The sequence below is a fragment of the Lactobacillus laiwuensis genome (genome assembly GCF_019972835.1).
Lineage (GTDB): Bacteria > Bacillota > Bacilli > Lactobacillales > Lactobacillaceae > Lactobacillus > Lactobacillus laiwuensis.
The window spans coordinates 172,601-230,271 of the sequence record NZ_BPPB01000004.1; the positions used below are offsets into that span (position 1 = coordinate 172,601).

General features: G+C 35.1%; 59 protein-coding genes and 1 riboswitch (2 of these 60 running past the window's edge). Of the genes, 9 read left to right on the forward strand and 50 right to left on the reverse strand.

Annotation, left to right across the window (positions count from 1 at the left end; all coding sequences use genetic code 11):
- On the reverse strand, positions 1-327 hold the 5' portion of the coding sequence (locus LDM92_RS03615; RefSeq protein WP_223902054.1) for a PTS sugar transporter subunit IIA. The gene continues 93 nt to the left of window position 1, outside the view; only the first 327 of its 420 coding nucleotides appear in the window; it begins with the start codon at positions 325-327; the stop codon falls past the left edge of the window.
- 66 nt (positions 328-393) lie between these two features.
- Complete coding sequence (locus LDM92_RS03620) at positions 394-1,407, reverse strand: SIS domain-containing protein (RefSeq protein ID WP_223902055.1); 1,014 nt, start codon at positions 1,405-1,407, stop codon at positions 394-396.
- Positions 1,408-1,554: 147 nt separating this feature from the next.
- On the opposite strand from LDM92_RS03620, the gene LDM92_RS03625 reads away from it, so the two are divergent.
- From LDM92_RS03625 to LDM92_RS03640, 4 genes are all read left to right on the forward strand, one after another.
- Positions 1,555-2,013: a PTS sugar transporter subunit IIB gene (locus LDM92_RS03625; RefSeq protein WP_223902056.1), complete on the forward strand. Its 459-nt coding sequence runs from the start codon at positions 1,555-1,557 to the stop codon at positions 2,011-2,013.
- A 36-nt stretch (positions 2,014-2,049) separates the two neighbouring features.
- Positions 2,050-2,790 carry a PTS mannose/fructose/sorbose/N-acetylgalactosamine transporter subunit IIC gene (locus tag LDM92_RS03630; protein WP_223902057.1) on the forward strand — a complete coding sequence of 247 codons (741 nt, stop codon included), beginning with the start codon at positions 2,050-2,052 and terminating at the stop codon, positions 2,788-2,790.
- Positions 2,791-2,806: 16 nt separating this feature from the next.
- Entirely contained in the window at positions 2,807-3,619 is an 813-nt protein-coding gene (locus tag LDM92_RS03635; protein ID WP_045928508.1) for a PTS system mannose/fructose/sorbose family transporter subunit IID, read from the forward strand.
- Positions 3,620-3,972: 353 nt separating this feature from the next.
- On the forward strand, positions 3,973-4,683 hold the full coding sequence (locus LDM92_RS03640) for a GntR family transcriptional regulator (RefSeq protein WP_223902058.1): 711 nt from the start codon (positions 3,973-3,975) through the stop codon (positions 4,681-4,683).
- Between the two features lie 65 nt (positions 4,684-4,748).
- Here LDM92_RS03640 and scrK read toward each other — a convergent pair whose 3' ends face one another.
- The 25 genes from scrK to LDM92_RS03765 form a co-directional block, all read right to left on the reverse strand.
- Entirely contained in the window at positions 4,749-5,621 is an 873-nt protein-coding gene (gene scrK / locus LDM92_RS03645) for a fructokinase ScrK (protein WP_223902059.1), read from the reverse strand.
- Positions 5,622-5,752: 131 nt separating this feature from the next.
- Positions 5,753-6,130, reverse strand: coding sequence for a VOC family protein (locus LDM92_RS03650; RefSeq protein WP_223902060.1), 378 nt, complete (start codon positions 6,128-6,130; stop codon positions 5,753-5,755).
- 14 nt (positions 6,131-6,144) lie between these two features.
- On the reverse strand, positions 6,145-7,554 hold the full coding sequence (locus tag LDM92_RS03655; RefSeq protein WP_223902061.1) for a GH32 C-terminal domain-containing protein: 1,410 nt from the start codon (positions 7,552-7,554) through the stop codon (positions 6,145-6,147).
- A 16-nt stretch (positions 7,555-7,570) separates the two neighbouring features.
- Positions 7,571-7,981 carry a PTS sugar transporter subunit IIA gene (locus LDM92_RS03660; protein WP_223902062.1) on the reverse strand — a complete coding sequence of 137 codons (411 nt, stop codon included), beginning with the start codon at positions 7,979-7,981 and terminating at the stop codon, positions 7,571-7,573.
- 16 nt (positions 7,982-7,997) lie between these two features.
- The gene (locus tag LDM92_RS03665; protein WP_223902063.1) at positions 7,998-8,486 is read right to left on the reverse strand and encodes a PTS sugar transporter subunit IIB; all 489 of its coding nucleotides are present in this window, start codon (positions 8,484-8,486) and stop codon (positions 7,998-8,000) included.
- An 11-nt stretch (positions 8,487-8,497) separates the two neighbouring features.
- Entirely contained in the window at positions 8,498-9,286 is a 789-nt protein-coding gene (locus LDM92_RS03670; RefSeq protein WP_223902064.1) for a PTS system mannose/fructose/sorbose family transporter subunit IID, read from the reverse strand.
- Positions 9,279-10,052 (reverse strand): PTS mannose/fructose/sorbose/N-acetylgalactosamine transporter subunit IIC, encoded by a 774-nt coding sequence (locus tag LDM92_RS03675; protein WP_109586665.1) that lies wholly within the window; start codon positions 10,050-10,052, stop codon positions 9,279-9,281. Before LDM92_RS03675 ends, LDM92_RS03670 begins: the two co-directional genes overlap by 8 nt.
- 125 nt (positions 10,053-10,177) lie before the next feature.
- Positions 10,178-12,916, reverse strand: coding sequence for a sigma 54-interacting transcriptional regulator (locus LDM92_RS03680; RefSeq protein WP_223902065.1), 2,739 nt, complete (start codon positions 12,914-12,916; stop codon positions 10,178-10,180).
- A gap of 282 nt (positions 12,917-13,198) precedes the next feature.
- A complete protein-coding gene (gene murA / locus LDM92_RS03685) occupies positions 13,199-14,473 on the reverse strand; it encodes a UDP-N-acetylglucosamine 1-carboxyvinyltransferase (RefSeq protein ID WP_223902066.1) in 1,275 nt (424 codons plus the stop codon).
- 129 nt (positions 14,474-14,602) lie between these two features.
- Positions 14,603-16,222 (reverse strand): CTP synthase, encoded by a 1,620-nt coding sequence (gene pyrG, locus LDM92_RS03690; RefSeq protein WP_223902067.1) that lies wholly within the window; start codon positions 16,220-16,222, stop codon positions 14,603-14,605.
- Between the two features lie 125 nt (positions 16,223-16,347).
- Positions 16,348-16,902 carry a DNA-directed RNA polymerase subunit delta gene (gene rpoE, locus LDM92_RS03695; protein ID WP_223902068.1) on the reverse strand — a complete coding sequence of 185 codons (555 nt, stop codon included), beginning with the start codon at positions 16,900-16,902 and terminating at the stop codon, positions 16,348-16,350.
- 46 nt (positions 16,903-16,948) lie between these two features.
- Entirely contained in the window at positions 16,949-17,353 is a 405-nt protein-coding gene (locus LDM92_RS03700) for a DUF1934 family protein (RefSeq protein WP_223902069.1), read from the reverse strand.
- A 121-nt stretch (positions 17,354-17,474) separates the two neighbouring features.
- Positions 17,475-18,665: an MFS transporter gene (locus tag LDM92_RS03705; protein WP_223902070.1), complete on the reverse strand. Its 1,191-nt coding sequence runs from the start codon at positions 18,663-18,665 to the stop codon at positions 17,475-17,477.
- 102 nt (positions 18,666-18,767) lie between these two features.
- Positions 18,768-19,538: an acetyl-CoA carboxylase carboxyltransferase subunit alpha gene (gene accA / locus LDM92_RS03710; RefSeq protein ID WP_223902071.1), complete on the reverse strand. Its 771-nt coding sequence runs from the start codon at positions 19,536-19,538 to the stop codon at positions 18,768-18,770.
- A complete protein-coding gene (locus tag LDM92_RS03715; RefSeq protein ID WP_223902072.1) occupies positions 19,528-20,382 on the reverse strand; it encodes an acetyl-CoA carboxylase carboxyltransferase subunit beta in 855 nt (284 codons plus the stop codon). The genes accA and LDM92_RS03715 overlap by 11 nt, the downstream gene beginning before the upstream one ends.
- Positions 20,372-21,769 carry an acetyl-CoA carboxylase biotin carboxylase subunit gene (locus LDM92_RS03720; protein ID WP_223902073.1) on the reverse strand — a complete coding sequence of 466 codons (1,398 nt, stop codon included), beginning with the start codon at positions 21,767-21,769 and terminating at the stop codon, positions 20,372-20,374. Before LDM92_RS03720 ends, LDM92_RS03715 begins: the two co-directional genes overlap by 11 nt.
- 11 nt (positions 21,770-21,780) lie before the next feature.
- Positions 21,781-22,227: a 3-hydroxyacyl-ACP dehydratase FabZ gene (gene fabZ / locus LDM92_RS03725; RefSeq protein ID WP_223902074.1), complete on the reverse strand. Its 447-nt coding sequence runs from the start codon at positions 22,225-22,227 to the stop codon at positions 21,781-21,783.
- An 11-nt stretch (positions 22,228-22,238) separates the two neighbouring features.
- The gene (accB, locus tag LDM92_RS03730) at positions 22,239-22,697 is read right to left on the reverse strand and encodes an acetyl-CoA carboxylase biotin carboxyl carrier protein (protein ID WP_223902075.1); all 459 of its coding nucleotides are present in this window, start codon (positions 22,695-22,697) and stop codon (positions 22,239-22,241) included.
- On the reverse strand, positions 22,698-23,930 hold the full coding sequence (fabF, locus tag LDM92_RS03735) for a beta-ketoacyl-ACP synthase II (protein WP_223902076.1): 1,233 nt from the start codon (positions 23,928-23,930) through the stop codon (positions 22,698-22,700). It abuts the gene before it with no gap.
- A 10-nt stretch (positions 23,931-23,940) separates the two neighbouring features.
- Positions 23,941-24,675, reverse strand: coding sequence for a 3-oxoacyl-[acyl-carrier-protein] reductase (fabG, locus tag LDM92_RS03740; RefSeq protein WP_223902077.1), 735 nt, complete (start codon positions 24,673-24,675; stop codon positions 23,941-23,943).
- The gene (locus tag LDM92_RS03745; protein ID WP_223902078.1) at positions 24,672-25,622 is read right to left on the reverse strand and encodes an ACP S-malonyltransferase; all 951 of its coding nucleotides are present in this window, start codon (positions 25,620-25,622) and stop codon (positions 24,672-24,674) included. Before LDM92_RS03745 ends, fabG begins: the two co-directional genes overlap by 4 nt.
- The gene (fabK, locus tag LDM92_RS03750; RefSeq protein ID WP_223902079.1) at positions 25,609-26,562 is read right to left on the reverse strand and encodes an enoyl-[acyl-carrier-protein] reductase FabK; all 954 of its coding nucleotides are present in this window, start codon (positions 26,560-26,562) and stop codon (positions 25,609-25,611) included. Before fabK ends, LDM92_RS03745 begins: the two co-directional genes overlap by 14 nt.
- Positions 26,563-26,565: 3 nt before the next feature.
- On the reverse strand, positions 26,566-26,814 hold the full coding sequence (locus tag LDM92_RS03755) for an acyl carrier protein (RefSeq protein WP_223902080.1): 249 nt from the start codon (positions 26,812-26,814) through the stop codon (positions 26,566-26,568).
- Between the two features lie 37 nt (positions 26,815-26,851).
- Positions 26,852-27,826 carry a beta-ketoacyl-ACP synthase III gene (locus LDM92_RS03760; RefSeq protein WP_223902198.1) on the reverse strand — a complete coding sequence of 325 codons (975 nt, stop codon included), beginning with the start codon at positions 27,824-27,826 and terminating at the stop codon, positions 26,852-26,854.
- Complete coding sequence (locus LDM92_RS03765) at positions 27,823-28,296, reverse strand: MarR family winged helix-turn-helix transcriptional regulator (RefSeq protein ID WP_223902081.1); 474 nt, start codon at positions 28,294-28,296, stop codon at positions 27,823-27,825. Before LDM92_RS03765 ends, LDM92_RS03760 begins: the two co-directional genes overlap by 4 nt.
- Before the next feature lie 318 nt (positions 28,297-28,614).
- On the opposite strand from LDM92_RS03765, the gene LDM92_RS03770 reads away from it, so the two are divergent.
- A complete protein-coding gene (locus LDM92_RS03770) occupies positions 28,615-29,379 on the forward strand; it encodes a biotin--[acetyl-CoA-carboxylase] ligase (RefSeq protein WP_223902082.1) in 765 nt (254 codons plus the stop codon).
- Between the two features lie 92 nt (positions 29,380-29,471).
- On the opposite strand, the gene LDM92_RS03775 is transcribed toward LDM92_RS03770, so the two are convergent.
- Both LDM92_RS03775 and LDM92_RS03780 read right to left on the reverse strand, forming a co-directional pair.
- A complete protein-coding gene (locus LDM92_RS03775) occupies positions 29,472-31,304 on the reverse strand; it encodes an FAD-binding protein (protein ID WP_223902083.1) in 1,833 nt (610 codons plus the stop codon).
- 311 nt (positions 31,305-31,615) lie between these two features.
- Positions 31,616-32,461 (reverse strand): helix-turn-helix domain-containing protein, encoded by an 846-nt coding sequence (locus LDM92_RS03780; protein ID WP_223902084.1) that lies wholly within the window; start codon positions 32,459-32,461, stop codon positions 31,616-31,618.
- A 190-nt stretch (positions 32,462-32,651) separates the two neighbouring features.
- On the opposite strand from LDM92_RS03780, the gene LDM92_RS03785 reads away from it, so the two are divergent.
- The gene (locus LDM92_RS03785) at positions 32,652-34,010 is read left to right on the forward strand and encodes an HD domain-containing protein (RefSeq protein WP_223902085.1); all 1,359 of its coding nucleotides are present in this window, start codon (positions 32,652-32,654) and stop codon (positions 34,008-34,010) included.
- 183 nt (positions 34,011-34,193) lie between these two features.
- Here LDM92_RS03785 and LDM92_RS03790 read toward each other — a convergent pair whose 3' ends face one another.
- Genes LDM92_RS03790 through LDM92_RS03810 form a run of 5 tightly spaced genes read right to left on the reverse strand, consistent with a single transcriptional unit; the run spans position 34,194 to position 37,796 of the window.
- The gene (locus tag LDM92_RS03790) at positions 34,194-35,021 is read right to left on the reverse strand and encodes a PTS system mannose/fructose/sorbose family transporter subunit IID (RefSeq protein ID WP_223902086.1); all 828 of its coding nucleotides are present in this window, start codon (positions 35,019-35,021) and stop codon (positions 34,194-34,196) included.
- Positions 35,011-35,802 carry a PTS mannose/fructose/sorbose/N-acetylgalactosamine transporter subunit IIC gene (locus LDM92_RS03795; RefSeq protein ID WP_223902087.1) on the reverse strand — a complete coding sequence of 264 codons (792 nt, stop codon included), beginning with the start codon at positions 35,800-35,802 and terminating at the stop codon, positions 35,011-35,013. The genes LDM92_RS03790 and LDM92_RS03795 overlap by 11 nt, the downstream gene beginning before the upstream one ends.
- A 17-nt stretch (positions 35,803-35,819) precedes the next feature.
- Positions 35,820-36,278, reverse strand: a complete 459-nt coding sequence (locus LDM92_RS03800) for a PTS sugar transporter subunit IIB (protein WP_223902088.1) — start codon at positions 36,276-36,278, stop codon at positions 35,820-35,822.
- A 22-nt stretch (positions 36,279-36,300) separates the two neighbouring features.
- Positions 36,301-36,735: a PTS sugar transporter subunit IIA gene (locus LDM92_RS03805; protein ID WP_223902089.1), complete on the reverse strand. Its 435-nt coding sequence runs from the start codon at positions 36,733-36,735 to the stop codon at positions 36,301-36,303.
- Positions 36,736-36,737: 2 nt separating this feature from the next.
- Positions 36,738-37,796, reverse strand: a complete 1,059-nt coding sequence (locus tag LDM92_RS03810; protein ID WP_223902090.1) for an SIS domain-containing protein — start codon at positions 37,794-37,796, stop codon at positions 36,738-36,740.
- Positions 37,797-38,008: 212 nt separating this feature from the next.
- Here LDM92_RS03810 and LDM92_RS03815 point away from each other — a divergent pair, with 212 nt between their 5' ends.
- Positions 38,009-38,833: a MurR/RpiR family transcriptional regulator gene (locus LDM92_RS03815; protein WP_223902091.1), complete on the forward strand. Its 825-nt coding sequence runs from the start codon at positions 38,009-38,011 to the stop codon at positions 38,831-38,833.
- Positions 38,834-38,907: 74 nt separating this feature from the next.
- Here LDM92_RS03815 and LDM92_RS03820 read toward each other — a convergent pair whose 3' ends face one another.
- From LDM92_RS03820 to LDM92_RS03845, 6 genes are read right to left on the reverse strand one after another with little or no spacing between them, the layout of a single operon-like run.
- Positions 38,908-40,005 (reverse strand): SIS domain-containing protein, encoded by a 1,098-nt coding sequence (locus LDM92_RS03820; RefSeq protein WP_223902092.1) that lies wholly within the window; start codon positions 40,003-40,005, stop codon positions 38,908-38,910.
- 3 nt (positions 40,006-40,008) lie between these two features.
- Positions 40,009-40,641 (reverse strand): hypothetical protein, encoded by a 633-nt coding sequence (locus LDM92_RS03825; protein ID WP_223902093.1) that lies wholly within the window; start codon positions 40,639-40,641, stop codon positions 40,009-40,011.
- A gap of 9 nt (positions 40,642-40,650) precedes the next feature.
- Positions 40,651-41,481: a PTS system mannose/fructose/sorbose family transporter subunit IID gene (locus tag LDM92_RS03830; RefSeq protein ID WP_223902094.1), complete on the reverse strand. Its 831-nt coding sequence runs from the start codon at positions 41,479-41,481 to the stop codon at positions 40,651-40,653.
- Positions 41,481-42,227, reverse strand: coding sequence for a PTS mannose/fructose/sorbose/N-acetylgalactosamine transporter subunit IIC (locus LDM92_RS03835; RefSeq protein ID WP_052697106.1), 747 nt, complete (start codon positions 42,225-42,227; stop codon positions 41,481-41,483). The genes LDM92_RS03830 and LDM92_RS03835 overlap by 1 nt, the downstream gene beginning before the upstream one ends.
- A gap of 19 nt (positions 42,228-42,246) precedes the next feature.
- Positions 42,247-42,735, reverse strand: a complete 489-nt coding sequence (locus LDM92_RS03840) for a PTS sugar transporter subunit IIB (RefSeq protein ID WP_223902095.1) — start codon at positions 42,733-42,735, stop codon at positions 42,247-42,249.
- Positions 42,728-43,135, reverse strand: a complete 408-nt coding sequence (locus LDM92_RS03845; RefSeq protein ID WP_223902096.1) for a PTS sugar transporter subunit IIA — start codon at positions 43,133-43,135, stop codon at positions 42,728-42,730. The genes LDM92_RS03840 and LDM92_RS03845 overlap by 8 nt, the downstream gene beginning before the upstream one ends.
- A 289-nt stretch (positions 43,136-43,424) precedes the next feature.
- Between LDM92_RS03845 and LDM92_RS03850 the strand changes: the two genes are divergently transcribed.
- Positions 43,425-44,138 (forward strand): GntR family transcriptional regulator, encoded by a 714-nt coding sequence (locus LDM92_RS03850; RefSeq protein ID WP_223902097.1) that lies wholly within the window; start codon positions 43,425-43,427, stop codon positions 44,136-44,138.
- Between the two features lie 62 nt (positions 44,139-44,200).
- Here LDM92_RS03850 and LDM92_RS03855 read toward each other — a convergent pair whose 3' ends face one another.
- From LDM92_RS03855 to LDM92_RS03900, 10 genes are all read right to left on the reverse strand, one after another.
- Entirely contained in the window at positions 44,201-45,013 is an 813-nt protein-coding gene (locus tag LDM92_RS03855) for a PTS system mannose/fructose/sorbose family transporter subunit IID (RefSeq protein ID WP_045928545.1), read from the reverse strand.
- The gene (locus tag LDM92_RS03860; RefSeq protein ID WP_223902098.1) at positions 45,013-45,819 is read right to left on the reverse strand and encodes a PTS mannose/fructose/sorbose/N-acetylgalactosamine transporter subunit IIC; all 807 of its coding nucleotides are present in this window, start codon (positions 45,817-45,819) and stop codon (positions 45,013-45,015) included. Before LDM92_RS03860 ends, LDM92_RS03855 begins: the two co-directional genes overlap by 1 nt.
- Positions 45,820-45,821: 2 nt before the next feature.
- Entirely contained in the window at positions 45,822-46,319 is a 498-nt protein-coding gene (locus LDM92_RS03865) for a PTS sugar transporter subunit IIB (RefSeq protein ID WP_223902099.1), read from the reverse strand.
- Between the two features lie 16 nt (positions 46,320-46,335).
- Positions 46,336-46,752, reverse strand: a complete 417-nt coding sequence (locus LDM92_RS03870) for a PTS sugar transporter subunit IIA (protein WP_045928548.1) — start codon at positions 46,750-46,752, stop codon at positions 46,336-46,338.
- Entirely contained in the window at positions 46,752-47,528 is a 777-nt protein-coding gene (locus LDM92_RS03875; protein ID WP_223902100.1) for a ChbG/HpnK family deacetylase, read from the reverse strand. Before LDM92_RS03875 ends, LDM92_RS03870 begins: the two co-directional genes overlap by 1 nt.
- Before the next feature lie 135 nt (positions 47,529-47,663).
- Positions 47,664-50,207 carry a sigma 54-interacting transcriptional regulator gene (locus LDM92_RS03880; RefSeq protein ID WP_223902101.1) on the reverse strand — a complete coding sequence of 848 codons (2,544 nt, stop codon included), beginning with the start codon at positions 50,205-50,207 and terminating at the stop codon, positions 47,664-47,666.
- Positions 50,208-50,362: 155 nt separating this feature from the next.
- Positions 50,363-51,967 (reverse strand): ATP-binding cassette domain-containing protein, encoded by a 1,605-nt coding sequence (locus LDM92_RS03885; RefSeq protein ID WP_223902102.1) that lies wholly within the window; start codon positions 51,965-51,967, stop codon positions 50,363-50,365.
- A gap of 25 nt (positions 51,968-51,992) precedes the next feature.
- Positions 51,993-53,576 carry an ATP-binding cassette domain-containing protein gene (locus tag LDM92_RS03890; RefSeq protein WP_223902103.1) on the reverse strand — a complete coding sequence of 528 codons (1,584 nt, stop codon included), beginning with the start codon at positions 53,574-53,576 and terminating at the stop codon, positions 51,993-51,995.
- Positions 53,566-55,167 carry an ATP-binding cassette domain-containing protein gene (locus LDM92_RS03895; RefSeq protein ID WP_223902104.1) on the reverse strand — a complete coding sequence of 534 codons (1,602 nt, stop codon included), beginning with the start codon at positions 55,165-55,167 and terminating at the stop codon, positions 53,566-53,568. Before LDM92_RS03895 ends, LDM92_RS03890 begins: the two co-directional genes overlap by 11 nt.
- Positions 55,168-55,331: 164 nt before the next feature.
- Positions 55,332-56,303, reverse strand: coding sequence for a ribose-phosphate diphosphokinase (locus LDM92_RS03900; protein WP_223902105.1), 972 nt, complete (start codon positions 56,301-56,303; stop codon positions 55,332-55,334).
- Between the two features lie 360 nt (positions 56,304-56,663).
- Positions 56,664-56,762, forward strand: a riboswitch (purine riboswitch).
- Between the two features lie 76 nt (positions 56,763-56,838).
- On the opposite strand from LDM92_RS03900, the gene LDM92_RS03905 reads away from it, so the two are divergent.
- Positions 56,839-57,671: the 5' portion of a glycoside hydrolase family 1 protein gene (locus tag LDM92_RS03905; RefSeq protein ID WP_223902106.1), read on the forward strand. 556 nt of this gene lie beyond the right edge of the window; only the first 833 of its 1,389 coding nucleotides appear in the window; its start codon is at positions 56,839-56,841; the stop codon falls past the right edge of the window.

Sequence of the window (57,671 nt, forward strand, 5' to 3'; positions counted from 1 at the left end):
GATATTATCTTGAGACTTTTGTTCTATTTTTAAAACTAATTCAATAATTAAAGGCAAAGATAAACCAGCAATTAAATACAGATTCCCCTCTTTATTCAAATACTTCATCCAGTTATTATTAACGCTGCCACCAAAGATATCAGTACATACTATAATAGTTTGCCCACGATTTTGCTTTAAGTAATCTACTATCTTCTTTTCAATATCATCATTGCCATCTACATACGCATTGATGTAATCGAGGAATTTTACATCACCAACTATCATCTTGGCCGACTGGACAACGCCTTGTGCCATTGTCCCATGACTCATGCATAAAATTTTCATTTTTACCATCGGCTCCTTACTAGATCTTTATTAATTGACTAACTAAAAACTGAGGTTTTAATCAAATTAATAAGGGATTCTCTTGTAATACCTACGAACAGTCAGGGGATGCTTTCTTTGATCTGAAAGATATGCACTAACTCTTTCCAAAATTGTGGCTAATACGATAGGGGAAATAATCTTTCTAGTTTCATTTGAAATATCCATTTGATAGTCTTTCGTATCGATCACAGTAATAGTATCTGTAACTTCTGGTAAGAAGTGACGAACACGATCAACAATTGGTCTTGAAAAATCCTCTCCTTCAAAGACAATGACACTAACACCCTTTTCAACTAATTCCAGTGTTCCATGGAAAAAGTCTGCAGCCTGTACAGGTCTGGTTTTTACCCACTGCATTTCTTCTAAAATACACATACCGTAATAATATGCTTCAGTAAATGAGTCACCTGCACCAGTAATAATGTGATATGGGGTATCTTGAAATTTCTGAGCAAATTCTTTTGCCATAGGTTCTGCCTGTTGTTTTACTTTTAATAGTTCTTCGGGCAATTTAGCAAAATCTTGGAAATAAGAATCATATTTTTCAGTTGTTATTTCACCCTTTTTTAACATAACGCGCAGAACTATCATCAAGCCCTGTAAATAATAACTTTCAGAACTTGTATCATCTAAAACGTCATTATAAACAGTGTAGGTTGCCTCTTTTTCAAGTGGTGTGTTTGGACTGCCAACAAGTGCCAAAGTTTTAACATGTTTCTTATTACAAAAATCGACTAGTTCTAATGTTTCTTTAGTCGTTCCCGATAATGAGGGAATAACAACTAAAGATTTGCTTGAAAAAGTTTTATTGGGAGATGCAATGAATTCAGCTGCTAAGACCCGCTGAAATGGGAAAGCACTTCTAGTCCTTGCAAATTCGATGGTAGAGTCAAATAAAATTCCTACACCACCTGAACCGATGAAGAAGATATTATCAATTTCAGGTAGCAATTCATCAATAACACTATTGATATTATCCTTCTGGTTCACTGCCCCTGTTTGAGTCTTCAAAAATCTGTTTTTATCAAAGTTAAACATTTTATTCCTCCTAAAAATTACCTTTGGTTAACTTTTACGAGTAAAGATTAGCATTTATATTACAATGTGTCAATATTTTGTTGACATTATTATTTACCAAAGGTAATATATAATGCGTAAGCGATTACAAATTGAAGGGAGTAAAACATGATTTCACTATTCAGAATTGATGACCGTCTTATCCACGGACAAGTTGCAATGGCTTGGTCTAAGGCAGCTAATGCTGACATAATCATAGCAGTAGACAAGACAGCAGCTAATGATCAATTACAAAAAATGGCTTTACTTTTAGCCAAACCATCGGGGGTCGAAGCTAAAATAATTGATCCTAAAGATTTTGGTAAAACATACCAAGAGGTAAAAGAAAGTAAAGTTATGGTAGTAGTTGGCAACCCAATTGATGCCAGCAAAATAGTCAAAGAATTAAAGGGAAAAGAAAACTTTGATATTAACTTAGGTAATCTAAAAAGTGGTGATAATAAAGAAAAAATTTCCGGATCTATTTATGTAACTCCAGAAGAAAAGTCAGCATTAGAAGAGATAAAAAAAGATGGCTTTAAGATTTACATTCAAGGCACACCAACTTCTAAAAAAGATTTTTATTAATTTAATTCTAAATTAAGTTGAAAGGGATGAATTTAAATGATACTAAAAAATTTACTTATAGCTCTTGTTGCTTATATTTCGCAACTTGATGAAAGATATCTCGGGGCATCAATGATGAATCGTCCTATTATTATTGGACCTGTCGTTGGTCTTATATTAGGCGATTTACAAAAAGGCATTATCATTGGTGCAGCTTTAGAGGCAATGTTTATTGGTATAGTTACAATTGGTGCAGCTTTACCTCCGGATGTTGGAGTAGCCAGCGCAATCGCAACGGCCTTAGCAATCCAAAGTGGTGCAAGTACTAATGTTGCAGTAACGCTAGCAATGCCGTTTGCCATAGTTGCTCAAGGACTTAACATGCTGGCATTCACACTTAACTCTTACACTATCAAAAAAGGTAGAGACGCAATTAAAAGACATGATTTTAAGAGTATGCAAAGATGGCATTTTTTCCCATTAATTCTCAGAATGCCTTCTGGAATCTTGACTTTCTTAGTACTTCAACTGGGAACAAAAGCTGCTCAATCTTTGATAGCTTTATTACCAACAAAGATAATGACTTCTTTTTCAGTCGCGGCTGGTCTGCTTCCAGCAGTAGGATTTGCAATGTTAATACAAATGATGATGGATAAGAAGGTTGCTCCTTACTTCTTTATTGGCTTCATTCTTAGTTCATATTTAAAGATGCCAGTAATTGGAGTTTCAGTACTTGCTTTACTCATTGCACTTTTAATAACTCAAAAAAATAAAGCAGCAAAGAATAATCAACACTAAATAGAGGTGATTTTTTATGGCTAAAAAGAAATTAACAGTAAAGGATTTAAATCGGGTATTCTGGCGCTCTTTTGCTTTGCAAGGATCAGAATCTTATACAGACATGCAGGGAATGGGCTATACTTTTTCAATTTTGCCAGCTCTTAAAAAAATTTATGCCGGTAATGATGATAAGCTCTATGAATCTGCATTACGAAATACAGCTCTTTTTAATACGACGCCACACATAGCTACATTTATTATGGGAATGTCATTAGCCTTGGAAGAAGAAAACTCCGTTGACCCAGATTTTAACGTTGAGGCAATTTCCTCCTTAAAAGCGGCACTGATGGGCCCTGTAGCAGGGATCGGAGATACCTTATATTGGGGAACATTTAGAGTAATTGCTGCAGGAATTGGCCTTTCTCTTGCTACTCAAGGTAACATTTTAGGACCGATTCTCTACTTTTTAATTTATACTACTTTACATTTTATTGGTCGCTATGGTGGCATAAGGTTAGGTTATAGCATGGGTGCCAAGGCAATGGAAAAAGCTTACGAAGGAAATTATCTTGAAAAATTTACGTTAGCCGCTTCTATTGTTGGTTTAATGTCCATTGGTTCCATGACCTCTTCATTAGTCAACTTTAAGATTTCTGCAATATTTAAAACTGCTGGTGGCACAATTAATGTTCAGAGCATTCTTAATGATATCTTTCCTGGACTACTGCCTCTTGGCTTGACCTTTTTAATGTATTACCTGTTAAAGAAAAAGGTTAAGGTAATCTGGTTAATCTTAGGAATTTTCGTTCTGGCTATTGCAGGAGTTTATCTAAATATCCTAAAGTAAAGAATTGTTATTAATAAAAAATGTGCAAAACGCATTATTTGCTGTTTTACACATTTTTTCTTTGTTCAACCGAAAATCACTAAATGAGTCTTATATATGATAGAATTAATATTTACTATATTAGTTTAACTTTGAAAAAGAGTATTAAAATAGGATAGAGCTAGTTATCTTGCTATGACCTACTATTGAAGTATACACTTAAATATATAAGAAATTTCGCTAAAATTAAATGAAATTTGTTAGTTTATTAGAACTAACAGTTTTGTCAATAGCTATGCTTGTTATATAATTCTACAAGTTACAAAACTTGGACCAGGTTCCAAAATTTATGCTCACATTGGGTGTGGTTATTAATGATATATAAACAAATTAAAGAAAAGATTTTCAATCAATACATTAAAGTGGCAGACAAAACCGTTTTAATTCCTTCTGAAAGAAGTTTATCAGAAAAATACGAAGTAAGCCGGCCAACAATCAGAAAAGCCTTAACTTCATTAGAACAAGATGGTCTGATAACTAAAGACTATGGTCGAGGCTATATAATTAATCAGGCTGTAACTGGCCAAGATAAATATGTAGATCATGAGCTAAGCACATTTATTGGCTTTTTTGAAGATGCAGAGCATCAACAAAAGCCAACTTCTTCGAAAGTTTTACAGCAATCAGTGGAATATGCTGATGAAAATATCGCTAAAAAGCTAAATCTTGAAAAAGGCGATCCTATTTTTGTTCTGTCAAGAATACGTTATATAAAAGAAACACCAATGTGTGTTGCTAGGTCCTATATTCCTCTAAAATTTGATGGCAACTTAATAAATCAGGATTTTAGTAAAAAATCTTTATTTACAGCTTTAAAAGACAATGGACTTAAATTAAATAAGGCCAAGCGCACAATTGAAGTAGTTAGAGAGGAATCGCCCGACTACCTTTATTTAAAGATAGATAAAAGTGAACCAATCTTAAAATTTACCAGCATAGGCTATACCAAAAAAGGTATTCCATTTGAATACGAAGAGTCAAGATATCCTGCGTACAAAGTAAAATTTGAAAGTACTGTATGCTAAAGTTGATTGTCTCAAAAAGCAAAAAATGTTCTTAAGCACAATATGCTAAGAACATTTTTATTAGTTTATTCTCTTAATAATCTTTTTGCCAAAGCAAAATCACCAACAGTCGCAGAACCATTATTACTAATTTCCGGCATAGTGATGTATTGCTCCAATGGTGGTACGTGCACATAATCGTTCAGTAATGTCGCAAAATCACGACGGACTTTATTCAGGAATTTTTCACTGGTTACACCTCCACCGAAAACAATTTTGTCCGGGCGTAAAATTAAAGTGACTTGCAAGGCAGCCTGTGCTACATAGTAGCTCATAATATCCCACACAGGATCGGTAAGCGGCACATCTTTTCCAGATTTATTAAGACGCGCTTCAAATGTAGGACCTGAAACTAAGCCTTCCAAGCAATCTTTATGAAAAGGACAAACACCAGCAAAATCCAAGTCATCTGGATGGCGCTTAACTTTAACGTGTCCCATTTCGGGATGACCTAAAGATCCAACCAATTTACCGTTAATAATAGCTCCGCCGCCGACACCAGTGCCAATCGTGTAGTAAACAAGTGAATCAACATCTTCATTAGATAGCTGCGACATTACATATTCACCAAAGGCAGAACCATTAACATCAGTAGTAAAGAAAACTGGGACTTTAATTGTTTTAGTCAAAAAACCGACAAAGTCAGTATTACTCCAACCTTTTTTTGGAGTATCAGTAATGAAACCATAATTAGGTGCCGTTTTCCGTATTTCAATTGGTCCAAAAGATGCAATTCCGATTGCATCAACGTCAAACCGTTTAAAGTAATCCACAGTTTTCTGCATAGTTTCTTCAGGCGTTGTAGTCGGAAAAGTTGTTTGATCCTTTACTTGATAGTTCTCATTACCGACCGCACATACAAATTTTGTACCTCCGGCTTCAATTGATCCTAGTAACATTTATATCTCCTTAATTATTTTTTTATTTAGATATTATTTATTATAACCCTCAATCTAGATCCGAAAAAATTTTCTTAAAAAAGCCTGCCAAATAATATCTTAACTATTTAGCAGGCGAGAACCGAGTATTATTATAGCTTCTGGCAGACTTCAAATATTTCTTTATTTGGTCCGTAGAAGTTAAAATACTTAATACCATTTTCCCAGTATGGCAAACTTTGAATTCCATTTTCAACAAACTGTACATTTAATTTTTGAACTTCGGTAAATGCACGATTTATATCGTTGGTATCAAGCGCAATATGATTAATTGCTCCTACTTTTCCTGGAGCTTCTTGAGGAGATTCCCAACTCTCAAGCATTAATGATCCTAACTGGTAAAATCCCACTCGGCTACCTTGATTATCTTCAGTATTCACCAACTTAAAACCTAAGCTTTGATAAAAATCTCTACTTTCAGCAAATTTTTTTGTTGGAATACCTACATGTTGCAAGCCATTAAAAATCATTTTGTTACCTCAAACTATCTGACAGTATCTTGCCATTCAGTGTAATACTTAACATTAGAAACAGCAATTTTACCTTCAGTTACAAAAAAGCTGAATTCTTTTCCTGTTTTATGATACATTCTAGCACTTAGAGCAATATTGTTAATATAGATTATGATGATACTAGCATCAACAATCAACTTAATATCATATTTTTTGCCTTTTTCAAGTGCAATTGGACGCTCTAGACCAACATCAAAATATTGTGGCCACGGATAATTAGGAGTTCTGGAAAATTTAAGTGCATGTTCAGGTTTAGAAACTTTATATTGATAGCCCTCTCTGGTTTCATCGTTAACAAAAGCCTTTATGCCAAATTCTTTAGTATCATCTGTTACTTCGAGCTGTGCTTCAACTAAGAATTGTTCCGGAACTTCATTAATTACAGTATGCTCTTTTTTACCGTTGGCTTCTCCAATTTCAAAAGATGGAATTGTTTCAACTTTTGCAAAATTGTCAATTATTGTTTGCGGCAAGGTTACACCCAGTGTCTTATCTTTTCTTTGAACAATCTGATGAGGAACAAAAGCGCCACCCCAATCCCAATTACCGAGATCATCATTGTTCTCTTTTGTTGCTACCCAGCCACTCAAATATCGACCTGCTTTTTCATTACCAACTGATCTGGCAGCATAATATGCCTTGCCATCAAAAAACTCATCATTTAATGAGTGCCAGTTGCCAAATAAATCATTACTAATTCTATATTTTGTCCGCTTGTCCTCTGAGTACTCTGAAAATAAAAGATACCAATTTTCTCCTATTTCAAACAAATCTGGCATTTCTATCATATTAAACTCATTAGGTGTCCAAAAATCTCCTTTAAAAGCCCAGTTTTTCATATCTGGAGATTCAAAGTATACTAATCTTCCCGTTGGTTTCTTTTTATCACTTGGAAGTCTTGCACCTAAAACTAAAATGTATGAGTGCCTTTTCTTAGAGTAAACTACAACTGGATCACGCCAATCATTATGATCATAACCCTTTTGTGGTACTAAACTGCTAGCCTGGCCAATTTTATTCCAATGAATTAAATCTTTACTAGTAGCAGACATTAAAATTTCTGAAGTTTTTTTAGCTAACTTTGCCTGACGGTTATGCCCTGTATAAAAAGCTATTTTGTCATCTTTTCCTTTTGTGACACTACCAGCATATATAAACTGATCTATAGCATCATGAGGACCTTTAGGTAAAACCTCACCATAATCCTTAAAATTCACAAAATCTTTCGTAGTTACGAGTGACCAGCCAAATGGATCAGTTAAAGGTTCAGGCTTGCGTGTGTCTCTTTGGTGGAACAAATAAAAAGTTTGATCTTCTTCATTAAAGAACGGCATACAATCGCCAAACCAACGATCTTCTGGTTTATAAAATATTTTTTGCATATCTAATAATTTTCCTCTATTCGTCTTCAGCCTTTTTAGCATTTTTCATATTAAACCTGATTAAGGCAGACATGGCAGTTATTTTTCCAATAACTTCGTTTATGCTTTTTCCCTGCATCCGCATATTTAATGTTTCCACCAGTACTGGCAGGTTCACCCCACCAAATAATGCAAATTGATTGTGCCAATTTATACTTCTTTTGGCTAATTCATTAAAAGGGGTTCCCCCTGCAATATCACAGAATATGATTGTGGGTTCATTTAAGCAGGGTACAATAACTTGATCTATTTTTTTGGAAAAAATGTTTATCCCCTGATCACCTAGATTGATGGCTTTTAAATGATCTATTTTGCCAAAAAAGGATTTTAATACTTTTTCAAACTCGGTAGCAAGATTACCATGTGTAGCAATGATAACGTTAAACATTAAATTCAAATCCTTTTTAAATATAATCTTTTAAATAAACGGTAGGACTCTGTGGTGTAGGTATTACAGTGACTTCAACTCCGCGTCCTATTAACTTTTTAAATGCCTCTTTTTCTTCTGGAGTTACATTAACCGAAGGACGTATACGTTCTGTTCCATCTCTTTGTGCCAAATTACCAACATTTACAGACTTAATTGGCAAACCATTATCAATTAAATAGTTGACATCCATTGGGGACACACAAATCAGTAAAACACGTTGTCCATTGTATTTTCCACTTTTGATATTAGTTAAAGCCTTCTGTCTGCCTAAAATTGACGTACTAACGTTAGCAGGTGCAGCAAGTCGCACAACTGTTTTACGCATATCGTCATTTACAATACTATCGTTAATTACCATGATTCTTGTGGCATTCAATCGACCACTCCACTGAGTAGCCACTTGCCCATGAATCATCCGATCATCAATTCTTACGTGAATAATTCCTTCCATGCTTTCTGTCATCTTGCTTACCTCTATGCTAAAACATGCATAGCATTCAACGCTATAGAAACAACCAATACAATTAGAATTACGTAAAGAGGTTTTACCTTTTTACCAAGCAGGTAATATATCAGAGCAACAACAGCTGCAGGTAACAATCCAGGCATAATCTGATCTAGTATGCTGTTTCCAGTCATCGTCAGTTTTCCCTGTTTAAAAGTAAATGCCAAATTGACCTTAACCATAGTTGCAGCCAAAGCACCCACAACCATCAGTCCCAACACAGATGCGGCGTTAGTCAGGGCTTTTAAAGTGGTATTTAATGAGGAAAGCATCTTGGTTCCAGATCTATACCCTACGTTAAATAGTGGATAAGCTGTTAGTCGTAAAAGAATTGAAGCAACGATCCACATAATACAACCAAAAGGATTACCGTGTAACGCCATGTTGGCAGCAATGGCTCCAAAAATTGTCCAAGGAATAGTGACAAACAAACTGTCTCCTATACCAGCCAAAGGTCCCATTAATCCAGTCTTTAAAGCACTGACCGCCTCAAGAGATTCAGTTTTACCTTTTTCTTCCATACCTACGTCAACACCCATAATAAATGGTGCTGTATATGGAGTAGTATTAAAGAATTGCAGCTGGGTTTTAATAGCAGTCTTCTTACCCTCTGAATCATCTTGATAATTTTCTTCAATAAAAGGCAACATAGCATATGTGTACCCTAAACCTTCATATTTTTCATAGTTTAATGAAGTTGCGCCAAATATAATCCAACGATTCATTACTTTTCTATAAATATTTTTCATTTTACTCATCTTCGTTAGCTCCCCCATTTACAGTTTCCTCAGTTGTGTTTTGCTTTTTTGATTGATTTTTATATAGGATTAAAGCGATAGCAAAACCAATTAAGGAAATACCGATAATCGGCATCTTTAAATAAATTGCTAAAACAAAGCCAATAATCAAATATGAGAAGTAATCTCTAGTTGGTAAATATTGCAATAGCATTCCAATACCAACTGCTGGTAGTATTCCTGCAGCGGTCTTAAGACCACCTGAAAGCCAAGCAGGAATATAGTTAATGAAGCTGCCAACAATCTTAGGCCCTAAAATTACTGTTAAAAGAACGGGAATACCGGAAACAAAACTGGTAAACAATGTAGCAAGATACTGCATCCAGTTAATCATGTGGTAATTTCCCTGATCGGCATACTTTTCAGCCTTCTGTTGACAGAAAATATTTGCTGACCATTTTAAAACATCAACCTGGACAATCAGCAAAGCAATTGGAATCGCAAGTGTGATACCAATCGCAGCAGACTGCTTTGTGGCAATCGCCAAGTAAGTACCAATTAAAGCTGCCGTCTGATAGTCAGGGACAGAGGCGCCACCGAAACTTGTAATTCCAAGTGTCATTAACTGCAAGGTACCACCGATATAGAGTCCTGTTTCTACATTACCCATAATCAAACCTGCAATTAAACCAGCAACAACTGGTTGAGAAATTCCAAGCTTAGGCCCCTCCTTATCAAAGTTAATTATAAAACCGTATATTACGATTAAAATATTACGTAATAGCATTTTTCTCTCCTTCTTGAAAAATAGTAAACAATTAAACTTACTTCACTTCAAAAATTACATAGCAATAACTATGCCAAGATTGCAAGAAAAAAAGAACTACTTAATAATGCAGTTGTCACTTGGTTTTATTGTCTGTTAAAAATGATTTGATCAACATAGATTAACTCTGACCGTGGAATTTTCACACTATAATTGTCCTTTATCACACCGAATGCGGAATTTATTTTTTCAAGGTCCTGACCATGCTCCTTTGCAAATTGTTCTTCAAACTCTGGATTTAAATTATTTTCTTCCTTCCTGATTAAGCGTTCAATCAAATAGCTAACATGAACATATAAAGTAAACTTCTTTTGGTTTGATAGTGAAAAGGAAAATTTCCTTTCCAGTTCTTGAATAAAAATAGTAATATTTTCTATTACCTTTGATGGATCCAAGATAGTAACCATGTTGATTGTTTGTTCTAAGGAAAAGTTTTTGACTAGATTATTTGAAATACCGCTAATTTCATCATTTGAAAATGAACCCGCAAGCCATTCCTTAAATTTTTCAGTTCCCTTATCAGATAGTATTTTTTCCAAGAGAATGAAATCAATTCCTTCAATTTGGGGATCTTCAGTGCCTATAATTCCCACAACGTCATACATTCTTTTAATTACCTGAACTTTATGAGTGTCTTGCAAAGCCTGAAAATCATAAGGAATAATTTTGATTTTCTTAGTCGGTGGCAAGCATCGTTCTAGCAATCGAGCTACGTGAGTTGCAGTTCCTATTCCTGAATAACAAGTTGTTAAAATGGCCTTAACTTTATTTCTTTCTGGGTAGGTTAATTTAATATCCAGTTGACTTATTTTTCTGGCATTTTCACTTATTTCTCTAAAACTGCGCTTTTTTAAAACGCTCTCTCCTACTTCCAATGCCAGTGGAGTAGAAACATTGTTCATAAGTAAAATTGGAGCGTTTATTTGACGGGGAAAGAGTTTTTCTATTTCTTTTAAGGATCCCATATCTACTAAAATAATTAATCCATGGGAAATGTCATTGTTCTCACTGTAGTCAATTATTTGGTTAGCTATTTGTTGCGTGCTAACGTTAATTGGCATATCAAATGCATCTAGAGTGTGTGTATTAAGTAATCTGTTAACAACATTCACAATGCTTCCCGCTGTAGCATAACCGTGTGCAATGACAATTGCTTTAATTAAACCTGTTTTAGTAATTATTTCTAATTTGTTCAAATAGATAGTTAGTAAAACGTAGTCAATTTCGTTTAGGTCAATGTCAAGATTATCCTTAATCAGAGTTATCAAGCGATTAACATATTGATAAACGTCAGAATATCTCTGTTGCACATCCTTATTAAGATCACTTAAATCCTGCATATCCTTCAATTCTGTATTATCTAAGCGAATTTTTTGTCTTTCAAATAGATAATAGCTAACCGCATAAATGGCATTGCCACTAATTTTCAATTGATAAGCATTTTTTAATTGGTCGAAGAGTCTTTTAACACTTTCGATTACATAAGATAAAAAGGGTATTTGTTTACTATTATCTTTTTCAAAAAGCAATGTATCGAATAGCTGATAAACAACCTGTTTCAGTTTTGATTCACATTGATGTAAATCATGATTACTTTGCACATAAGTCGATAATATTCTTTTTAAACTTTTTAGAAAAACTTGTTTTTCAGGTGTATTACGTGCTATTAGATCTTCCAATTCAGTGTCATCATTAATTACAATTGAATTGCTTTGTGAATGATAGGTATCAATTTTACTGTTACTCAAAACCTCATCAGGTAAAAATGAAGCGGTAATTGATATTTCTTTTTCATTTTTATTTTCTGCATTGGCTCTTGCAATCGTCAGCTTAATTGCATTCTTTAAATCACCAATATTTCCAGTGGGTTCATAATTAGCAAGCATTTTCAAAACCTGACTACTTACATTTAGCGTTTTTCCAATTTTTTTCTGTTCATTTTTAAGCAAAGTAAAAACTAGATTTTGTCGTTCCTCCCTGCTTCTTTGTCTTAGAGGTGGCAAAGTAATTTTGACCGGAATTCGGCGCATAAAAGTAGTCAAAAAATTAGTATCCAGGTCTGCCGTGGTAGCAAAGCATAATCTGACATTCACTTTTTTGCCTTTTTGCGTTTCACCAACCGGATATACAATTCCCTGGTCAAGATACGTAAATAGCTTTTCTTGTCCCTTTGAACCCAGCCTATGAACCTCATCTAAAAACAAAACTCCACCATCAGCTTCTACAAAAGCTCCATCATGATCAAAATCAGCACCGGTAAAAGCCCCTTTTTTATAACCAAATAAATTACTGGTTAATAATTCTGGGTTATCTGCATACTGAGCGCAATTAACAGTAATAAAAGGGGCATTTGGCTTAATGAGCTTTTGTGTACGACAAAATTGATTGATTAAACTAACTAAATAACTTTTGCCTGTTCCACTTTCCCCAGTTATAAGCAAAGGCAACCCGCCATTTGGATATAAAACAGCTGCTCGCACTCTTTCAACACTTTCTTTCAGACTGGGATTTATTTGTGTTAGTCTTTTTAAAACATCTTTATTATTATTTTCTTGCTCTATTTTCGCTACAGATTGATAAATATTGTTTTTGAGACGAAAATTATTCCTTTCAAATTCTGCCTTATGAATAAAATGCACAGGTCGAGTTTCAATTTTTACCAATTTATGTTCTTTTGTTAGTTGATTTAAGTACAAACTAACCGTATTACGCTTTGCATTCAAAGCCTTGGCAACACCACCAGCTGTTAAATCTGCATTTAATTCTTGCAAATCTATTGTTTTGGTTTTAGCATCCAAATAACGTAAAATTTTATCTTTTAGCATGTTGACCTCTATATTTAAACAATTTGTTAAACCGCAAACACCTTCAAACGTCATTGTAAACTATATTTTTCAACTATTCAGAGCTTTTTTACCTCAGAAAACTGTGAATTGTCGCTAATACGAAATCTTTTGTTTGCTTTAACTGATTTTGAATGATCAAAGGCTAAAAAATAATTTTTTCTGAATTTTTTAGTGTGAAGAAACTTGAACTAGTGTGAGAACACAAAAAAGACTTGAGCAGTCAAACTCCAAGTCTTTTATTTTAATTGATTTATTAAAATTTTATTTTTCAGGCACATCCTGAATTTTTACATCCGCACCAAGTAGGCTGAGTTTTTCCTGCACACGGTCATAGCCTCTTAAAATATTGCCAGCATTGTTGATAACAGTTGTACCATCGGCCATTAAACCGGCTATCATTAAACAGGCTCCTGCACGAATTTCGCCAGCAGAAACCGTAGTACCATGAAGTTTAGCAGTAGGATGAACCAAAATAATATTGTCTTCAACCTTAATATCCGCACCCATTTTGCGTAATTGCTCAATATGACCAATTCTTTTAGGGTAGATTTGGTCAATGATGACACCTTCACCGGACTTAGCAGAAAGCAAAAGTGGTGTTACCGGTTGTTGCAAATCCGTCGCAAATCCAGGATAAGAAGAGGTGCGAATCTGCGTCATCTTCAAGTCACCAGCAGGATAGACAAATAAAGAATCTTCAGTAGCATCTATCACTAGACCCATTTCTTCAACTTTGGCTAAATATGAGTCCAAGTGTTCCTCAATAATGTTATGAATGCGAATACCATTTCCAATACAGCCAGCTAACGAAATATAAGTGCCGGCTTCAATCCGGTCAGGGATAATTGTATGAGGTGTCTTGGCTTCTAAATGCTCAACGCCTTCAATCCTAATTGAATCGGTTCCAGCACCCCTGATAACAGCACCCATATTATTCAAAAACGTAGCCAGATCAATTATTTCAGGTTCTTTAGCAGCATTATCAATAATAGTTTGTCCCTTAGCAGTAACAGATGCCATAATTATGTTCATTGTGGCACCCACCGAGGGCATTGCCAGATGGATTGTAGCACCATGCAGGCCATCTGCAGGTGAAGTAATTTTTATTTGATCATTCTCATTTTTTACACATGCGCCTAAGGCTTCAAATCCCTTAATATGTTGATCAATGGGGCGGGGACCAATATCATCTCCACCAGGGAAGCCCACAACAGCCTTACCAAAACGACCAAGAAGAGCACCCATAAAATAATAAGATGCACGCAAACTCTTGATTTTACCACTTGGCAATGGGCTCATCTTAATGTGTTCTGGATTGATACGCAATGTCGTGTTGTGAAAATCACTTGCGACATTCATTTCACTTAACAGATCCATTAAGTTGTCAACATCTGCAATCCTTGGAACGCCTTCCAAAGTTACTGGTGTACGCGACAAAATTGATGCTGGAATCAATGCAACAGTCGAGTTTTTGGCACCACCAATCCAGACATCACCCTGCAGGGGCTTTCCACCATGAATTATCATTTGCTTCATTGGCGAAAAAATCCTTTTCTATTTCGTTTAGTCATAATAATGTTATAGGAATTTAACAGAAAAAACAAGAGAAGACCTTCGCCTTCCCCAGCCCAAAAATCTGGTTTTTGTATTATCCAAATATGCCAATTAAAGCTTTTCTTCAGGAAGATCACAGGCAGCACCAATGAATGCTTTGTATAGACCTTCTGGTCTTTGAGGTCGACTCAAAAATTCCGGGTGATATTGGGCAGCGATAAAGAATTTATTTTTAGTCAATTCAATAATTTCAACTAGATGATTATCTGGTGAAACTCCGGCAAAAGTCATACCCGCTTTTTCGAAGTCTTCACGATATTCATTATTAAATTCATAACGGTGACGGTGACGCTCTTGAATAACATCTTGATTGTCATAAGCTGCAGCAGTTTTTGTCCCCTTCTTCAAAGTTGCAGGATAAAGACCTAAACGCAACGTTCCGCCAATATTTTCTTCATCACGTTTATCCGCCATAATGTCAATTACATTATGCTTAGTCTTAGGATCTGCTTCAGTAGTGTTAGCATCCTTGTAGCCCAAAACATCACGGGCAAACTCGACTGTTGCCATCTGCATCCCCAGGCAAACTCCTAAAAACGGAATATCATTTTCACGGGCATATTTAATTGCGGTAATCATTCCTTCAAAGCCGCGGGAGCCAAAGCCACCGGGAACGATTAAACCATCAGAATCTTTCATAAAATCGGCAATATTATCTTCAGTCACGTCTTCTGCCTGCACCTTATTAATTTTGACATCAGTATTGTAGGCGTAACCAGCATGCTTCAAGGCGTCTGTAACGGAAATGTAGGCATCTTCAAGTTCAACATATTTGCCAACAAGAGTAATCGTGGTAGTGTGCTGCAAGTTTTTAACTCTTTCATCAAGCCTTTGCCATTCAGCCATATCAGCTTCATCCTTAGGGCTCTTGAGATGTAGGAAGTCACACACTTTTTGGTCCATCCCTTGTTTTTGGAAAGCTAACGGCAAGTCAAAAAGCGATGGCGCATTAATTGATTCAATAATACGGTCAACTGGCACATCAGTAAAATTGGAAATTTTATCCTTATGCTCCTGATCAATTGGCATTTCTGCCCGTAAAACCAACATATTGGGTTGAATACCAATACTGCGCAGTTCAGCGACAGAATGTTGCGTCGGCTTAGTTTTCATTTCTTGTGCCGCATGTAAATAAGGTACTAACGTACAGTGAATATACATGACATTTTCTTCGCCTACCTCACGCCGCATCTGTCTGATGGCTTCCATAAAAGGAGTTGATTCGATATCACCAACCGTACCGCCAATTTCTGAAATAACAACGTCTGAATCTGTCGTAAGACCTGCACGCATAATTTTTTGCTTAATCATATCTGTGATGTGGGGAATGACTTGCACAGTGGCACCATGATAGTCCCCGCGCCGTTCTTTTTCGAGAACTTCTTTGTAAATTTTACCGGTAGTAACATTGGAATATTTGCTTGTGCGTACGTCTACAATTCTCTCGTAGTGACCCAAGTCAAGGTCTGCTTCAGTACCATCGTCAGTAACAAATACTTCACCATGTTGATAAGGATTCATTGTTCCGGGGTCGATGTTAATGTAGGGATCAAACTTTTGCATTGTCACCTTTAAACCGCGGTTTTTTAATAATCGACCTAAGCTAGAGGCAGTGATGCCCTTACCTAGTGAAGAAACGACACCGCCAGTAACGAAGATATATTTTGTCATTAGCCCAAACTCCTTTGCAAAAAATAAGAATAATCAAAAATAAAAAAGCTCCCATACGGGAGCTTAAACGCACATAACGTGCCCAAATAAAATACTATCTATTTTGGGAGACAAAGTCAAGAAAATTATTCATCGTCATCGTCATCGTCATCATCATTCAATTCAGACAACTGACCCTCAATGCCATCTGGCAAGTCTTCATCATCGTCATCATCGGTATTGACATATTCATCGTCATCATCAAAATCATCCGGCTCGTCATCAGCAGTGGCATCCAAGTCTTCGTCTTCCGGATCATCATTATCATAGTCAATGATATCATCGCTACCTGTAGCACTTGCTAAAAAGGCATTAACTTTTTTATGGTGTGTCCGAGTATCTTCTTCATCCTCGTCTTCAGGGTGATTAACCTCTTCATCTACAGATTCATAAGGAAACCATGAACGAAGAGCCCACACATTTTCACCCATCGAAATGAATTCACCATCGGTATTCATGTCAGTGTAGAATTGGGGCAAACGTTCCCTTATTTCTTCATCGCTGACGCCTAAGTACTTTTGCACTGCATTAACAATATCTGCAAAAGCCATTCTCTTATTGTTATCTTCTAAAATTGCGCGAGCAACTTCAATCATTGATAATTCATTGCGATTTTTATTTTTAAAGTCGTTTAATCCCACAATGTATTCCTCTCTCTTAAACAGTCTTTCTTATTTTACTAGGCGTTCAAGTAAAAATCAATGTGACGGCATAATTACCTACTAAGTATAGACCACTATAAAGGTTATATTCAATCTGAAGTTCACTTGAACCATTATTTTTAGGGAAAAATTTAATAAATTCAGTCGTACTTTGCAGATCCATTTGATAGCCTTGAGCAACATAGCGACAGTCTTTGTGCTCACCAACAACAAAATGGAGTTGTGAGTAGTTATTTCTGTCAGTTCCCCGTCTAATAATCACATTACCTTCTTTAATTAATATCTTAACGGGAATTTTGCCATCTTCCAAATATGAAACTCTGGTATTACCTGCAGATTCAATTAATTCGCCAGCAGCTTTTTTCTTGAAAGTTTCACTATCTTTGCCTTGGATTATTTTGCTAGTAAAATCGATTTTTACATTAGTCATATACTTGATTCTTTGTAATAAAAAAGCCAACCATGTTGATTGACAAATATGTCTTGATTTTTCATTTAATTTTAGCAGAAATTATTATAAAACAAATTATTTTTTAACGCCAATAATTACTTTAAATAGTTTTTTTAGGTATTGCCAGCAAAATATTTATACCACCTATTATAATTAAGCTTGCACAAAGAACAATAATAAATTTTTCACCAACATGATCAAGAATTATGCCAGAAACAACTGACGAAACGGGTCCACCAATATTGGCAAAAGTTCTGATTGTTGTTAAAACTCGCCCCAAATAATTGTCTGCTGTGGAAGTCTGAATGACAGATTCTGCAAGAACGTTATGAATACTGGTAACAGGACCAAAAAGAAAAAGCAATGTGCAAAGAAGTACCATGTTTTTTAAAGAAAACAACATCAAAATAAGCGGTATGGCGCTAATAGTCCAAGCCCAGCCAACTGTTATAATTTTTGCTTTCATTTTGCCGGCTATTAAGGCTCCCAGTATTATTCCCGCCAGTATGCATATGTAGAAAGTGCTATAAAGTGCCGGCTGTCCCGCTTTTGCGGCTATACGAGGTAAAATTAAAATCATTGCAGGTTGTGCAAACGAATAAAGCAAGCCAGACCAAAGATAGTGCAATAAAAAGACATTTTCCTTAATGTAACTGTAGCCACTGAAAATCTTTTGCCAATATTTAGTTAGGCCTTCTGCTTGGCTTTCTTTTTCTTTAAATGCATTATGAACAGGTATTTTTCTCAGAGCTGCAATTAACAATAAAAGCCCCAGTAAACTCAAGCAGGCACAAGCTAAAATAATGTCTCCGCTTGCCATAAAAGCCAGTAATGAACCAGAAAGTGCAATGCCACCAACATTTACCAGTTGATCCACGATATTAATCTTGGAAATAATACTGGTCATTTCTGTTTCATCCAGAAGAGATTCTTTTAAAATAGCGCGATCAGCAGGGTTAAAAAATTCATCACAAATTGATAGTAATCCAGCAATAATAATAGCTAAAATATAACTTTGGCTAAAATAAATAATCACAGCTGTAAGCATAAACAATAAGACTACCTGTATCACCATAGAATAGATGCTGGTTTTCTTAAAAGAGTGACTGTCAATAAAAGGACCATAAAAAATAGAAAGAGCAGCAGTTACTGTGAAAATAGCATTAGTAATGCCAACCATAGTTGAACTTTTGGTTTGAATTTGGATCCACCAAATAAAAACCATGCCATAAAGCGAGTTGCCCAAGCCACTAACTAAGCGTGACAATAAGTATGGTTTTTTCTCTAACATGATTTTTCTCGTTTCGCGCTAGTTCTGTTAAAATTCTATTTTAATTAAAAACTAATTAAATATTTAAAGCAATATATTTTTTATTAATTAGGTTAAATTCTTTTAGAACTTGCGGTATCTTGCATGTCTTTTATCTAGTAAATCGGTTAAATTTATCTTCTGAAATTTTTTCAACTTCTGCTCAATTAATTCTTTTAGTCCTTCTGCTTGGTTTTCTAAAACTCGTTCAGGCAAAACCCGTTCAACTATGCCCTGTTTCTTTAACCACTCAGGTTCAATGTGCATTATTTCTGCAGCTTTTGTGGCTAGTTTAGCATCTTTCCACATAATTGAAGCAAATCCTTCAGGTGACAAAACTGTATACATGCTGTGTTCCAGCATCCATACTTCATCACTGCAGGCCAAGGCCAACGCTCCACCTGAGCCGGCTTCACCAATAATAATAGTTAGAATTGGTACCTTTAACTGCAACATCTCACTAATATTAGTAGCAATAATCTGTCCTTGACCATTCTTTTCTGCCTCTGCTCCCGGATAGGCGCCTGGGGTATTGATAAGAGTGACAATGGGAATACTCATTTTGGCAGCTGTTTTCATTACCCGCAATGCTTTACGATAACCTTGGGGTAAGGGACTGCCAAAATTAGTTGCCATGCGCTCTTTTAATTCTTGGCCCTTATTAGTTGCAATGACGCAGACACTCATATCATTTATAGTTGCAAAACCCGCGCTAATGGCGGCATCGTCACTACTTGTACGGTCTCCGTGCATTTCAAAAAAATCGGGAAACAGTTGGATTACCAGACGATGCATGTTACTTTTATGGTCACTTCTTGCCCCATCCATGATGGCTAAAATTTTGTCATTCGCCATGAACTTGAGCCTCCCATTTTTCTGCCGTAAAAATTTTAAGTATCTGAGCGAGTTTGGCTACCTGCTCATCTCGGGGAACAATACTGTCAATAAAGCCATTTTGATAAGCATTTTCAACTGTCTGAAAATCTGGTGGCAGTTTTTTATTAATAGTCTGTTCAATGACTCTGCGTCCGGCAAAACCTAATAAAGCTTTAGGCTCAGCTAAAATAATGTCTGCCTGCGAGGCAAAACTGGCAGTGACTCCGCCAGTTGTGGGATCCATAATCACGCTGACATAAAGCAAATGTGCTGCGCGATGGTCATTAACTGCCTGCGAGATTTTAGCCATTTGCATTAGTGAATGAATTCCCTCTTGCATTCTAGCACCACCCGAGGCGGTGAACAAAACAACTGGTAATTTCTTGGTGGTTGCTTGTTCAAACAAGCGAGTTATTCGCTCACCAGTAGCTGTTCCTAGACTGCCCATTATAAACACCGGATCCATAATACCCAAAGCAGTTTCGTAACCGGCAATATTGGCTTGACCGGTTAAAACCGCATCCTTAAGCTTAGTTTTGGACTGCATTTTTTTAATTGTAGCCTGATAATCTGGAAAATCGAGTGGATCAGTAGTCGCTAAATCTGCATCCCATTCCGTAAAGTCCTTTGTCAACATTTTCAAGCGTGCTCTGGCAGTCACTCGAAAACCGTAGCCACAATTAGGGCATAGCTGATATTTACCAGCACGATGAAAATAAAATTTATTGTCACATTTAGGGCAAATTCTAAAAATGCCTTTAGGAACATTTTCCTGATACTTTTTTAATGCACTGTGGGGATGACTTGCAAATCTAATTGCCATTAACCTGCGCTTCCTTTTCATTATGTCCTAGTCGCTTAAGATAATTGGGTAAAAATTCTTGATCTATATACGTTGTTAAATATGTACCGGTCTGAAATTTATCATCGTTAAGCAAAGCGATCAAAAAATCGCGGTTAGTAACTAATCCTTTAATTTCAAACTCTTTAAGAGCATCAAGCAAACGCTTAATTGCCATTTGCCTATTAGTTGCATGTGCAATAATTTTAACAATCATCGAATCGTAAAATGGTGAAACGGTATCTCCACTGTTAACCCCACTTTCAATCCTAATACCCAGACCACTAGGCAATACCATTTTTACGATCTTACCAGCTTGGGGACAAAAATTTTTACTAGGATCCTCTGCATTAATACGAGCCTCAATTGCAGCGCCATGGACATGCACATCTTCTTGAGAAATGCTCAAATCTTTACCCGTGGCAATATTAACTTGTTCTTTAACGAGATCGACATGAGCAACTTCTTCTGTAATTGAATGTTCAACCTGAATCCTAGTATTCATCTCCATAAAATAGAAATGATGGTTAGGATCCATTAAAAATTCGATAGTACCAACATTTTCATAATTTATTGCCTTTATTGCTTTAACAGTTATCTGTTGCAAATAGTCTCTTTCTCTTGCACTGATTTGTGAACAAGGCGTTTCTTCGATCACTTTTTGCTGGTTGCGTTGCATTGAGCAATCTCTTTCTGGAAGTGCTACCACATGTCCTGTTTTATCTGCCATGATCTGTACTTCGACGTGTTTGGCTGGTGAAATAATTTTTTCCAGATACATTCTGTCGTCTCCAAAAGAAATTCTGGCTTCTTCTTGTGCCTGATTAAATGCTTCTGTTAAGTCAGCAGCTTGAGTCACACGCCTTATTCCTTTTCCGCCGCCACCGGCAACGGCTTTAAGCATTACAGGGTAGCCCACTTTATTGGCAATTTTTATTGCAGCTGGAGCATCTTTAACAATTCCATCACTTCCAGGAATAACAGGTATATTATTCTTGCGCATCATTTCCCGGGCATTAGCTTTATTTCCCATTAAAGAAATGGTTTTTGACTTGGGACCAATAAAAACTAAATGGCATTCTTCACACATTTGAGCAAATTCAGGACTCTCTGATAAAAAACCGTATCCTGGATGAATTGCATCTGCTCCCGTTAAAACAGCCGCACTGATAATATTTTGCATATTTAAATACGAATCGGCTGGCTGAGGAGAACCAATACATATGGCCTCATCAGCTTCTTTAACATGTTGGGCATGTTTATCGGCCGTCGAATAAACAGCAACCGACTTAATTCCCATTTCGCGTAAAGCTCGAATTATCCTTATAGCAATTTCTCCACGATTCGCTATCAAAATTTTTTTAAACATAATGTCACACTTTACTGAATTGCAAATATTAACTGAGCAGTACAGGCAACTTTATCTTTAACAGTTGCTTTGGCCTCACCAATCCCGGCATTTCCACGCAGCTTATCCAACTTAACTTCTAAATTCAGAGTATCTCCCGGCTTAACCATTGTTCTAAAGCGAGCATTCTTGATACCTCCAAAATAGACAGTTTTTCCTTTAAATTCCGATAATGTCAGCAATGCAACTGCACCAGTTTGCGCCAAAGCCTCAGTTATCAAAACACCCGGCATTACTGGATTACTCGGAAAATGTCCCTGAAAATAGCTTTCATTAATTGTGGTATTTTTTTGAGCAACAGCATATTTACCGGGCTCATAATCTAAGACCTGATCAATTAACAGCATTGGGAAGCGGTGAGGCAAAATAGCCTGAATCTGCACACTATCTAAAGTATGTAACTTTTTTGGTTCACTCATATTTGCTTCCTTCATTCTGGAATAACCGTTATCAGTGGTTGATCATATTCAACTACTTGTTCATTTGTAACTAAAATTTTATCAATAGTCCCTGTAAAATCGCTTTTAATTTCAGTCATCATTTTCATTGCTTCAATAACGCAAACCACATCACCTTTATTGACATGATCACCCGGCTTTTTATATTGAGGTTTTTCTGGACTTGCTTGTAAATAAACTATGCCAACAAGTGGTGCCTTAATTTTTAAAGTTTTCTGCTTAGGTGTATCTAAATTGCTAAGTTCTTGATGATTAGTTTCCTGCAGTGTTTTAGCAGACGATTGGCCCACAGGACTTTCTTCCCCAATTTCTACTGGTGTAGCTTGACTTTTGTCAATCTTAATATGACCACCCTTAAAATCTAAATCCAGTTTGGTGATATCACTTTGATTAATTTCTGCGATCAATTTTTCAATTTCTTCAAAAGTCATTTAATCATCCCACCTTTTTAATGCAATCACCGCATTATGTCCACCAAAACCAAATGAATTGCTGATGGCATAATCTATTTTTTGTTGACAATTTTGTTTATTGACCAAATTAACTTTGCAGTCAGGATCTTGCTGGGTTACTCCTACATTAATCGGCAATAATTCTGAATTAAGCGCCAAAATTGTGGCAATAGCTTCAACAGCTCCGGCTGCTCCTAGTAAATGACCCGTCATGCTTTTAGTACTTGAAACTAGCACATTACTATTTTGACCAAAAACCTGATTAATTGCTTTAGACTCAGCCAAATCATTTGCTTTGGTACTTGTACCATGGGCATTGATATAACCCACTTGCTCAGGACTAATTTCAGCTTCACTAAGAGCCAGTTCCATTGCTCTTGCAGCCTGGTCGCCACTTGGATCAGGAGATGTAATATGGTATGCATCCGAACTAGTCCCATAACCGACAATTTCACCTAAAATATGTGCGTCTCGACTTTGAGCATGTTCTAGCGATTCTAAAACAAGAGAACCTGAACCTTCTCCCATCACAAAACCGTTACGATTTTGATCAAAGGGAATACTTGCTTTTTTAGGATTCGTTGACCTGGACAATGTTGAAATTGCCGCAAAACCGGCTATTCCACTTTCATTGATTGCAGCTTCTGAACCACCAGTAATCATGACATCAGCATAGCCATCTTTTATCTGTCTGAAAGCTTCACCAATTGCATTTGTACTCGAAGCACAGGCAGTCACAATTGTGGTACTGATTCCTTGAGCATGATAGCGAATAGAAATGTTGCCTGCTGCCATGTTAGCAATTGAAGTAGGAATAAACATTGGCGATACTCGATCCAGACCTTTTTCGTGCCATTTAATAACTTGTTCTTGGATGGTAGTTAGTCCGCCAATTCCTGTGCCCCAGATTACGCCAAAACGTTCACTATTGGTATTTTTATCATCAATTCCTGCTTGTTCCAAGGCTTGTGCGGTTGCATACATCGCGTAGAGTGTGAATGCATCCATGCGTTTAATATCTTTTTTAGTTAAAAAAAGCAATGGGTCAAAATTGTCCAGTTGCCCAGCCAGAGTGACCCCACTTGAATCAGCATCAAAATAAGTAATTGGCTCAAAACCAACTTTTTGACTATTGAGTCCAGCTTCAAAGCTGGCAACGTCATTACCAATAGGTGTTAAGGCACCCAAACCTGTAACTACTACTCTTGTCATTACTTACTCCTTACTGCATTGTCAATCCGCCGTCTACCGTTATTGTCTGACCAGTAATATAGTCATTTTGGGCTAAAAAAACTGCGGTTTGTGCTATTTCTTCAATTTGGCCTAATCGTTTCAGCGGAATTTCCTTAACTAATTGTTGCTGGATTTTTTCACTAAGGCTTCTAGTCATTTGTGTGTCAATCATTCCTGGAGCAATGGCGTTACAGCGCAAATTGCGTAATGCTGCTTCTTTAGCAACAGATTTAGTTAAACCAATAATTCCTGCTTTACTAGCGGCATAATTAGCCTGACCAATGTTACCTGTTAAACCAACTACACTCGATAAGTTAATAAAACAGCCTTTTCTTTGCTTATACATCGGTCTCAGTGACTGTTTAATGACATTAAAGGTGCCAATCAAATTGGTGTTAACTACACTTAGAAAGTCTGCTTTAGACATGCGATTGAGCAGTCCGTCTTTGACAATACCGGCATTATTGACCACAACATCTAGATGTTCAAAATGATTGATAATTTTGGCAATCATTTCTTTCACATCTTCTTCTTTGGTAACATCTGCGCTAATATCCATTACTTCAACCTGATCTTTTTCAAATTGGTCGATGACTTCAGAACTAATTGGTTTGCGGGCGTTTAAAACTATTTTTGCTCCCTGTTTGGCAAAAGCTTGAGCAATTGCCAGGCCAATACCGCGTGAACTACCAGTGACCAAGACCACACTATCTTTTAACTTCATGAATTAAACTCCTTTAAAGCTGAAATCGTTTCTTGCATATTGGCCACGCTATCTGTTTGATAGGTTGGAACTCCTTTAAGAATCTTTCGTGCAAAAGAAAGTAAAGTTTTACCTGGTCCTAATTCAACAACCGCAGTTATATCTTGACTATGCTGAGCCAAAGTTTTTGCAAAATAGGTAGTCGAAACTAGCTGCTCCGTCAAAGTCGAAACAAGGTTGTCAGGTGCAAACTCTTTTTGGGTCGTAGTGCTATAAATTGGGAAAGTACCATTATGCCAATCAACTTTTTGCAATTCAGTTTTCAAAGCTCCTTGAATTGATTTCATTAATGGTGTGTGAAAAGCACCGCTTACTTTTAGTGGAACTACACGCGCACCATCTTTTTCAAGTTGTTCACGCAAATTTTGAACTGCATTTTTTTCACCACCAACAACAATTTGATTAGGAGTATTAACATTTGCTATCCCAATCAGACCTTTTTTTTGGGCATCCTTTATGGCTAATTCAACATTTGCTAAAGAACTCTTCATGACTGCCACCATAACTCCTGGATTTTGACTGCTTGCTTGTTGCATAAGTTCACCGCGCTTTTTTATTAAGCGAAGTGCTGACTCAAATTCTAAGTAGTTAGCACAAGCAAGACCGCTATACTCACCCAGGCTAAGTCCGATACCTAATTTTTCAAAATCAGCATTTTCGCTAAGAATTTGGTACAAGCCGTAACTCATTGTCAAAATAGCGGGTTGAGAATAACGCGTTTGTGCCAGCTCATTTGCCTTTTCTGCATCAAATAAAAATTCCGCGAGATCTAACTGCAATATATCACTTGCTTTAGCAATGATTTTCCGGTAGTGCGGTTCAGTTTGGTATAAATCATATGTCAGACCGGTTTTTTGAGCCCCCTGACCACTAAATAGTAAACAGATCATTTGCTTATCTTTCCCCATTTAGCAGTTTGTCTGCTTGACTATAAACTTCAGCTAGAATTTCAGCAGCAGGTTGTTCCTTTTTTACCATGCCGGCGATTTCACCTGCCATGAAAGATCCTGTTTCAGAATCGCCTTCAATTACCGCCCTTCGCAAACTACCGGTTCCCAGTTCCTCTAACTTGTCATAATCAGGATGCGGCTTTAACGCCTCTTCCTTTTCAATTCCAATATACGTTTTAGCCATCTTATTTTTTAAAACCCGTGAAGGATGGCCTGCATATTCACCAGTAACTAGGGTACTGGCATCTTTGGCACGTAAAACAGCTTTTTTATAATTAGGATGTATCTTTGATTCAGTTGCTACTAAAAAGCGAGTGCCCATTTGCACGCCCTCAGCACCCAACATGAATGCAGCAGCCATACCGCGACCGTCGCCTATTCCTCCAGCTGCAATTACGGGAATTTTAACTGCATCTACAACTTGTGGTACCAGGGCCATTGTTGTTAATTTTCCGATATGACCACCTGATTCCATCCCTTCGGCCACAACAGCGTCAACACCTACACGTTCCATCATTCTAGCCAAGGCAACGGAACCAACAACTGGGATTACTTTAATACCAGCATCTTTTAACTTTTCTATGTATTTTGCCGGATTGCCAGCTCCAGTAGTCACAACTGCAACACTGTCTTTATTGGCCAAAATAACATTGACAACTTCATCAGCATAAGGTGAAAGCAACATCACATTTACACCAAAAGGCTTTTTGGTTAGTGCTTTTGCTGATTCAATCTCGTCAGCCACAACACTTCCAGGTGCATTGCCCGAACCAATAATTCCTAAGCCACCAGCATTTGAAACAGCAGCTGCCAGCTTGCCATCCGCAACCCAGGCCATGCCTCCTTGAAAAATTGGATATCTAAGACCCAGTTCTTTCATAAATGGACTTAATTCCATTTGTTAACCCTCTTTCGCTGCCAGTTGTTTTTTAACAAAATCAACTAAATCCTGAACCGTTTCAATACCTTCTTCACTTTCAATCTTGATGTCAAATTCATCTTCTAGTTCATTAATCACTTCAAACACGTCAAGACTGTCAGCATTTAAATCGTCTTTTATATTGGATTGGGCTGTGACAGCATTTTCGTCTTCTCCGGTTTGTGCAACGATAATTTCTTTTACTTTGTTAAAAATTTCTTCTTCAGTCATTTGATTTCTCTTTCTAAATAAATTATCTTTATTGTTTTTAAAAATTTAAGGCAATGCTGGCAGCCGTCAGACCACCGCCAAAGCCACTTAAAATCAGTTTTTGATTGTGCTTAATGATGCCAGAATTAACTGCTTCATCCAGCAGTATTGGGACACTAGCAGCAGAAGTATTGCCATATTTGGCAATATTTTCCAAAAATTTTTCTTCAGGAATATTTAAGTGCTTTGCTATCGCAGATATAATGCGTCCATTTGCTTGATGGAGCAAAAACCACTGCACATCATCTTTTTTCCAGTTTGCTTTAACTAAAACCCGCCTAATCGAATTAGGTACTTCATGAGTAGCAAAGTCATAAACAGCTCTACCGTCCATCTCAAAGTATTTCTTGTGTTTTGCAATGTTATCCGAGCTATAGGGTGAACATAAAGGTTGGTACCCGGCAGTTAATTTTGGTCCCAGATCTCCAAAAGCTGCTAAATCTTCAGCAACTATTCCTTTTACTTGAGTACTTTTTTCAACTAACACGCCACCACTACCATCCCCAAAGAGAACAGCGGTTGAGCGCTCTTGCCAATCTATCAACTTGGACAAAACTTCTGCTCCGATAACTAATCCTCGTTGATAGGGTCCTGCTAGCAATTTATCTGCAATTGCCAAAGCATAGATAAAGCCAGAACACGCCGCATTAATATCAAATGCCAATGCTTTGCCAGCGTGCAGTTTGCCCTGCACAATTGCTGCAGTTGAAGGTGTCAAATAATCAGGCGACATAGTTGCCACAATAATAAAATCTAGTTGTTCAGGTTTGAGATCAGCGCTTTGCAAAAGCAGTTGAGCAACAGTTAAAGCCAAATCAGAAGTCTGTTCATCTTGAACTACATGCCTTTGTTTGATACCAGTTCTTGAAGATATCCATTCATCTGAGGTAGTCATTATCTGTGCTAAGTCATCATTGGTAATTACCTTAGAGGGAACGTAATGAGCAGTTTGACTAATTCTTAAGCTCATCAGTTAACGCTCCTTTTATTGTCAATTCGGGCCGGAAATTCAAGAAAAGCACGCAGGTTCAACAGAGCACGTTCAATAATTGCCACCTGTTCATTATCAAAGCCTGCAATAAACTTTTTTACCATATGGCGGTGAAATGAATCGTGCGCCCGATAAATTAAACGACCCCGACTAGTTAAGCCCAGTCGGATTATCCTCCTGTCATCTTCACCGTTTATTCGCATGACATAGCCCTTTCGCACCAAATTATTGACCATTGTTGACAGCGAACCTGCTGTTACCATCAATTCACTTGCTACTTGGGAACTGGTCTTGTGTTCATACATAGTAATCGCATCGATTGCGTGTAATTCTCTTAGTGAAATGTCTTTAAATTCACTTTTACGTAATTCGCGTTCTTCGACTTTCATGATATCTGAATAAACCGTAGACAAAAGATTATTGATGCGTTTTAAACTTGTCTCCAATAGCATCACCTCTTACTCAACTATATAATCTGTACTAATAAACTCTTGATACTAATTTATAAATATATATAAAGCTATAATTTAAATTTTTATTTCAAATAATCTCGCTTTATACCAACATTTAGCATCTCCTTTAAATACTTTTATATTCAAAATAAATTATTAGAGTATGATATGGTATTATTTACTAAATGTCAAACTCCTTTTTGCAATATTAGTTTATTTGCGTTATCAAGGCAAGTATTTTTAAAAAACTCTAAAAATAAATAGTTTGAATATCAAAGTATTTTTACAAATTTAATTAGGTATAAGGATAGATTATTAATGAATAGTTCAAAAAAACAAGAATATCTCAAAATATTGTTGAACAAATTTCAACTAGAAATTAATTGGTGGGAAAGCATCGATTCCACAAACTTGTATGCAAAACAAAAACTAGCTGCTAAGGGATATTCAGGTCCCGTGCTATACGGAAGTGATGAGCAAACTTCCGGCTATGGTAAACAAAGTCGTCACTTTATTTCACAAAAAGGGGGCATTTATCTATCATTAGTTATCGAAGTGCCTCAATTGAACTGGCAGAATCAAGGATTATTAACTACCGGTATTGCATGGGAACTGTATTTGGCCATTAAAGAAATATTTCATTTAGAGACTCAATTCAAATGGGTAAATGATCTGCTTTTCAAAGGTAAAAAAATAGCGGGTATCCTGGTTGAAGTACCACAGCCCCAAGTTGCGGTTATTGGCATTGGCTGTAATCTTTATCAAAATCATTTGCATAATGAATTAAAGACGGCTGGCAACTTACTAACAAAAATGCCCAGTGAAAAGCAAATTTGTCAATTTATCGCTCAAATTACAGAAAATTTATTAGAATTTATTCCTCAATTTTATCAAGTCAATTTTCTGCCTGATTACAAAAAGAAGCTTGCACTAATGAATCATGACGTGGTATTGACAATGGGCAAACAAAGAGTATTAGGAAAAGTGATAGATATAACACAGCAGGCAAATTTAGTTTTAAAAACTGCAGCGGGCTTAAAAAGTTTTAATGCTGGCGAGGTCACGAAAGTAAGAAATTTTTAGCAAACAAAAAAAGACGAAGTTCTTCGTCTTCTGAAAAATACTTATTAAAATTTCATAATCGTTTATAGCTTTTAGTATAGTAAAAAGAGCTTTTACTTCTTCTTTGCTTTACTCAAGGAGTCTTTGACAGCTTCTTTTATTGCTCTGCTGGTTTCTGATGCTCCAGAAACGGCATCGACATCGTAGGTGTTTTGCTCAACCATTTTTTGAGGTAATTCTTTAACCGCTTTTGAGCCGTAGTCATCACTTTCAGTTTGCTTCAAAATTTCAACATCCGCAATCTTGCCTGATTCATCCAAGGTGGTTCTGATAACCACGCCATCACCCATGCCTTGATTACTATATCCTAAATATTGATTAGGGCCAACTTTGAATTTTTGATCGCCTTCATCACTTGAAGCAACAAAATTATCATTAATTGGTGCACTATTTAGATCCGCTGTACCGATTCTAGACATATCCTGTTTAGCAACAGCAGCATTTTCCCCAGCGATTTTACCAGAAATTAAACAATCTGCAATATTACCACCAGTAGTATATTTATTAACAAATGGTGAACCTAATTCTCCTGCTTCAAATAAATGTGGGATTGGAGTCCCATTTGGATCTAGTACTTGAGCATGACCGTCACGCCGGCCGCCACCTTGAGTATTAAGCATATTTTGTCTCAAGGCAATTGCATAAAATGGCCCATTTTGACTAAACGCACGCAGAGTAGCAGGATCGCGGTGATAAGCATAGTCTTTTCCTTGTTGCGCCATAAAATTGAACTCTGAAATTGTTTGAGACAAAACTTCTGGATCCTTGCCAATTGCTGAAGCCAAATCAGCAATTGAATTAGCCTTAATAATATTATCCAAGAAATGAGGCACTTTAAGACCATCATCTGGTTCATTTAGAAGTTCTTCATATTTTTCCTGGTCAAAAATCATATACGGATGGTTTTGATTCAATGGCACTACCCAATCACCATGATTATAAATATGACCATGCCGATTTAGTTCTGCTTCATTGAAGTAACGACTACCATCTTCACCAACAACGATTGCACTGCCTTTTGCTATTTCTGACCAAAAGACATTTAAAGCATATGTCGACCGAATGCCTTCTTTTTGCCTTGGTGAAAGACCATGGAATTGACCTAGAGATTCAAATGATCGCATATTCCACAACTGCGCATTTACTTCTTCCAGCATTTTAATGCCATCACCCTTATTGTACAGAGAGCCAATTGGTGACAAATAAGAAGACTGCAAAAATGTCTGGATCATTTCCTTATTATTTTCAAAACCACCGACAGCCAAAACCACGCCGTTATTTGCTTTAATGTTGCGTAAGACATGATCTCGTTCAATTTGAGCACCTAAAACAATTCTTGAAGCTCCATCTTGAACTAAATGTTTAGCTGGACTGCTGTACCAAACAGTAATTTTTTCTGAACGATCTAATACTTTTTGGCGTAAAAGTTTCCACAAGGCAGCATCACTTGTGCCATTATGAACTAAGTAATCATCATACGAATCAGCACAAGGCAATTCAGGATATTCAGTCACATATTTGGTTGAAGGAGTACCAGTCAACAATTTTTTCATGCTTACTGGTTTAACACCCAAATATTTTTCAAAATAGTCACTCATATTAGCCATTCCTTCAATTAAATTGTGGAAGGGTTCTTTATCTGGTTGCAAAGGTGCCGCTAAGTTTTCATGGTACTTTTTTAAAGCTTCATAATCCGTACCGGCTTCTACCATTTGGCCAGCATAGCGTGTATTACCACCCTCATGGCCTTCTGGAGCACTGTCGACTAATAAAACTTTAGCACCGCTATCTGCCGCAAACCTGGCAGCTGTGGCACCAGCTCCACCAAATCCTAAAACTATTACATCATAAACAGCATCCCATTTAAAACTGTGTTCATTATTCATTATTAAGCCTCCATATAAAAAGCTCTGATATAGACAACTTAATTATAATTCATAATGGTATCTTTGTGAATAAGGTAACTAATACTTTTTTACATAAAAAATAGGTAAATATAAAAATTGAAGTGACCACCAAATTTATAACAAATTTTGGGGGTCACTTCATATCTACCTATTATTTGTTTATTTTGATTTAATCTATGGTTCAGGTAAAATAATAATTACGTTTCTTAACAAGTCCATATTTACACTCCCTTTCTAGTATATTTCTTAATCAAATGATAGCTCTCAAATTAAAAAAAGTATCTATATTTTCATATTTGAAAATTTATTTTAACTATTCTTTTTACATTCACCTCATAACCAGATTTTGTCAATATATTCAAAATTTGTTTAGCTTCTTTTCTTTTCCCTGCAATTAAATCCTCATAAAACTTACCTAATATTTTTATAAAAGCTAATTCTATATTACTTGGCAGCTTTTCGATATATAATAAAGCATCATGACAAAGTTCTTTCCTTCCTTTTTTTATGCACCAATCAATGTAATTAATCATTAGGGCACTTATTGCTGATAGCATTTTTCTGTCCATTTTATTGAAATTCTGAAATTTTCTAATCATATTTCTTATCAAAAATGATGCATCATCTACGTTATAAATTTGTATTAAATTTGCCATTAATATTATTCTATAATATTCGTTTTCATCCGTGTCCTTTCGGAAAATCAATTTTTTAATTTTGCTTTTTTCAGCATTACTCAATCTTTTTAAAGCCTTATCATCATGAGTATTTGCTATCAATTTAGTAGCCAATACAGTATATTTTATGAAAGGAGTTTGTGGCTGAATTTTTTCAAATAATTTAATTATTGAATTAATTTCATAATCATCGTTAGCATAAGCAGCTTTCAAAAAACTATTCATTAGTGAAATTACTTTTCTCTTATTATCTTTTTCAAGTTTATAATCTCCAAAAAAATTTTGTGGACTCACATTATGTTTTTGCAAAATGTCTAAAAAGTCATTTACTCCAATATCATTTAGTCCTCTTTCGACCTTCGAGTAAAATGAAACAGAAATAACACCAGCTGCCATTTCTGTTTGGGTCAATCCTAATTCTTGACGTAAACTTTTTAATTTTTTACCTATATAGTTCATTTAATCTCCTATCTTTTTATGCTATATATGACTTCATAATTATGAGCACATTTGATAAAGCTGGCAAAACTTATTATTTAATTTTAATAAAATAAGCTAAAAGAACAATGATGTTAAACTAAAGAGTCTAAGTTTGTTATAATTTAAGTTATTAATAACAGTTTAATATAACAGCTTTAGGGGATTCGACATGCCAAATTTTCATAACACTAAACTTAAAAAAGAAGTAGTTTTAAGAGATCCAGTTCACGAATACATCCACATTGAAGACAAAGTTATACTTGATATCCTGAAAACCAAGGAATTTCAAAGAATGCGCAGGATTAAGCAACTTGGTCCTATTGCCTATGTTTTTCCAGGTGCAACGCATACTAGATTCGAGCATAATCTAGGAGTTTATGAATTAACCCGCAGAATTTGTAATATTTTTGCAAAAAAATACCCATCGCAACGTTCAGGCGATGGACTTTGGGATGATAGCAACAGGCTTTTAGTAGAATGTGCTGGTCTCTTACATGATATTGGACATGGTCCGTATTCACATACTTTTGAACACCTTTTTGGCACTAATCATGAAAAAATTGGGCAAAAGATTATCACTGAGCCCAGTACCGAAGTTAACCAAGTCTTGCAAACAGTTTCACCAAATTTTCCGAGTCTTGTAGCAAGCGTCATTGCCAAAACTTATCCCAATCCACAAGTAGTCAAAATGATCTCTAGTCAAGCAGACGCTGACAGAATGGACTACCTGCAGCGCGATGCCTATTTCACTGGGGTTACTTATGGAAAGTTCGATTTATCTAGAATTTTGCAAGAAATTCGTCCATACAGTGAGGGAATTTGTTTTACCATGGCAGGAATGCATGCCGTTGAAGATTACATTGTTTCTCGTTATCAAATGTATCAACAGGTTTATTTCCACAGAGTCGGGCGCTCAATGGAAGTTATTTTGCAGCATTTACTTGAAAGAGCGAAAATCATTTATAAGCAAGGCAATTTGCCGGTAACTCCTAGTTTAGCAAAATTTCTGGCTAATGACTGGACACTTGATGATTACTTGAAGCTAGATGATGGCGTAATGGAAACTAATTTTTCAATGTGGACAAAAGCTAATGATCCGATTCTCTCCGATTTAGCAATGCGTTATCTCTTCAGAAAGCCTTTAGCCAGTGTATGTATCAATCAAGAAACCAAAAATTTGTTGCCAAAATTAAAAGGTTTAATCAAACAAGCTGGTTTTGATCCAAATTATTATACGGATACCAACTCAGCTTTCGATGAACCTTATGATGCTTATAAACCCTCTGGTAAAAATGCTAACAGTCAAATTGAAATCATGCAAGACGATGGGCAATTAATCGAATTGTCACATTTAAGCCCCCTCGTACGTTCATTGAATGGAACGTTGCAAGGTGATGAACGATTCTTCTTTCCTAAAATCATGATGTCAAATAGTGATGAGCCCCAAATTTTTGATCCGTTATACCAAAGATTTCAACGTTATGTTAAAAATGGTACCTTGAGGTACTTGAGAAAGCCAAAAAAATAAAATAAATTATTAGACAAGAAAACCCCGAATTGAACAATTCGGGGTTTATATTGATTAAAAAAGGTTTCCAATTCTGATGTGCCCCCCAAAAGTTGAACAACTTTTAGGGTACAGTACATAACTAATTTTGAACTAATTTTTACAGTTCTATGACTCGATTTTTAAAATGATGTCTTTTGCTAATCAGCCTAGAACTTTAAAATAAGCTCCTGCAATGCTGACTAACAGCATAATTAACATGATCCATAACGGATTTAATTTCTTTTTTAGTAACCAATAAGTTAAACCAAAAATTATCAAAACTGAAATACCAGGAAAAATACCATCAAGTAATGACTGAACCGTTGATCCGCCAGCTTTAGTACTACCTATTTTAGAAACAAACTTAACTTTTACCATATCCATGGTCATAGCGCCAACAACTATCATACCTACTATTGAAGCATATTTCGTGAGTTTTCCCATTAAACCAGACTGTTCAACTTCAGAAATCACGTTGGTTCCTAGACCATATCCTAAAAATGTTCCATAGTATCTAAACAAGTAATGTACTGAATTAAAAATCAGAAAGAAAAGAATTGGACCTAAAACATTTCCTTGTAAAGCCAAAGGTAAACTTATTCCTGTAGCTATAACGCGAACTGTTCCCCAGAAAAAGCTATCACCAATTCCACTTAGAGGACCCATTAACGCGGTTTTGACATTTGAAATTGAGCTTTCATCAAAGTCTGAATTCAGTGAGTTTTCTTCTTCCATTGCTGCTGCAATTCCCATAGGAAAAGTTGATATGTATTGCGTTACATTATATAGTTCCAAATGGCGGGTTAAAGCTTGAGAAAAATCCTTTTTCTTTGGATATAATTTTTTCAATAGAGGCAGTAGTGCCCACGCAAAGCCGACATTTGCCATTCTCTCATAATTCCAAGAATGGTTTAACGGTATGCTTCTCCAGAAGATTTTTTGCAAATCATTCTTTTTAACTATTCTATTATATTGTGGTTTAAAATTCATCAAATCCGTCACCATCCGTTTCTGAATTGCTTACACTACTAGATACATTTCCTTCATTGTCTGGGATGTAAAATAGCATGAACGCAACTATAATAAATGAAAATATCGCTACCTCCGTTACAGTAAATTTTGTAAAGGCAATAATGAAAAATCCAAAGAAGAAAAACAAAATATTTTTCTTATTTACAATCATTTTCAAAAGCATTGCAAAACCTAATGCAGGTAGTATTCCTGCCGCTATATTCATACCTGATTGTACAAAATCAGGTATGAAATTCAGCATCTTCTCAACTGCGCCCGAACCAAAATAAAAAGCTAAGGGTATAAAAACCAGACCTGGCCAGCTTTGGGCCCATCCTGAAATTAACATATCTATTGTAAATTTACGTGTATTTGCCTGTGTCGCATCTTTATCACATTTATGAATAAAGATCAGCATTACTGGTTGTCCCAATGCTGTATTTAACGCCAACATCACGGTTGCAATTGGAATACCCATAGTTAGCGCAGCACCTACACTGGCGTGACTTTGAATTGCCAGAGCAACTCCTAATACTGTACCGGCAACGGGATCGGGGGGATTATAAGCTCCAACTGAAATTGAACCAATCATGGCCAATTCAAGAGTTGCCCCCATAATTATTCCTGAAGTGAGGTCTCCCATTGCTAATCCTACTAATGGGCCAAGTACAATCGGTCTTTGAACATAACTAGTACCCAAAAACCACTCGCTGTAACCCAAAAAGGTTAATAAAAAAATTAATATTGTTTTTACAATCAACTCTATCCCCATCCACTCTATTTAAATTGATGTTTTGTATCATCAGGTATCATTTGTGAAAAAATATATGTTCCCTTATTCTTCATGTCTTTTAAGATTTTTGTTTCTTCATCATTTAAATAAACACTATTGCTAAACTTCATCGTGCCTTTTCTAAAAGGTACGTTTCCTAAATTCAAACTATTAAATCCAGTTGACTCAATAATTTTTTCCGCTATTTTAACAGTTTCACAAATAATTAATAGTGAATACTTATCCGTTTTTCCACTTTTCAGTTGAGCAATTGCTTCAGAAGTTGATTTAGCAACAACCTTTACCCCACTGGGTTTCGCTAAAGCTATACTCTGCATTCTGATTTTATCTTTCTTCAAAGTTTCACTAACTAACAAAATTGCGTTTATACCTAGGCTTGATGTCCAAGAAACAGCCACCTGACCATGCAGTAAACGGTAATCGACTCTAACCATTTGTATCATTACATATCAGCTCCTTTGTGTTTCAAAATTCGTCTAGCTCATTTGAACCATTTTGGTTATCCAAAGCATTGCAATAAATTATTCCCTTTTGTGCTTCACTAACAGATCTTTTTATTTCATTATCTATTTCTTTTCCTTTAACATTTACTATCAAAGACAAAATTAGGGGCAAATTAACACCGCAAATTAGATGAATTCTGGCATCACTTTTAGTTAGTTCTAAAAGATGGTTATTCACGCTGCCGCCAAAAATATCAGTAGTAATAATTATATAATCAGCCTTAGAGTTTGAAATATAGTCATCAATCTTATTTTCAAAATCAAGGCAATGATCCACGTAAGCAGTAAAGCAAGTTATATTTTTTTGCTTACCTGCAATAAATTCTATTGTAGATAATAAACCTGTAGCCAACTTGCTATGAGTAGCTATTACATATTCAATTTTGGGATCATTCATGTTTAATTACCCTGACTACCCATTTTTTGATGAAAATCTGGATCTTTTGGTATACAAGGATCAATGCCATTTTCCCCGGGTACTAAAGCAGCTATGACTTGAAACAGAATAGGATAAATAAATGTCTCAAATTGTCTTGGAACTTTAATATCATAACCAAACTTTTGCTGGTCACTAATATTAGAGCCATCAACAATGTATATTTTATTAGTCCACTCACTCAAAATTTTTATAATTCGGTTTAACTTGCCTTCTGAACCGTTATCAATGAAAAAAAGCGTTGATTGACTATTTATCGCATTGTAAACACCATGTATAAATTCATTAAATTCATATCCAGTTATTGGTAACCGACACGCCTCTAGAATTTTTAAAGTAGATTCTAATACATCCCCATATAATGATGCAGGACCACTAATTCTGATATCATGTGCATGTGCTAGATCCTTTTTATTTTCTTCTACCCAATTAATTGCTCTTTTCAATGAGTTTGGGAATTGCTTTAATGTAGTTTTCAGTTCCTTAACATCTTCATCAAAATCACTTCTAGATATATGACCATTATCTATGCCAATATATTCTGCCAGTAAAAGCAAATTTAATTTTGTAGTGTAATAGCCTTTAGTTTTTGGACCTACGGTTTCCTTTCCCACTGCGACAGTTAGCTTTTCGTCGGCGACTTTATTGATATAAGCATCTTCGGTTCCTGACATTGACGCTATAATACAGCCATGTTTTTTAGCCATATTCATTGCATTAAAGGTTGTCAAGCTGCCTCCCTCTTGGGAAACTCCTATAAATAAAGTGTGTGAATTATCTTTTTGTGCATTAAATATTTCATCCGTTAACTTAAATGGGTAATATGCATCAACCGGCAGACCACTTTTTTGTCTCATTAATTGCTGCATTTGTTCTCCAGAATGATAACTGGTACCTGAGCCAGTAATCATTATCTTTTTTATTTTACGAGAAACGACATGTTCAAATAATTTTTGACTATCATCTAAAAGTTTTAATAATTGTTCTGGTGTTTCTTCTAAATTTTCAATAATACCATTCATACTTCTTATTCCTTTCAAAAAAACTGTAATGTTTTATAAGTTCATGAATCCTCATCATTAAAGTTTTCAGTTGCAACCTTCATGTTTACTTTATAATATAAGCTAAACGTTTGAAAGCGTTTTATGAAAATTGGAACTTTGTTTTCAATAATCTTTTGATACTGAAGCATTTATTGAAACATTGTTACGTTGTTGAACGGAGGATTAACACTATGGAGTCTTTAGAAGATTTAGTTCGAATTAAAAATACAACTAATAATGATGAAGAAATTATCAAATTCATAATTGAAAAGCCAGAACAAGTAATTAATATGTCCATTTACAATCTAGCCCAGGCAACACATACATCTACCTCATCAATTATCAGGTTCTGCAAAAAGTGCAATTACAAAGGCTTTAAGGACTTTAAAATTAGCCTAATTCAATGCATAGATAAAGAAATCAACGATATAAATAACGTTGATGTTAATATGCCGTTTAAAAAAAATGATACTGACCTGGTAATAGCAAAAAAAATAAGCCAACTTTCTATTGAAACCATCAAAGCAACCTTTAATTTGCTTTCTTCTTCTAAGTTACAAACTGCAGTTGATCAAATTTATAATGCAAAGAGTGTCTTTGCAATTGGTGTTGGTGATAACTATATTCGTTTGTGTGATTTTAAAACCAAGCTGCTGTTAATAAATTTTTATATCAAAATGACACAGTTAGAAGATGACCAAATTAGGTTAACAAATCTCTCAACTAAAAAAGACGTAGCTATCATATTATCGTATAGCGGCGAAACAAAAAAAGTTTTAGAATGTGCACAAAAATTTTTCCTTAACAGAACGCCAATTATAGCAATTACAAGTAATGAACATAGTCATTTAGCGTCCTTAGCCGATCAAATTTTTTTAATTCCTAATAAAGAGAATAGTAAAGTCAGCTTTTCCAATTTTTCTTCACATGTTTCAATCGAATACATTTTAAATACGCTCTATTCCTGTATGTTCAGTAGAAATTATCTAGCTAACTGTAAATACACACAAAACTAAGCGAAATATCACACAATAAAAAAGGATTCAACTTCAGTTGAATCCTTTTATTAAGTGTTAAAAATACTTTATACCTAAACGTTCATGTGACCCGAAATTGAATTATCTGTTACTGGACTAACACTTGTATCTATCCCAACTTTCTCAGAAAGCTTAGCAGACAAAACTTGGAATGGCACTACATAAATAATTGGAGATAATAACGGTGAAGTTTTGACGCTTAACTTTAAATCTCTACTGGTAGTCTCAAAGTCTTCACCTGAAACAACAAAGACATGCCTAGTATACGCACGACGATAATACGCTGCTATATCAACCATCCGTTTAAATTCTGGTCCCTTGTTTCCTCCAATAAGGAAAATAAAATTATCATCATGATAAGCACGGAGCGGACCATGAAGTTGTTCTTCCTGCTCATATGCACTTGTAGGGCGACCAAAAGTTTCAAAAAACTTCAAACGTGCCTCAAGTGCAGTCGGGAAGTTATAACCAAATCCTGCAATTGAAGCTTTTTGCATTTCAACAAGCTCTTCTTGCTGTTTTTCATACCAAACTACACTTTCGTTAACAACTGTTGGGAAATTATTTACTAATTCCTGTGCGTCCTTAACAAGTTGATCATATTTTTCTTTACCAATTAAACAAGATTGGTATGCAATTTCAACAGCTAACATATAAAACTGAAGTAAAGTTTCAGTATAGCCTCTTGTCTCTGGTCCTATTTGTTCTTCTTCACAAACAAGATGAACGTAATGGTCAGCAATTTTTGTAATTGCTGATCCTAGTTGTTCTGAAATTCCTACTGTTGAAAAGCCACATTTTTGTGCATGTTGCAATGCTCCGCAAGTAGAAATACTGTCACCGTGCTGAGACAATCCTACGACTAACACCTGATTATTTCTAAAAACACTGCTGGGATTTATACTTTCTGAATAAGTAAAAACTGTTGGTTCGACTGCCACGCCTTCAACTTTAAGAAGTTTAACAAAAATGTTGCGTATTACTCGCATAGCATTATATGAAGTACCAGAGCCAGTAAAGATGACTTTTTTAAAATTATTTTTTAACCAAAAATCAATAAAAGCTTGACCATAATCCTTTCTTTCATCAATAGCTCTTTGCAAAACTCTTGCTGTATCTTCAATGTGTCCCATCATTGTTAATTTAGTCATATTCTAAAATTCCTCCATTTTAATTGTTTTATTTGCAACCTTTTCCATTTTTAATAAATATTTTTTGGCTTGCTTATTTAATCCCAAAGACTCACTTGCCTTAATTAAGCGCTCATAAATTATTAACTTCTGTTGTGGTTCGTTAGCAACGTTGAGCTGATTATTTAATTCTGCCAGTAAATTATGATCTGGTGCAAGGTAAACTCTATGTAATTGATCTATTTCTTTCTCTATTTCTGCTGTCTTACAATTTACTTTCAAATAGTTTTCCAATTTAAGTATGGATTCCTGATCGTTTTTTTCTAAGAAAAGCACATAACTGCGCATTAATCGAATTAATAAATTATTATTCTTAGCTAAATCAGAAGGCTTTTTGATAAATTTTGATACGATCTTTTTAACATTTGCTATATCTCCATACGCCAAGAAATAATCTAACTGTAGAAGTTCACGTGATCTAGTGGATAAGCAAATTTTTGCTACTGGAGCTTCAAGCAATTGAAAATATTTGCTTTTTTGGCCTTTTCTTTCAAATGACAATAACTCGCTAAACAATCTTTTGCGTAATCTGGTTTCGGAAAACCAGCCAAGTATAAAGACAGCAAACAGTAGCAACACGATCACTGTATTTTTCATAATATGCTTTTATAATAAACCAACTGCAACTGCTAAAATCCCCAAGATAATTAACCCTATTAAGATCACTGTACCGTTAACTTTCTTCTGCAATAATCCGTAGCAACCAAAGGTTAGCAATAATGGCAGTAAATCGGGCATTAGAGAATCTAAAGTTTTTTGTAAACCGATTTTAGTCCCGCCAAATTTCATTACTAACGGTACTTTGATAATTACCATTGAAGCAATCATCGCTCCAACAACCACTAGACCTAAAATTTTCGCTGCCTCTGTTAATTTTTGCAAGGTGCCACTTTCACTTGCTTCTGCCAAAAATTTATTACCACCTTCATAAGCTAATTTAAATCCGAACCAGCGAAGCAATTCACTTGGTATTACGTTGATTAAGAAATAAAGAATTGGACCTAAAATACTCCCTTTAATTGCAAGAGGTGCTCCTACACCAACAGCAATTACCCGAAGAGTTCCCCAAAACATTGAGTCACCAATTCCGGCTAAAGGACCCATCAAAGCAGTTTTAACAGAATTAATTGAACTAGCGTCAAAATCTTCAGAATTGGCATTCTGTTCTTCCATAGCACAACTTATTCCCAAAATTAAGGGAGAAGTCGAAGTTGAGCAATTGAAAAATTCCAAGTGCCTTTTAAAACCTTTTTGCATTTCGTCTTCATTATCGCCATATAGTCTTTTAATAACTGGGGTCATTGCCCAAGCATAGCCTAGAGACATTTGCCTTTCATAATTAAAAGAACCAAGAAGCTGATAATGACGCCACATAACTTTGCGTAAATCCTTTTTAGTTAATTTCTTTTCTGGTTTTTGCGTTACTGAATTATCCATTACAGTAAGTCCTCCTCATTATTTTCACTAGGTTTGAATTGATAGTAAACATAGGCAATTATTAGCCCGAATAAAGCTATACCAATCATTGGTACTTTCAAAAATGCTACCAAGCCAAATCCTAGGAAAAGAAATGGTGCATACTTTTTGTCATATGTAAGTTGCATTAACATAGCAATACCCAATGCTGGAAGTAAGTTCCCTGACTGAGTTAAACCGTCTTGAATTACTTTAGGAATTGAACGCACAATGACCTTAATAACCGGTGCACCAACTAAATAGCCAACAATTATTGGTACAAATTTAGATAAGAACAACATAGCTGTTCCCGACCATTGTCCAATTGCAATTCCTTTCCAATTTTTCTTTTCTATTTGTCTGTCAGCATAATGTGTGAAAATTGCATTAAAACTGCCTATTGCAATGGCAATAATCTGTGCAATTAATGCTATTGGGATAGCCAGAGTCAATGTTGTTTGCCAGTTCGTACCTGTCTTTATTGCCAAAGCTGTAGCTAAAGCTGAACCAACTACAACATCCGGCGGAGTTGTAGTTCCAATTCCAACCAGTCCCATCCACACTAGCTCAAGTTGTCCTCCTAAAATTAAGCCAGTAGTAAAGTCCCCCATAACTAATCCAACAATAGGACCTATTATGATTGGCCTATCCAACATATGCTGACCGCCAAGGCGACTCTCCATATAAACAGTTGCTCCTACCAGAGCAACTAAAAATGCTTGTATCATAATCTTTTTCCTCTTTAAATTATTTATTAAAAGCTTTTGCAATACCTGAGTAATTTAAACTCTCAGCAGTGGGAGTTACCTGTGCAAAAACTTCTACTCCTTGATCGTTCAATTGCTTGGCATATTTAAATTCTTCTGCAGTCATTTTTATCTGTGGCAAAACAGAAACTGCATCTTCATAGTGAATTCCAGCTGTTCCAATATTTACTTTATTGATTCCAGAAACCTGCTGTTTCAATTCAAATGCGTCTTGTACATTGATTGTTACAACAAAGATTTTTTTATTGGCGTATTTAGAACTATTTAAAATTTTGGCAGAAGTTTTTAAGTCTTTAATTCCTAAAGTAACACCAGCAGGCTTAGCAAGTTTCATTGTCATCTTGGTCATCGCATCATTTGCTGCATGGTCGTTAGCCACTAATAAAATATCTGGATGCAATTGATTCGTCCAAGATACTGCAACTAGACCATGAACAAGCCGATCATCAGCTCTCAACAAACTAATCATCTAGGTCATCCCCTTTTAATAAATCATTTATAAAGACAATTTGGTTACGTGCCTGATCCACAGCTGTTTTAATAGTCTCATCAGATATTTTATTATCTGTATTCATTACTAATTCCAACACTAGTGAAAGGTTAATGCCACTAACCACTTTACAGTCATAATCTTTTATTAAATTGAGCGCTTCTTTATTAACACTTCCTCCCGGCATATCAGTCAAAATTATTACTTGCTCTGATTTAAATTTATCCAATAAATTTTTTAATTCTTCTGCAAAATTTCTTTGTTCATCAACATATGCATTAATAAAATGAACATTGGTAATCGAGCTATTGAAAAAATTAATTGAATTCTTATAGCCATCAGCTAAATAACTATGAGTAGCTATGATAAATTGACTCATTTACATTCTTCCTTTCACTTTTTTGATTAAAATGTTAGCGTAAACATTAAAACTATGTTAAATATACTACTGTATATACATTTTTACAAGTGTTTTTTTTATATTTTTGTATAATAAGCTTTATAAATTACAGTTTATTAAAGGAATAATATTTTTGTTTGTATTTTATATTTTAAGGTATATACATTTTTAAATTTTATTATTATTTTTTTGCTTAAAACTATACAAATTATATATAATTAATATTAGAAAGATAAATTCAAAAATATAAATTATTAAGGACAAACAAGTGAAATCTAAATATGAAAAAGTAGAAGACTACTTCATAGAAAAAATTAACAGGGGTACGCTTAAATCCGGAGACCGGTTGCCACCTGAAATACAAATTAGTAAAAAATATGGCTATAGCAGAATGACCGTTAACAAAGCGATGAAAAATTTAGAAAAGCAGGGATACGTTACTCGAATCGCTGGACGAGGAACATTTGTAAAAGAAAAAAGTGTTTTACGTTTACTTACAGATAACATCAGCCTTAGTGATATCATTAAGCAACAAAGAATGACTCCAGGTTCGACCCTGCTTTCCTATAGCTTAGCTGATGCTAGCGAAGTGCCTTCAGCAGAGGAATTTCCAACACCGATTGATAAATTTCATCATACCGAAAGATTAAGAACTGGTGATAACAAACCAATTGCTCTAACTCAGGATTTTATTTGTGCAAATCTCATTAGGAATATAGATTTAAACCTTATAACTGGTTCTCTATATTCATATTTAAAGAAATTAAAATTACCGGTAATCCAAAATTTTGTTGAAATCAAAGCTGTCAAGGCAACCAAAAAACAACAAAAATTGCTGAATTTAGATGTTGATTTCTTATTAATGACATTAGCAAATACAGATACTATTACCTCACAAGATCAACGAGTACCGCTTGGAGTTTTTATTTCTTATTACAATCCAGATCTTTATACGTACCGCTTTAATGAAACTCAACAATAAAAGTGCTTAACTTTACGACTATACGTAAAGCTAAGCACTTTTTATAAAAAGATATTGTAAAATTAAAAAATCCCTAAAAAGGCTAGAACAATTGATACCACTAGTAATCCCAAAACCAATGTCATTGGTTTAAAACCTTTTTTCATTAAATACATAATTGTAAAGAGAAGGATTAAAGACAATAATCCTGGCATAATTTGGTCAAAAATACTACTTAATTTTAGTGTTTCTTTGCCAAACTTAAATGATAAACTTAGTGGAACATTAACGGTGGTAGCCACCATTGCACCTACCATAGATAAGCCAAGCATTGATGAAGCAGTTGTAATTATTTTAAGCAATCCAGAATTAAATACTTTATCAATAAAAGTAGTACCATACTGGTAACCAGCTACTAATAAATACCAACGAATCATTAATTCTAATCCACCAAATAATACAATAAATAAAAGTGGTCCAAAGATCGATCCCGTTTTAGCAATACTAATTGCAATCCCGGCAATTATTACACGTAAGCAATTAAAAATGAATGAATCACCAACTGCTGCAGTTGGTCCCATTAATGATACTTTTAAACTTTCGATTGTATCCGTTGTTACATTATTATTCTTGACCCGATCTTTCTCTAATGCATAAGTTAATCCGCCCAACAGACCAAACATTGTATTATTAGTATTAAATACACCATTGGCTCGCGCTAATGCCTCACCACGAGACTTAGCATCATCAGGAAATAAATCCTCAAGAGCAGGTCCCATAGTATTAGTAAAGCCATTACCTTGCATTTTAACAACATTAAATCCAGAAAAAGCGAGACCTGAACCCCAAAACATTTTTTTCAAAACTTTTTTATCATGTGCATTAATTTTACTCATCAGAAAAAGTCCTCCTCTTCATCTTCGTTTTTAGCATTAGGTTTAGTCTTGATAGTTTCATTTTTGTTCGAAATAGTATTACTCATGACCAGGAAATAAACCATAGCAATTGTAGCTACTATGATTGCTATTGGCAGAGCTGGAAGTTTTAAGTACTTAGCTAAGACAAAGCCAAAAACTAAGAAAATACCAATTTTATTATCCCAAATCATATTAACTAAAATTGCAAAACCAATTGCTGTCATCATTCCAGCACCAGCAGTAAATCCTCTCATCACCCAATCTGGAAGCATTGCGAAAAGACTTTGCAGACCTTTCGTTCCAAAGGCAATACTAAAGAATAAAACAAAAAATATGGGTAAACGATCCCCAAAAACTGATTGCAGAATTGATAATCTTCTGAATTTTTTAACATTACCTGTTTTAGCTAGCTTTTCCCAATAAGCTGACATAGAAGCTAAAACCGGAGCCCATAACGTTTTTACAGTCTGCATTAGAGCACCAATTGGTATTGATAAACCAATTGCCACACCCATTTTTGAACCTGTAGCAATCGTGTATGCAACACAAATCACAGCTGTGGGAAAAGGATCTGCTGGGATTGCTCCACCAATAGGTGACATCCCCATAAAGATAGCTTCTAATGAGGCTCCCATCAAAATTCCAGTTTCAGGATCACCTAATAAAATACCCGTTAAAGTTCCAGCAACTATTGGCCTTTCAAACGTTTGCCAACCCATGCAACGATCAATCGCATTCCCGATAAAATAGGAAAGCGTAGCTAATAATGCAATTGATACCTCCATAATTATTTTCCTCCCAAGATATCTTTTAAATCTTCTTTTTTATCTTCAGGTACAGTTTGAAAATATATAAATCTACCAGTTTCGACTAATTTTTTAAATTCTTCGCGTTCTTTACCATTTACATAAATATTTTTTGTCAATTGTTTACGCTCATCAGGTTCATGATTGATTGAGTTCCTGCCATAATTGCCAACGTTTATTTCCTTTATTTGGGGAATTTGTCTGATTAATTCTAAAGCATCCGCTGGATTATCAACAATTAGCATTATATTGGCATTGTCTGCTTTAGGATTTTGTAACATCTTTGCAGTACCAGCAATGCTTTGAACAGCTACCTTAGTTCCTTCAGGAGCTGCCATTTTGAGCGTCTTTTTCATTAAGTTATCTTTTACTAACGAATCTTTTGCTACTATTACATGAGTAATATTAAACTGCTTAATCCACTTTACAGCTACTTGGCCATGAATTAGTCTTTCATCCAATCTTACAAATTTAATCAATTTGTTCTACCTCTTTCTAAAAAAAACTGCCTTCATCGTCATCATCAGTACCATAGTCTTTGAACAATTTAATGGAATTTTTAGCTTCTTCAATAGCTTTCTTCAAATCATTTTCTGTCAATTCCGAATTATCATTAAGTATTATTTGTAATAACAGTGGTAAGTTAACTCCAGTTATCAAAAATGTTTTTGGTCTGGACAAATACTTGTATAGAAGCTGATTTGCACTGCCATTTTCAATATCGCTTAGCATTATCAATTGTTCATCATCTAGGAGTTGATCAAAATACTCTTTGACAGCTACAACAACATTTTTTGAATCTACATACGCATCTATTGCAGTCAATTTGGAACAATTTCCCGTTATAATTTCCAGAGTGCTTTTAACTCCAGTGGCCATATGACCGTGTGTTACAAACAAAAACTTAGTCATTATTTCACCTCTTTCAATGCTCTATGGGAAAGAAGTTGCACTTGATGATCTTCAAACCATTTTTTAGTATTTTTTGATTTTATCATTGCTACATCATGAGTTCTGATTTGTGTGAATGAAGATTTAGCCATAACTATGTCATCCAAATATCCAGGATGAATTACGATATATGAAAATTTATTTTTCACCAATTCATTACTGATCAGATTAATATAATTATCTGGATTCCCACCTTGTTGATAAAAAGTTGCAGAACTAGACAATCTTATAGGATTAGTAGACAAATTTGCACTAAATTTAGGATCAGTTGCTAAAAATATTATGTTGTATTCTTTAGCTAACTCCCTGACTACAGAATAAAGATGATCAGAATGCACTGCATGTGTATCTATATACTCAGGCAACTTTCCCGTTAATTGAAAAAATTTGCCAATTTGTGCCTCGACTTCAATTCTGACAGCAGCTTCATCAGTAAAGACCTCCTTACCTTCCTTTAATAACCTGCGGTATGTCTTAGAGGTAATAAAATCACCATTTTCTTGTAATAAACTACCAACAATACTAGGATCAGCGCTAGGTCTGCCAACCACCAAATTTGCATGAAGCCCAAGACATACTTCTGGGAATTTATTAATTATATGCAAAGCTTGTTTTGTTCCCGGCATATTAACCATTAAGCCTATGCTCTTGACTAATCCTGTTTTTAAGACAGCAAGCTCTCCATAATTAACTCCTTCAGAAAATCCAAAGTCATCTGCCCTAATAATTAATTTCATTTTTATAAAACACATCCTTCAAGTTGATAATATCAATGAACACTTAACTACTAGCAAAAATTATGCCATCTTTGATAGAAAGCCTTTTTTAGCATAAAAAAAGGCTAGTGCTGAAATTATATTCAGCACTAGCCTTTATATAAATGGTGACAATAATTGATAAATCAGGCTAATCTCATAATCTTCTATAATGATGTTGTACTTAATTTCTACACTCTTAAAAATATTTTTAGAAATTGAGAAAAATTCTTTTTCTTTATCAGTTTCAGAATTAATACTAACAAGATCTTTAGACTCTCTCTTTGTCAAAACCATTCTTTCAATCATTAATGAGATGTGAGTATATAAATTTAGTCTGGTTTTTTCATCAAGTTCAATATTATAATATTTTTCATAGCGTTTAGTAATAGACTGGACTTCTTCAATTACGACGTCTGGATTAAGAATTTGCAATCTTTCACGTATTCCCGCAATTGAAAAAAATCGTATGAATTGCTCAATCATAACTTTAATCTGAGTTAATTTTTCCCCACTATTTTCTAAAACCGTTGTCAAGTGCAAGGCACCACTTTTATCTAAAACATCATATATATCAATAATCTCAATGGGAATTTTATTTCTAATTTCTGTAGTTGTTAAGACGAATTCCGTATTGCTAAAGAAGAGCCTATCTTCTTGTTCAAGTAGATGACGTAACTTTTTATAATCAACAGTAATTATTTTTAACTTACCGGACAATGTATTGTCCATAATTTTTTTGATTTCGCGAGAAACGCCATCTCCAGACATACATGCTACAATAACATTTTTCTGATCTGAAAAGCCTTGATAATATTGTGAACCTGTCGTTTCTCCATATTTTGTACTAGCCTTTGCAATCTCCTTAAACTTTTGTTTTTGCTGAATTCTCAAACCCACATCAAGAGCCATAGCAGTCGTAATATTATTTATAACCAAAAGTTCTTTGTTTGAAATTGATTTGATCTCTTTGAACATTTGATTCAAAGACCCCATATCAAATAAAACAATTGTTCCCACAGTGTTTTTTCCTTGTTGGTCTAAATATTCTTGAACTTTGCTATTAATTTGCTTAATTGAGCTGTCGATAGGCATATCAAAAGCCTCAAAAATATAATTACCACAAAGAGAATTCACAACTGCTTGGATACTTGTTGCGGTCTTTTTTCCATGTGCAAGCAAAATTGCATTATAATTAATTTCCTCTATTTTAGGATAAATTGAACCAAATAAAGGAAAAAATAATATATAAGTAAAATCTTTTACTTTTTTATTTGGCAAAACAGATTGCATAAACTGGTTAAATAAGTAAATACTGCGGGGAAATTTTATACGTAGTAAATTAAACAAACTAGCATCTTGATCATCTAACTGATCGTAAACTAATGTGAACAATTCGATTATTTGCGAAACTTTTTGCCAATTAATATTTGCAAAATCAACATTTACACCATATTTTGAACCTATTTTTTGGATAAAGCTTCGTTTCATGTTGTCCGCATTATTTACTGACTTTAATTTAAACCATTCATTTAGAATATCAAAAATCATAATATTTATTTCTGCAGCAGTTTTTTCTTGTTGCAAAAATAGTTTAATCTCCGAAGTTACCTTCTTAATTTTTGGTACAAAATTGACTATCTCTCGTCCAAAGCTTATCACGTCTGAATTAGAAGAAATTAAACGAAAAGTTTTGTTTGGTTGACCTATTATTATGGGGTCTTCAACAGGATTATCAGCAAAAGCCGAAGCACAAAGATGCTTAATTTCATTTTGAATTGAACCAATATTACCCGGAAGATCTTTTTGCAAAAGATTATTTAATATATTTTGTTCAACTTTTAGTTGCCGATGTAGTGTCTTAGCTTCATTCACAAAAGCTTGCAATACAATCTGTAAACGTTCGTTGAGTGGTCTGTCAATGTATTTAGGCAGGCATATTTGTAGTGGAATTCTCCGTAGAAAAGTTTTTAAAAGAATATTATCTACATTTTCTGTAGTTGCAAATAAAAAACGAACTTTTACTCGATGAGGCTTTTTGTTCTCTCCTAAGGGATAAAACTGACCAGAATCCATTAAAGAAAATAATTTTTCTTGGCTTTCGAAATTTAGGCGATGCACTTCGTCCAAGAATAGATAGCCTTGATCAGCCTGGTCAACTAACCCAAGACTGTCGTGATCTGCACCTGTAAACGCACCTTTTTTATACCCGAAAAGAGCTGAAGATAAGATCTCCGCATTATTAGCATAATCAGCGGCATTTAAAACAACAAATTTTGCTTTTGCTGAAATAACTTTTTGCCTTTTAGCTTCCTCAAAAATTAGTCGTGCTAGGAAAGATTTTCCTACTCCACTAGGACCGGTAATTAATAGTGGCATTCCATTAGGAGGATATAATATTGTTTCCTGACATTTGGCAATTAATTTCCTTAAACTGCCATCAGCTCCTATCATTTTTTCGAATTTGCCGCTATCACTTTTTGCTTGCCAATAAAATGGTCTGGTGCCAGTTTTATTAATTTTCCCTCTTTGAAATAATTTTGTCAGGTAAGTACTAACATCTCCTCTTGTTAGTCCTAACTCCTGAGCAACTTGCGTTGTTGTATATTTTTTAGAAGTATTATCCGCTAATACCTGATAAACTTTGTCAATTGTTCTCACAGTAACCACTCCTCAAATGTTTAACTACCATATACAGGTAATAATATTTATATTTTTGGAATGTTCATTGATATTGAACTCACTATTACACAGATACCAGAAAAAGGCAAATCAATATGGAAATAGATAGATACTGATTTGCCCTTTATGATAATCTAACTTTTGCTATTTGATTTAACATTTTTGACCAAATGAATTTCTCTGTCGAATAACTGTTTCATTTGCTTATTAAAGCTGTGAGCGATAAAAATCACAGTAGCGGGAGTGGAGGTAACTTCATGCAAAATTTGCATGGTCGCTTGTTGATCGATTGCACTAGTTCCTTCATCAATCAAAATTATTTCACTTTGATGAACTAAAGCACGTACTAAAACAATCTTTTGTCTTTGACCGCCAGAAATGTTCAATTTGTTCAAATCGATTTTTTGATTTAATCCTTCATCAAATTTGGCAATGTCACCCGCTAATTGTACTTTTTCAACCAATGACGGTAAAGCGCTTTTTAATTTGTCTACAAACATCGTCATGTTGTCAGCAACGCTCACCGGAAAAAGCACAGGATCTTGGGGAATATAGCCAATTTTACTCATATCTGGGTTAACCACAGCACCATCCTTGTCTTTAAAAACAATCTGCCCTGAAGTTGGTTTGATTTGTCCGAGAATGAGTTTAAACAAAGTTGATTTTCCAGCTCCAGAATCACCAGTCAGAAGCACTTTTTCACCTGACTTAATATTAATGTCTGGAAAAATTAGGCTTTCACCATTAGAAAATTGCAAACTAAGATCATGGGTACTAAGTGATGCTGGAGTTGCTACTTCTTCAGCTTGCTCTTTTTTAACTGGCGCAGCCGTTTGGGCAATCTCCTGATTTAAAGTTTTGGAGCCCTTTATTTGTCCATAACGACTAACTATGATTTGAATACTTTGCCTTAAGTAGAAATTACAATTGCCTACTCCAGTGATTGCACCAAATGCTACTATTTTAGCTTGGAACAAATAACCCGTTAGTAAGAATAAAATTAATGAAAAAGAAACTGATACCAATCCATTAATTATACTTAGTAATTGCGTAACCCCATTTTGCTTGACATAAGCATCTTCTAGCTCTTTAGCTGCATCATTAGTTACTTTAAATAGTTTTCCTCCGGCAAAATAACGTTGTAATTCTTCAAGGCCATTAAGCCACTTTTCTAAGCAATCGAGATATTGATTATTACTCTTTGATATCTTGGTCATTGAATTTTGTAGTGGCTTTTCTAATAATTTTGGTAACACTAACGAAATAGCCACCATCAAAATAATTGTGAGAAGTAAACTCCAGTGTAATGAAATAAGCAGAACAACTACAGATACTAAATTAATAACACCACCAATTAGACTAAAAAATGGTGCAAAATAATTTTCTTGGCTCTGATTCAGGTCATTTGTTAATCGATTTTGAATCTGGGCAACAGAATGCTCTTTTTGATCCGCATAAAAGTGAGATACAGATCTTTTTCTGATATTAAAATTAAATTCCTCTTGTTGTTTTGATAGAAAGAAAGCATGCAGTCCTTGTATTAAATATTGAAATAGGAAAGGCATAAATGAAATGACATTTATAATTAAAAACTGTTGGAATTTCTGTTGCTGAATTGCTGTGGTTAAAAGCATAAGTATTTGTGTGGTTACAATTGGTAAAGTCCACTCTAAAACGGTAATCAAAATTAGTATCATGAAGCGTAAAGGGTTTTGCTTATAAAAGTCCTTAATTGTCATAATATCTTACCTCCTTTTTATTGCTTTATGTTTTCGTTAAGTGAATTTCTCTGTCAAACATTTCTTTCATCTGATCATTAAAGCTGTGTGCAATAAAGATTACTGTAGCAGAACTCGATGTGATTTCCCGCAAAATTTGCATTGTCGCTTGCTGGTCAATAGCACTGGTTCCTTCATCAATCAAAAAAATTTCACTTTGATGGACTAAAGCTCGTACTAGAACAATCTTTTGTCTTTGACCACCAGAAATATTCAATTTGTTTAAATCGATTTTTTGTTCTAAACCATCATCAAACTTGGCAATATCGCCAGCAAGTTGAACTTTTTCAACTAATTGTGGCAGTGCACTTTTTAATTTATCGGAAAACATAGTCATGTTATCAGCAATAGTTACCGGAAAAAGCACAGGGTCTTGCGGTATATAGCCAATTTTACTCATATCTGGATTAATCCTTGAACCATCTTTATCTTTAAATATGATTTGTCCAGAACTTGGCTTGATTTGTCCTAAAATAAGTTTAAACAATGTTGATTTGCCAGCTCCTGAATCTCCAGTCAACAGTATTTTTTCACCTTGTTCAATATTAATATCAGGAAACTGCAACCTTTCTCCATTGGGAAATTTTAAATTAAGATTGTGAGTGCTAATAGCGACTGGTCTTACCTTTTTTGCAGTTTGCACCTTTTTTACTGGTGTCGCTGTTTTAGCAATTTCTTTATTTAGAGTTTCGGCCCCCTTCATTTTCCCATAAGAGGTTACTATAATCTGAATTCCCTGTCTCAAATATGATTGGCAGTTGCCCACTCCGGTAATGGCACCAAACACAACTAGTTTTTGTTGAAACAAATAACCAACTAATGAAAATAAAAACAAAGAGAAAATAGCCGATACTAGGCCATTTATTACGGTTAGTAGTTGCATAGCACCATTCTGTTTAACATTAGCATCTTCTAAATTTTTAGCAGCTTTACTCGTTACCTTAAATAATTTTGCACCACTAAAATAGCGTTGTATTTCTGCAAGTCCATTAAGCCATTTCTCCAGGCAATCTAGATATTTTTGGTTGGTCTTAGAAACTTGAATCATTGAATTTTGCAAGGGCTTCTCCAACAGCTTTGGCAAAATTAAGGAGATTAGTACCATTATTGATATGGTAACAAGCAAACTCCAATGTAATGAAACCAATAATATAATGGTAGAAACTATAATGACTACTCCCCCAATTAAGCTAAAAAAAGGAGTAATATAATTTTGCTGACTTTGAACTATATCATTCGTTAACCGGTTTTGAACTTGTGCTACTGCATGGTCTTTTTGATCTGCATAAAAATGTTTAGCGGTTTTATCCCTGATTGCAACATTATATTGCTCTTCCTGCTGAGACAAAATATATTGTGACAGCCCTTGCAGTAGATAATCTGCCATTAAACATACAAAAGCACATACATTAATAATTAAAAATATTTTAAAATTGCCTTGTTGAATTGCCGTAGTTTCTATAATACTGAGTACAGTACCAAGAATTGGCAGTGCATATAAACCAATATTGATTAAAAGTAAAACAATAAAGCGTAAAGGATTTATCCTAAAAAATTCTTTAATTGTCATTTTGATTACCTAATTTTTTATTTGATTTTAAATTTATTTGATAATCAAACTTGTTTTTCAGTTCAGGACTGAAGTTATGTGCAATCATTAAAAGTGTTTTATCGGTATCGAGCAAATTGCCAATAATTTCACTGGTAGATTTACTATCAACTGCACTAGTTGCTTCATCAAGTAACAAAAATGGTTCATCATGAATTTCGGCTCTGGCCAAAACTACTTTTTGTCTTTGTCCACCTGATAAATTGCCTTGATCTAAATCGACCATTGTATTAATTTGATTTGGAAACTTGGCTAAATCTGGCACTAATTGAACTTTTTTGACAGCTTCTTTTAGTTTGCTAACCAGTTTACTGTTAAACATCGTAATATTATTTGCAATAGTATCAGGAAAGAGCGTTGCATCTTGTGCTATGTAACCTAGTCGAGCTTGCTGAGGCGGAATTTTAGTCCCGTCTTGAGCAGTAAAGTAGACCTCACCAGTTTTGGGCTTAAGTTGTCCCAGCAGGACTTTGAATAGAGTTGACTTACCTGTGCCTGAATCTCCTGAAAGTAAGACCTTATCGCCTTTATTAATAGTAAAATCAGGATAAGATATACTTTCTCCATTTTGATATTGCACTTTCAAATTGTGACATTCAACACCATAAACAACCGTTCCAGGCTTTTTTTCAGGTATTGGTTTTGTTAAATCAGCAATTTCCTGACGTAACTTTTTGGTTGATCTCATTTGCGTCATTGCGTTGATAACTTCCCAGAGACCATTAAAAATGGTCGAAGCAAAGCTACCTGTTATAAACCAATCACCCAAAGTGATTATATGCTTAAAAAATAGTAATCCACTAAATAAACTTGACCCAATTTGACCAATAGCATTACCTAAGCCGTTAATACTAATCGAGATCCCTTGTACTTTTTTTCTATAAACATTGGCTTCTGCCAGTTTCCGACTATCTTGACCAAGCGCTCTATCTAGTCGGCCACTTGCACTGTATCTGCGCAATTCACTTAAACCAGAAAACCAATTTTCAATTGTATTTAAAAGCTGCGCGTTTTTCTTGGCTGCTGCGGCTGTGGAATTAGATAACTTTTTTGTCATAATTTTAGGTAGAGTCAACACAATAATTGCCGCTACAGCAACAAATAAAATTAATGACCAGTGAAGAGTTATCAATGTACCAATTGCGAAAATAAGACTTAACAAGTTGGTCCAAATTTGAATCCAAGGCGTAGCATAATCGTCTGTTAAAATCTTGAGATTATTGCCTAACTCATTTTGTATTTCTGATACCTTATAACCGCCAGAATTGTAATACCGCCGCATTATTTGGGAACGAATATTATGTAAGCATTCTTGAACTTGCTTATTAAACAAAAATGTTCCCAATGGTAAGGTCAAAACAGTAAGGATTGAGACAATAAAGTCAATGACTAACCAAAATACAAATCTGTCCCAGTTGCCTCTTGTTAAATCATTGATTGCATATTTAAAAAGGTATGTTGCCAATGTTCCACAAGCGGCATAGCATAAGAAAATAACTAAAATAAAAACACCACGAAAAATATTGGTTTTAAAAAGTTCTTTAAGTGACATTGCTCTTTTATCCTTTCATCTTTGGTATGTTTTTATTAAACTTTAATTTTATTTTAAATGCAATAGGATTTCACTAAGGGGTCAATAAAGCAGACTAAGTGGTAATTCTGCCAAACTAAAAGATCTGCTTAAGTTAAGCAGATCTTAGTAAATTTTATAATTTATTAATGTTTATCTTTTTCGTATCTAGTGTTAAATAAAGGACTGAGTGGTTCATGTTTTTGAATGCATTTGATTGCATCCCCAATAAGCGGACCTACTGAAACCATAAGAGTTTTTTCCAGCTTCTTTTCTACTGGCTGATTAATGGAATCAGTTAGCACCAAATTTTTAATCGGAGAATCATTCAATCTTTGGATAGCTGGACCTGATAAAACTGCGTGAGTAGCACTGGCATAAACTTCAGTAGCCCCAGCATCTATTAAAGCTTGAGCAGCTAGTGTAATAGTGCCTGCTGTATCAATCATGTCATCAATAATGATTGCACGTTTACCCTTGACATTGCCAATGATATTCATTACTTCAGAAACATTTGCGCGAGGACGACGCTTATCTACAATTGCAATAGGTGTCTTCAAAAACTCAGCCAGTTTGCGAGCACGGGTTACGCCACCATGATCAGGCGAAACGACAACAGCATCTTCTTGCAATTTGTTTCTCAAAAAGTAATCAGCAAGTAATGGTGCACCCATTAAATTATCAACAGGAATATCGAAAAATCCTTGAATTTGTGGTGCATGCAAATCCAGTGACAAGACTCTGGTTGCTCCAGCTTCTTGCAGCATGTCAGCTACTAACTTAGCAGTGATTGGTTCACGCGGTCTAGTCTTACGATCTTGCCGAGCATAACCATAGTAAGGAATCACGATATTAATTGTTTGTGCACTTGCCCGGCGCACAGCATCAATCATGATCAACAATTCCATTAGGTTATCATTAACCGGTACACTGGTTGACTGAATCAAATATACATCTTTGCCCCGCACAGATTCGTCAATGTTAATTTGAATTTCACCATCGCTAAAGCGTTGCACACTGGACTTACTCAGTGGCACTCCCACCCGCTGTGCAATTTTTTCCGCCAGCGGAACATTGGAATTGAGGGCAAACAACATCATATTGTCTTTATAAGACATAATTTCCTCCGTATTAAAATTGTTAACAACTTATTATTTTACCAAAAGTTGTCTGAAAAAGTTACTTCCTATATTATTATTCAACTTTAACGAACGACATTCAAGCCCTGAATCTTAGTTTATGTAGTAATTTACTGAAGTTTTAAGTAAACTTCAGCAAAACTAAAATGAAGGTGATTGCTATTCTAAAAAAATTATCCACATCGAGTTCAGCGTTTAAGCAATTTTTGCTCTTGCAAATAAAAAATTTTTGTCAAGTGTCTTAGCTATATGAATATTGTTTTATTGCGTATTTAGCCATTTTTGGATACTTTTGCTTGATCAAAAAGTCATTGAAGAAATACTTTTACTTTGCTAAAATTCAAAACATAAACAAATATCTATATAATGTCGAGATATGGTCGGCAGTTTCTACACGTTAACCGTAAATTACGTACTATAGATAAAGGGTAAAGAGAACTTTACGTTCTTCTGGTCTTTTTCTATGCACTAGAAAAAGACTTTTTTGTATTTTACATATGAAAGGGAGGCAAATATGAATAGTAATTTCCTTTGGGGCGGCGCTACAGCATCCTATCAGTGTGAGGGTGCCTGGAATGTTGATGATAAAGCTGAATCCATGTGGGATCATTATTTACATGAAAATAATTTAGAAAACGGTAATGTTGCTAGCGATCATTATCATCATTTTGAAGAGGATATCAAAATGATGAAGGATGGTGGTCAAAATGCATACCGTTTTTCTTTGTCTTGGCCCCGCATTATCAAAAATCGTGCTGGGGATATTAATCCGAAAGGAATTGAGTTTTACAATAAACTAATTAATTGTTGCCTTAAAAACGGCATAACGCCTTTTGTGACACTTTATCACTGGGATCTGCCACAGTACTGGCAAGAGGCTGGTGGCTGGCTCAATCTCGACACCAGCCGTGCTTTTGCCCACTACGCTGAAGTTTGTTTTAAAGCTTTTGGCGATAAAGTTAAACTCTGGACAACTTTTAACGAACCCAAATGGTTTACTGTCAATGGCTATTTGATTGGCAACTATCCGCCGGGTGAACATGATCTACAACACACGATCACTTGCGGTTTTAACGTGATGTATGCCAGTGCATTAGCTATTCAAAAATTTCGTCAGGGAAATTTTCAGGGACAAATAGGTATTGTTCATAGTTATTCACCAATTGATGGCATAGACGATACGATTGAAACCAAAATCGCTATGCGTAATGCTGATAATTATGCTAACAACTGGGTTTTAGATACCGCTGCACTAGGTAGTTTTCCCATTGATCTAATAGCTAAACTTAGTGAAACTAATGATATTTCTTTCATGAAACCTGACCTCCTAAAAACAATAGCAGAAAA

Excerpts from the sequence above, each read along its gene's own strand:
- LDM92_RS03620 (WP_223902055.1), bottom strand. The coding sequence starts at position 1,407 with ATGTTTAACTTTGATAAAAACAGATTTTTGAAGACTCAAACAGGGGCA.
- LDM92_RS03625 (WP_223902056.1), top strand. The coding sequence starts at position 1,555 with ATGATTTCACTATTCAGAATTGATGACCGTCTTATCCACGGACAAGTT.
- LDM92_RS03630 (WP_223902057.1), top strand. The coding sequence starts at position 2,050 with ATGATACTAAAAAATTTACTTATAGCTCTTGTTGCTTATATTTCGCAA.
- LDM92_RS03635 (WP_045928508.1), top strand. The coding sequence starts at position 2,807 with ATGGCTAAAAAGAAATTAACAGTAAAGGATTTAAATCGGGTATTCTGG.
- LDM92_RS03640 (WP_223902058.1), top strand. The coding sequence starts at position 3,973 with ATGATATATAAACAAATTAAAGAAAAGATTTTCAATCAATACATTAAA.
- scrK (WP_223902059.1), bottom strand. The coding sequence starts at position 5,621 with ATGTTACTAGGATCAATTGAAGCCGGAGGTACAAAATTTGTATGTGCG.
- LDM92_RS03650 (WP_223902060.1), bottom strand. The coding sequence starts at position 6,130 with ATGATTTTTAATGGCTTGCAACATGTAGGTATTCCAACAAAAAAATTT.
- LDM92_RS03655 (WP_223902061.1), bottom strand. The coding sequence starts at position 7,554 with ATGCAAAAAATATTTTATAAACCAGAAGATCGTTGGTTTGGCGATTGT.
- LDM92_RS03660 (WP_223902062.1), bottom strand. The coding sequence starts at position 7,981 with ATGTTTAACGTTATCATTGCTACACATGGTAATCTTGCTACCGAGTTT.
- LDM92_RS03665 (WP_223902063.1), bottom strand. The coding sequence starts at position 8,486 with ATGACAGAAAGCATGGAAGGAATTATTCACGTAAGAATTGATGATCGG.
- LDM92_RS03670 (WP_223902064.1), bottom strand. The coding sequence starts at position 9,286 with ATGAGTAAAATGAAAAATATTTATAGAAAAGTAATGAATCGTTGGATT.
- LDM92_RS03675 (WP_109586665.1), bottom strand. The coding sequence starts at position 10,052 with ATGCTATTACGTAATATTTTAATCGTAATATACGGTTTTATAATTAAC.
- LDM92_RS03680 (WP_223902065.1), bottom strand. The coding sequence starts at position 12,916 with ATGCTAAAAGATAAAATTTTACGTTATTTGGATGCTAAAACCAAAACA.
- murA (WP_223902066.1), bottom strand. The coding sequence starts at position 14,473 with ATGAAGCAAATGATAATTCATGGTGGAAAGCCCCTGCAGGGTGATGTC.
- pyrG (WP_223902067.1), bottom strand. The coding sequence starts at position 16,222 with ATGACAAAATATATCTTCGTTACTGGCGGTGTCGTTTCTTCACTAGGT.
- LDM92_RS03700 (WP_223902069.1), bottom strand. The coding sequence starts at position 17,353 with ATGACTAATGTAAAAATCGATTTTACTAGCAAAATAATCCAAGGCAAA.
- LDM92_RS03705 (WP_223902070.1), bottom strand. The coding sequence starts at position 18,665 with ATGTTAGAGAAAAAACCATACTTATTGTCACGCTTAGTTAGTGGCTTG.
- accA (WP_223902071.1), bottom strand. The coding sequence starts at position 19,538 with ATGGCGAATGACAAAATTTTAGCCATCATGGATGGGGCAAGAAGTGAC.
- LDM92_RS03715 (WP_223902072.1), bottom strand. The coding sequence starts at position 20,382 with ATGGCAATTAGATTTGCAAGTCATCCCCACAGTGCATTAAAAAAGTAT.
- LDM92_RS03720 (WP_223902073.1), bottom strand. The coding sequence starts at position 21,769 with ATGTTTAAAAAAATTTTGATAGCGAATCGTGGAGAAATTGCTATAAGG.
- fabZ (WP_223902074.1), bottom strand. The coding sequence starts at position 22,227 with ATGAGTGAACCAAAAAAGTTACATACTTTAGATAGTGTGCAGATTCAG.
- accB (WP_223902075.1), bottom strand. The coding sequence starts at position 22,697 with ATGACTTTTGAAGAAATTGAAAAATTGATCGCAGAAATTAATCAAAGT.
- fabF (WP_223902076.1), bottom strand. The coding sequence starts at position 23,930 with ATGACAAGAGTAGTAGTTACAGGTTTGGGTGCCTTAACACCTATTGGT.
- fabG (WP_223902077.1), bottom strand. The coding sequence starts at position 24,675 with ATGAAGTTAAAAGATAGTGTGGTCTTGGTCACTGGTAGTTCACGCGGT.
- LDM92_RS03745 (WP_223902078.1), bottom strand. The coding sequence starts at position 25,622 with ATGGGGAAAGATAAGCAAATGATCTGTTTACTATTTAGTGGTCAGGGG.
- fabK (WP_223902079.1), bottom strand. The coding sequence starts at position 26,562 with ATGGAATTAAGTCCATTTATGAAAGAACTGGGTCTTAGATATCCAATT.
- LDM92_RS03755 (WP_223902080.1), bottom strand. The coding sequence starts at position 26,814 with ATGACTGAAGAAGAAATTTTTAACAAAGTAAAAGAAATTATCGTTGCA.
- LDM92_RS03765 (WP_223902081.1), bottom strand. The coding sequence starts at position 28,296 with ATGCTATTGGAGACAAGTTTAAAACGCATCAATAATCTTTTGTCTACG.
- LDM92_RS03770 (WP_223902082.1), top strand. The coding sequence starts at position 28,615 with ATGAATAGTTCAAAAAAACAAGAATATCTCAAAATATTGTTGAACAAA.
- LDM92_RS03775 (WP_223902083.1), bottom strand. The coding sequence starts at position 31,304 with ATGAATAATGAACACAGTTTTAAATGGGATGCTGTTTATGATGTAATA.
- LDM92_RS03780 (WP_223902084.1), bottom strand. The coding sequence starts at position 32,461 with ATGAACTATATAGGTAAAAAATTAAAAAGTTTACGTCAAGAATTAGGA.
- LDM92_RS03785 (WP_223902085.1), top strand. The coding sequence starts at position 32,652 with ATGCCAAATTTTCATAACACTAAACTTAAAAAAGAAGTAGTTTTAAGA.
- LDM92_RS03790 (WP_223902086.1), bottom strand. The coding sequence starts at position 35,021 with ATGAATTTTAAACCACAATATAATAGAATAGTTAAAAAGAATGATTTG.
- LDM92_RS03800 (WP_223902088.1), bottom strand. The coding sequence starts at position 36,278 with ATGATACAAATGGTTAGAGTCGATTACCGTTTACTGCATGGTCAGGTG.
- LDM92_RS03805 (WP_223902089.1), bottom strand. The coding sequence starts at position 36,735 with ATGAATGATCCCAAAATTGAATATGTAATAGCTACTCATAGCAAGTTG.
- LDM92_RS03810 (WP_223902090.1), bottom strand. The coding sequence starts at position 37,796 with ATGAATGGTATTATTGAAAATTTAGAAGAAACACCAGAACAATTATTA.
- LDM92_RS03815 (WP_223902091.1), top strand. The coding sequence starts at position 38,009 with ATGGAGTCTTTAGAAGATTTAGTTCGAATTAAAAATACAACTAATAAT.
- LDM92_RS03820 (WP_223902092.1), bottom strand. The coding sequence starts at position 40,005 with ATGACTAAATTAACAATGATGGGACACATTGAAGATACAGCAAGAGTT.
- LDM92_RS03825 (WP_223902093.1), bottom strand. The coding sequence starts at position 40,641 with ATGAAAAATACAGTGATCGTGTTGCTACTGTTTGCTGTCTTTATACTT.
- LDM92_RS03830 (WP_223902094.1), bottom strand. The coding sequence starts at position 41,481 with ATGGATAATTCAGTAACGCAAAAACCAGAAAAGAAATTAACTAAAAAG.
- LDM92_RS03835 (WP_052697106.1), bottom strand. The coding sequence starts at position 42,227 with ATGATACAAGCATTTTTAGTTGCTCTGGTAGGAGCAACTGTTTATATG.
- LDM92_RS03840 (WP_223902095.1), bottom strand. The coding sequence starts at position 42,735 with ATGATTAGTTTGTTGAGAGCTGATGATCGGCTTGTTCATGGTCTAGTT.
- LDM92_RS03845 (WP_223902096.1), bottom strand. The coding sequence starts at position 43,135 with ATGAGTCAATTTATCATAGCTACTCATAGTTATTTAGCTGATGGCTAT.
- LDM92_RS03855 (WP_045928545.1), bottom strand. The coding sequence starts at position 45,013 with ATGAGTAAAATTAATGCACATGATAAAAAAGTTTTGAAAAAAATGTTT.
- LDM92_RS03860 (WP_223902098.1), bottom strand. The coding sequence starts at position 45,819 with ATGGAGGTATCAATTGCATTATTAGCTACGCTTTCCTATTTTATCGGG.
- LDM92_RS03870 (WP_045928548.1), bottom strand. The coding sequence starts at position 46,752 with ATGACTAAGTTTTTGTTTGTAACACACGGTCATATGGCCACTGGAGTT.
- LDM92_RS03875 (WP_223902100.1), bottom strand. The coding sequence starts at position 47,528 with ATGAAATTAATTATTAGGGCAGATGACTTTGGATTTTCTGAAGGAGTT.
- LDM92_RS03885 (WP_223902102.1), bottom strand. The coding sequence starts at position 51,967 with ATGACAATTAAGGACTTTTATAAGCAAAACCCTTTACGCTTCATGATA.
- LDM92_RS03890 (WP_223902103.1), bottom strand. The coding sequence starts at position 53,576 with ATGACAATTAAAGAATTTTTTAGGATAAATCCTTTACGCTTTATTGTT.
- LDM92_RS03895 (WP_223902104.1), bottom strand. The coding sequence starts at position 55,167 with ATGTCACTTAAAGAACTTTTTAAAACCAATATTTTTCGTGGTGTTTTT.
- LDM92_RS03900 (WP_223902105.1), bottom strand. The coding sequence starts at position 56,303 with ATGTCTTATAAAGACAATATGATGTTGTTTGCCCTCAATTCCAATGTT.